The 57,671-nt window shown below is 73.3% G+C and carries 46 protein-coding genes and 1 pseudogene (1 of these 47 running past the window's edge); 23 read left to right on the top strand and 24 right to left on the bottom strand.

Annotated elements, in window-relative coordinates; genetic code table 11:
- Positions 1 to 369 carry the beginning of an ABC transporter substrate-binding protein gene (locus ACYVPE_RS16475; protein WP_461034346.1) on the bottom strand. The gene continues 675 nt to the left of window position 1, outside the view, so only the first 369 of its 1,044 coding nucleotides appear in the window; the start codon lies at positions 367 to 369; its stop codon lies off the left edge, out of view.
- Between the two features lie 456 nt (positions 370 to 825).
- Between ACYVPE_RS16475 and ACYVPE_RS16470 the strand changes: the two genes are divergently transcribed.
- From ACYVPE_RS16470 to ACYVPE_RS16435, 8 genes are all read left to right on the top strand, one after another.
- Positions 826 to 1,605 carry an IclR family transcriptional regulator gene (locus ACYVPE_RS16470; RefSeq protein WP_461034345.1) on the top strand — a complete coding sequence of 260 codons (780 nt, stop codon included), beginning with the start codon at positions 826 to 828 and terminating at the stop codon, positions 1,603 to 1,605.
- A 280-nt stretch (positions 1,606 to 1,885) separates the two neighbouring features.
- The gene (locus ACYVPE_RS16465; protein ID WP_461034344.1) at positions 1,886 to 2,986 is read left to right on the top strand and encodes an ABC transporter substrate-binding protein; all 1,101 of its coding nucleotides are present in this window, start codon (positions 1,886 to 1,888) and stop codon (positions 2,984 to 2,986) included.
- Entirely contained in the window at positions 2,979 to 4,079 is a 1,101-nt protein-coding gene (locus tag ACYVPE_RS16460) for an ABC transporter ATP-binding protein (protein WP_461034343.1), read from the top strand. The genes ACYVPE_RS16465 and ACYVPE_RS16460 overlap by 8 nt, the downstream gene beginning before the upstream one ends.
- A gap of 6 nt (positions 4,080 to 4,085) precedes the next feature.
- Entirely contained in the window at positions 4,086 to 4,997 is a 912-nt protein-coding gene (locus ACYVPE_RS16455; RefSeq protein WP_461034342.1) for an ABC transporter permease, read from the top strand.
- On the top strand, positions 4,994 to 5,785 hold the full coding sequence (locus ACYVPE_RS16450; protein WP_461034341.1) for an ABC transporter permease: 792 nt from the start codon (positions 4,994 to 4,996) through the stop codon (positions 5,783 to 5,785). Before ACYVPE_RS16455 ends, ACYVPE_RS16450 begins: the two co-directional genes overlap by 4 nt.
- Positions 5,772 to 7,676 carry an FAD/NAD(P)-binding protein gene (locus ACYVPE_RS16445; RefSeq protein ID WP_461034340.1) on the top strand — a complete coding sequence of 635 codons (1,905 nt, stop codon included), beginning with the start codon at positions 5,772 to 5,774 and terminating at the stop codon, positions 7,674 to 7,676. Before ACYVPE_RS16450 ends, ACYVPE_RS16445 begins: the two co-directional genes overlap by 14 nt.
- Positions 7,673 to 8,929 (top strand): amidohydrolase family protein, encoded by a 1,257-nt coding sequence (locus ACYVPE_RS16440; RefSeq protein ID WP_461034339.1) that lies wholly within the window; start codon positions 7,673 to 7,675, stop codon positions 8,927 to 8,929. Before ACYVPE_RS16445 ends, ACYVPE_RS16440 begins: the two co-directional genes overlap by 4 nt.
- Complete coding sequence (locus tag ACYVPE_RS16435) at positions 8,926 to 10,437, top strand: carboxylesterase/lipase family protein (RefSeq protein WP_461034338.1); 1,512 nt, start codon at positions 8,926 to 8,928, stop codon at positions 10,435 to 10,437. The genes ACYVPE_RS16440 and ACYVPE_RS16435 overlap by 4 nt, the downstream gene beginning before the upstream one ends.
- Before the next feature lie 41 nt (positions 10,438 to 10,478).
- On the opposite strand, the gene ACYVPE_RS16430 is transcribed toward ACYVPE_RS16435, so the two are convergent.
- The gene (locus ACYVPE_RS16430; RefSeq protein ID WP_461034337.1) at positions 10,479 to 11,807 is read right to left on the bottom strand and encodes an aspartate aminotransferase family protein; all 1,329 of its coding nucleotides are present in this window, start codon (positions 11,805 to 11,807) and stop codon (positions 10,479 to 10,481) included.
- A gap of 83 nt (positions 11,808 to 11,890) precedes the next feature.
- Here ACYVPE_RS16430 and ACYVPE_RS16425 point away from each other — a divergent pair, with 83 nt between their 5' ends.
- Positions 11,891 to 12,847 (top strand): LysR family transcriptional regulator, encoded by a 957-nt coding sequence (locus ACYVPE_RS16425; RefSeq protein WP_461034336.1) that lies wholly within the window; start codon positions 11,891 to 11,893, stop codon positions 12,845 to 12,847.
- A gap of 25 nt (positions 12,848 to 12,872) precedes the next feature.
- Here the strand turns inward: ACYVPE_RS16425 and ACYVPE_RS16420 are convergent, their stop codons facing one another.
- The 6 genes from ACYVPE_RS16420 to ACYVPE_RS16395 all read right to left on the bottom strand — a co-directional run bounded on the left by ACYVPE_RS16420 (position 12,873) and on the right by ACYVPE_RS16395 (position 20,951).
- Positions 12,873 to 13,859, bottom strand: a complete 987-nt coding sequence (locus ACYVPE_RS16420; RefSeq protein ID WP_461034335.1) for a hypothetical protein — start codon at positions 13,857 to 13,859, stop codon at positions 12,873 to 12,875.
- A 43-nt stretch (positions 13,860 to 13,902) separates the two neighbouring features.
- On the bottom strand, positions 13,903 to 15,192 hold the full coding sequence (locus tag ACYVPE_RS16415; protein ID WP_461034334.1) for a transporter: 1,290 nt from the start codon (positions 15,190 to 15,192) through the stop codon (positions 13,903 to 13,905).
- Between the two features lie 6 nt (positions 15,193 to 15,198).
- Positions 15,199 to 15,822: a hypothetical protein gene (locus ACYVPE_RS16410; RefSeq protein WP_461034358.1), complete on the bottom strand. Its 624-nt coding sequence runs from the start codon at positions 15,820 to 15,822 to the stop codon at positions 15,199 to 15,201.
- Between the two features lie 95 nt (positions 15,823 to 15,917).
- On the bottom strand, positions 15,918 to 18,059 hold the full coding sequence (locus ACYVPE_RS16405; protein ID WP_461034333.1) for a hydantoinase/oxoprolinase family protein: 2,142 nt from the start codon (positions 18,057 to 18,059) through the stop codon (positions 15,918 to 15,920).
- A gap of 118 nt (positions 18,060 to 18,177) precedes the next feature.
- Positions 18,178 to 19,806 (bottom strand): FAD-dependent oxidoreductase, encoded by a 1,629-nt coding sequence (locus tag ACYVPE_RS16400; protein ID WP_461034332.1) that lies wholly within the window; start codon positions 19,804 to 19,806, stop codon positions 18,178 to 18,180.
- 62 nt (positions 19,807 to 19,868) lie between these two features.
- Positions 19,869 to 20,951 (bottom strand): LacI family DNA-binding transcriptional regulator, encoded by a 1,083-nt coding sequence (locus tag ACYVPE_RS16395; RefSeq protein ID WP_461034331.1) that lies wholly within the window; start codon positions 20,949 to 20,951, stop codon positions 19,869 to 19,871.
- Positions 20,952 to 21,206: 255 nt separating this feature from the next.
- On the opposite strand from ACYVPE_RS16395, the gene ACYVPE_RS16390 reads away from it, so the two are divergent.
- Positions 21,207 to 21,599, top strand: a complete 393-nt coding sequence (locus tag ACYVPE_RS16390) for a hypothetical protein (protein ID WP_461034330.1) — start codon at positions 21,207 to 21,209, stop codon at positions 21,597 to 21,599.
- Positions 21,600 to 21,618: 19 nt separating this feature from the next.
- Entirely contained in the window at positions 21,619 to 22,260 is a 642-nt protein-coding gene (locus ACYVPE_RS16385; RefSeq protein WP_461034329.1) for a DUF5825 family protein, read from the top strand.
- 78 nt (positions 22,261 to 22,338) lie between these two features.
- Here ACYVPE_RS16385 and ACYVPE_RS16380 read toward each other — a convergent pair whose 3' ends face one another.
- Positions 22,339 to 24,771, bottom strand: coding sequence for a glycoside hydrolase family 95 protein (locus ACYVPE_RS16380; protein ID WP_461034328.1), 2,433 nt, complete (start codon positions 24,769 to 24,771; stop codon positions 22,339 to 22,341).
- Positions 24,772 to 25,171: 400 nt separating this feature from the next.
- Here ACYVPE_RS16380 and ACYVPE_RS16375 point away from each other — a divergent pair, with 400 nt between their 5' ends.
- Both ACYVPE_RS16375 and ACYVPE_RS16370 read left to right on the top strand, forming a co-directional pair.
- Positions 25,172 to 25,855, top strand: coding sequence for a GOLPH3/VPS74 family protein (locus ACYVPE_RS16375; protein WP_461034327.1), 684 nt, complete (start codon positions 25,172 to 25,174; stop codon positions 25,853 to 25,855).
- 179 nt (positions 25,856 to 26,034) lie between these two features.
- Positions 26,035 to 26,427: a group I truncated hemoglobin gene (locus ACYVPE_RS16370; protein ID WP_461034326.1), complete on the top strand. Its 393-nt coding sequence runs from the start codon at positions 26,035 to 26,037 to the stop codon at positions 26,425 to 26,427.
- 34 nt (positions 26,428 to 26,461) lie between these two features.
- Here the strand turns inward: ACYVPE_RS16370 and ACYVPE_RS16365 are convergent, their stop codons facing one another.
- Complete coding sequence (locus ACYVPE_RS16365) at positions 26,462 to 27,088, bottom strand: LysE/ArgO family amino acid transporter (RefSeq protein ID WP_461034325.1); 627 nt, start codon at positions 27,086 to 27,088, stop codon at positions 26,462 to 26,464.
- Positions 27,089 to 27,158: 70 nt separating this feature from the next.
- On the opposite strand from ACYVPE_RS16365, the gene ACYVPE_RS16360 reads away from it, so the two are divergent.
- Positions 27,159 to 28,064, top strand: a complete 906-nt coding sequence (locus ACYVPE_RS16360; protein ID WP_461034324.1) for a LysR family transcriptional regulator ArgP — start codon at positions 27,159 to 27,161, stop codon at positions 28,062 to 28,064.
- Between the two features lie 6 nt (positions 28,065 to 28,070).
- Here ACYVPE_RS16360 and ACYVPE_RS16355 read toward each other — a convergent pair whose 3' ends face one another.
- On the bottom strand, positions 28,071 to 28,868 hold the full coding sequence (locus tag ACYVPE_RS16355; RefSeq protein WP_461034323.1) for an SAM-dependent methyltransferase: 798 nt from the start codon (positions 28,866 to 28,868) through the stop codon (positions 28,071 to 28,073).
- 289 nt (positions 28,869 to 29,157) lie between these two features.
- On the opposite strand from ACYVPE_RS16355, the gene ACYVPE_RS16350 reads away from it, so the two are divergent.
- Positions 29,158 to 30,078: a S1 family peptidase gene (locus tag ACYVPE_RS16350; protein WP_461034322.1), complete on the top strand. Its 921-nt coding sequence runs from the start codon at positions 29,158 to 29,160 to the stop codon at positions 30,076 to 30,078.
- Positions 30,079 to 30,170: 92 nt separating this feature from the next.
- Here the strand turns inward: ACYVPE_RS16350 and ACYVPE_RS16345 are convergent, their stop codons facing one another.
- Both ACYVPE_RS16345 and ACYVPE_RS16340 read right to left on the bottom strand, forming a co-directional pair.
- On the bottom strand, positions 30,171 to 31,919 hold the full coding sequence (locus tag ACYVPE_RS16345; RefSeq protein WP_461034321.1) for a ThuA domain-containing protein: 1,749 nt from the start codon (positions 31,917 to 31,919) through the stop codon (positions 30,171 to 30,173).
- 213 nt (positions 31,920 to 32,132) lie between these two features.
- Positions 32,133 to 33,083, bottom strand: a complete 951-nt coding sequence (locus ACYVPE_RS16340) for a multicopper oxidase domain-containing protein (protein WP_461034320.1) — start codon at positions 33,081 to 33,083, stop codon at positions 32,133 to 32,135.
- A 185-nt stretch (positions 33,084 to 33,268) separates the two neighbouring features.
- On the opposite strand from ACYVPE_RS16340, the gene ACYVPE_RS16335 reads away from it, so the two are divergent.
- Positions 33,269 to 35,674 carry a ThuA domain-containing protein gene (locus tag ACYVPE_RS16335; RefSeq protein WP_461034319.1) on the top strand — a complete coding sequence of 802 codons (2,406 nt, stop codon included), beginning with the start codon at positions 33,269 to 33,271 and terminating at the stop codon, positions 35,672 to 35,674.
- A gap of 116 nt (positions 35,675 to 35,790) precedes the next feature.
- On the top strand, positions 35,791 to 37,689 hold the full coding sequence (locus tag ACYVPE_RS16330) for an OmpL47-type beta-barrel domain-containing protein (RefSeq protein WP_461034357.1): 1,899 nt from the start codon (positions 35,791 to 35,793) through the stop codon (positions 37,687 to 37,689).
- 88 nt (positions 37,690 to 37,777) lie between these two features.
- Here the strand turns inward: ACYVPE_RS16330 and ACYVPE_RS16325 are convergent, their stop codons facing one another.
- The 7 genes from ACYVPE_RS16325 to ACYVPE_RS16295 all read right to left on the bottom strand — a co-directional run bounded on the left by ACYVPE_RS16325 (position 37,778) and on the right by ACYVPE_RS16295 (position 45,040).
- Complete coding sequence (locus tag ACYVPE_RS16325) at positions 37,778 to 38,800, bottom strand: aldo/keto reductase (protein WP_461034318.1); 1,023 nt, start codon at positions 38,798 to 38,800, stop codon at positions 37,778 to 37,780.
- Positions 38,797 to 39,111 (bottom strand): L-rhamnose mutarotase, encoded by a 315-nt coding sequence (locus ACYVPE_RS16320; protein ID WP_461034317.1) that lies wholly within the window; start codon positions 39,109 to 39,111, stop codon positions 38,797 to 38,799. Before ACYVPE_RS16320 ends, ACYVPE_RS16325 begins: the two co-directional genes overlap by 4 nt.
- Positions 39,108 to 40,415 carry an alpha-L-fucosidase gene (locus tag ACYVPE_RS16315; protein WP_461034316.1) on the bottom strand — a complete coding sequence of 436 codons (1,308 nt, stop codon included), beginning with the start codon at positions 40,413 to 40,415 and terminating at the stop codon, positions 39,108 to 39,110. The genes ACYVPE_RS16320 and ACYVPE_RS16315 overlap by 4 nt, the downstream gene beginning before the upstream one ends.
- 75 nt (positions 40,416 to 40,490) lie before the next feature.
- A complete protein-coding gene (locus tag ACYVPE_RS16310) occupies positions 40,491 to 41,333 on the bottom strand; it encodes a carbohydrate ABC transporter permease (RefSeq protein WP_461034315.1) in 843 nt (280 codons plus the stop codon).
- Positions 41,326 to 42,306 carry a carbohydrate ABC transporter permease gene (locus ACYVPE_RS16305; protein WP_461034314.1) on the bottom strand — a complete coding sequence of 327 codons (981 nt, stop codon included), beginning with the start codon at positions 42,304 to 42,306 and terminating at the stop codon, positions 41,326 to 41,328. The genes ACYVPE_RS16310 and ACYVPE_RS16305 overlap by 8 nt, the downstream gene beginning before the upstream one ends.
- Positions 42,307 to 42,323: 17 nt before the next feature.
- A complete protein-coding gene (locus tag ACYVPE_RS16300; RefSeq protein WP_461034313.1) occupies positions 42,324 to 43,553 on the bottom strand; it encodes an ABC transporter substrate-binding protein in 1,230 nt (409 codons plus the stop codon).
- A 182-nt stretch (positions 43,554 to 43,735) separates the two neighbouring features.
- Positions 43,736 to 45,040: an enolase C-terminal domain-like protein gene (locus ACYVPE_RS16295; RefSeq protein WP_461034312.1), complete on the bottom strand. Its 1,305-nt coding sequence runs from the start codon at positions 45,038 to 45,040 to the stop codon at positions 43,736 to 43,738.
- Between the two features lie 147 nt (positions 45,041 to 45,187).
- Between ACYVPE_RS16295 and ACYVPE_RS16290 the strand changes: the two genes are divergently transcribed.
- Together ACYVPE_RS16290 and ACYVPE_RS16285 are read left to right on the top strand one after the other, a co-directional pair.
- On the top strand, positions 45,188 to 46,054 hold the full coding sequence (locus ACYVPE_RS16290) for a fumarylacetoacetate hydrolase family protein (protein ID WP_461034311.1): 867 nt from the start codon (positions 45,188 to 45,190) through the stop codon (positions 46,052 to 46,054).
- Positions 46,055 to 46,058: 4 nt separating this feature from the next.
- Positions 46,059 to 46,814, top strand: coding sequence for an SDR family NAD(P)-dependent oxidoreductase (locus tag ACYVPE_RS16285; protein WP_461034310.1), 756 nt, complete (start codon positions 46,059 to 46,061; stop codon positions 46,812 to 46,814).
- Positions 46,815 to 46,886: 72 nt separating this feature from the next.
- Here the strand turns inward: ACYVPE_RS16285 and ACYVPE_RS16280 are convergent, their stop codons facing one another.
- Positions 46,887 to 47,570 carry a FadR/GntR family transcriptional regulator gene (locus tag ACYVPE_RS16280; protein WP_461034309.1) on the bottom strand — a complete coding sequence of 228 codons (684 nt, stop codon included), beginning with the start codon at positions 47,568 to 47,570 and terminating at the stop codon, positions 46,887 to 46,889.
- A gap of 224 nt (positions 47,571 to 47,794) precedes the next feature.
- Between ACYVPE_RS16280 and ACYVPE_RS16275 the strand changes: the two genes are divergently transcribed.
- The 3 genes from ACYVPE_RS16275 to ACYVPE_RS16265 are packed head-to-tail and all read left to right on the top strand — an operon-like array spanning position 47,795 to position 50,588.
- Positions 47,795 to 48,550, top strand: a complete 756-nt coding sequence (locus ACYVPE_RS16275; protein ID WP_461034308.1) for a (Fe-S)-binding protein — start codon at positions 47,795 to 47,797, stop codon at positions 48,548 to 48,550.
- Complete coding sequence (locus ACYVPE_RS16270) at positions 48,547 to 49,998, top strand: lactate utilization protein B (protein ID WP_461034307.1); 1,452 nt, start codon at positions 48,547 to 48,549, stop codon at positions 49,996 to 49,998. The genes ACYVPE_RS16275 and ACYVPE_RS16270 overlap by 4 nt, the downstream gene beginning before the upstream one ends.
- The gene (locus tag ACYVPE_RS16265) at positions 49,995 to 50,588 is read left to right on the top strand and encodes a LutC/YkgG family protein (RefSeq protein WP_461034306.1); all 594 of its coding nucleotides are present in this window, start codon (positions 49,995 to 49,997) and stop codon (positions 50,586 to 50,588) included. Before ACYVPE_RS16270 ends, ACYVPE_RS16265 begins: the two co-directional genes overlap by 4 nt.
- Positions 50,589 to 50,627: 39 nt before the next feature.
- Here ACYVPE_RS16265 and ACYVPE_RS16260 read toward each other — a convergent pair whose 3' ends face one another.
- On the bottom strand, positions 50,628 to 52,736 hold the full coding sequence (locus ACYVPE_RS16260) for a SpoIIE family protein phosphatase (RefSeq protein ID WP_461034305.1): 2,109 nt from the start codon (positions 52,734 to 52,736) through the stop codon (positions 50,628 to 50,630).
- A gap of 196 nt (positions 52,737 to 52,932) precedes the next feature.
- On the opposite strand from ACYVPE_RS16260, the gene ACYVPE_RS16255 reads away from it, so the two are divergent.
- On the top strand, positions 52,933 to 56,094 hold the full coding sequence (locus tag ACYVPE_RS16255) for an amidohydrolase family protein (RefSeq protein WP_461034356.1): 3,162 nt from the start codon (positions 52,933 to 52,935) through the stop codon (positions 56,092 to 56,094).
- A gap of 61 nt (positions 56,095 to 56,155) precedes the next feature.
- Here ACYVPE_RS16255 and ACYVPE_RS16250 read toward each other — a convergent pair whose 3' ends face one another.
- A complete protein-coding gene (locus tag ACYVPE_RS16250; RefSeq protein WP_461034304.1) occupies positions 56,156 to 57,235 on the bottom strand; it encodes a cellulose binding domain-containing protein in 1,080 nt (359 codons plus the stop codon).
- Positions 57,236 to 57,368: 133 nt separating this feature from the next.
- Positions 57,369 to 57,671 (bottom strand): annotated as a pseudogene (locus tag ACYVPE_RS16245) (hypothetical protein); the annotation flags it as partial.

The following is a 57,671-nucleotide window of genomic DNA, read 5'->3' as shown; positions in this document are numbered from 1 at the left end:
CCGGGGCACGGCGAGGCGGCGTCCGCTCAGCGCCGCCGCACCGCGGATCCCGGAGCCGGGTGCCACCAGGATCACCTGGCGTTCCTCGATCCAGGTCAGCCCGATCAGCCGGGTCGGCTCCCCCCGCGACCTGGCCCACAGGGCTGGCACGTTGCCGCCCTCCCGGAACAGCGTGGCCTCGGCGTGGGTGTAGTGCGTACTCCGCGGCACGGCGTCGGCGCCGGGCGCCGCGTCCTGCAGGGAGCGGACCGCGATGCCGTCGGACGCGAACTCGTCGGCCAGCCAGTGGCGATCGGCCGCGATGCCGGTCGCGGTCGGCACCGGACAACGCGTGTACCACAGGGTGGTGGGCAGGGCAGGGTGTGTCATGGCTCTTCCCTGATGGAAGCCGGTCCCCTCGACGGGGGTGGCGGTGAAGGTGCGTGGGCGCCGCTACGGCAGAGGGCCGCAGGCGTGGGGAGGAGAGCTTGGGGGGCGTCCCGCGCGTCGCGCGGGGACGGGTGTCAGCGACAGACAGCGCTGGAGACGCGCCCCAGGTCGACGTGGCGACGGACCGTGAGCGGGCACGGAACGGCGGCGGTTGGACGCATCGCTCCGCTCCCTTCGGTGGCTTTCGTCGGACCTGCTCCGGCTGACGCGTCGCAGCCTCGCACAGCACGGAAAGCACGGGCAAGGAAGGTCCCACGATGTGGGACCGGCCGTGAACGCGGTGTTGCGGAGGAGGGCCGGCGTCCTCGACGGATGCCGGTATGTGAGAAGTTCGCGGTCCGGAACCAGAGCGCGGTGGCCGCTTCGCCGCGCCGGGCGCACACGAAGGGACACGGCGTGACGCGGACTTCGGGCACGGGGGCGCAGGCCGTCGGGCGCGCTCTGGACATCCTGCACTGCTTCCACGACAACGCGCCCGACCTCAGCGCCTCGGAGATCGCCCGCAGGCTCACGTTGTCGACCTCCACCGCACACCGGTTGGCCCGCGCGCTCCTGGACGCCGGCTTCCTGGAGCAGGACCATCGCACGGCGCGCTTCCGCCTCGGCCCGGCGGTCACCGAACTCGGGCGGCTCTCCTACCATCAGCGCGGCCTGCACCTGGTCTCCCCCGAGCTGACCGACCTGGCCGAACGCACCGGCGCCACCGCCGACCTGGCGCTGCGCAGCGGACCGTACGCCGTGATCGTGGCGGGCGGCTCCGTGACCCCCCGGGTCGGCCTGCGCCGCCCGCTGCACTCCACGGCGCTCGGTAAGGTGCTGCTGGCCTGGCCCCGCCTCGGCGAGGGAGGCGCGGAAACCCTCCCGCCATTGCCGGCGTTCACCGACCGCACCATCGTCAGCCCGGCCCTCCTCGCGGCGGAGTTGGAACAGGTGCGCGCGCGGCGCTACGCGGTCAACGACGGCGAGTCCGCGCAGGGCATCCGGACCGTGGCCGTGCCGGTGCTCGACCACCTCGGAGCCGCGCGCTTCGCCCTCGCCCTCCGGGGAACGCCCGCGCTCATCACCGACGAGGGCAGGGCGTGGTTCCTCGACCAGGCACGCGCCTGTGCCTGGGCCCTTGAGGTGCTGCTGCTCCCCCCGGCGGAACGCCGCCGCGCGACCGCACACGATATGTGACGAACACCACACGTCGATCTGCTGCAACAGGTGCGGCACGGCCCTCGCCCGCAACCCATGGCGACCCAACGGCGGTTCCCGGAACCCAGCGGCGGCTCGGAACCTGATGCAACAGCTCGGGTGGGAGAGGGCAAGGTTGCCACGGGAGATTTAACATGCCCGAATTACTGCGCAATGAACGGGCTTGACCGGCCGACCGCTCGCAGGGGACAGTCTCGGCTCACCCAGCCCGCGGTGCGCGACGCGAGGCAGTGACCACCAGAGTGACGAGGAAACTCCCATGCCGCACACCGCCCGACCAACCCGCCTGCGCCTGGCCGTTCTGGCGGGTGCGTCCGCCCTCGCGGTCGCCGCCTGCTCGTCGTCGGCGTCGTCACCGTCGACCGGCGGTGACGAGGACGGCCAGGGAGACGGTCAGACGCTGAACGTGACCGGCTTCTCCGGCGCGTTCGCCGACCAGTTCCAGGAGACGGTCATCGACCCGTTCGTCGAGGCGAACCCGGGCGTGACCGTCACCTACCACCCCGCGCAGAACTCGGCGGAGATGCTGGCCGGGCTGCGGACCAACCAGTCCTCGGCGACCTACGACGTCGTGGTGATCGACAGTTCGGTCCAGCGCACCGCGAACTCCGAGGGCCTGTTCGCCGAACTCGACCCCGCCGACGTGCCGAACCTGGAGCAGCTGATCGACACGGCGGTCGTCGAACCCGGCTACGGCCCGGCGCTGTACATCGACAGCCTCGCCGTCGTCTACAACCCCGACGTCGTCGCCGAGCCGCCCAGCACGTGGAGCGGACTGGCCGACCCGGCGTACGACGGGCAGCTGGCCCTGCAGATCGCCGACACCCGCGGCATCGCGCTGATCGCCGGGCTGGCCGACGAACTGGGCCTCGACTACCAGGAGAACATCGACCCGGAACTCGAGGTGCTGCGGGAGATGGCGCCGTACGTGCAGACCTGGGAGCCGCAGCCGAACCTCTATGACGCGATCATGTCCGGGAGCGCCGGCATCGGGGTCGGTTGGAACGGCCGCGCCCAGGCCCTGCACGACGCGAACGAGGGCCTGCTGAACGTCGTCGTCCCCGAGGGCGGTGGCGTCGCGCAGATCAGCACCATCAACCAGGTCGCCAACTCCGAGAACCCGGAGCTCGCGCAGCGGTTCATCGACTTCGCCATCGGCGAGCAGGCACAGCAGGCGCTGGCCACGGAGGGCTTCTACGGCCCCGTCAACCAGAACGTCACCCTCGACGAGGAACTGACGCGGCGGGTCGCCTCGCCCGACGGCCTGCTCGCCGACGCGGCGCCGATCGACTGGGCGTGGATCTCACCGCACTACGCGGAGTGGGTCGAGCGCATCCAGCGGGAGGTCATAGGTGGCTGAGGCGGCGGCGCGGCTGTCGGTGCGAGGGCTGTCGAAGACCTATCCGGGCGCGGCACAACCCTCGGTCGACGGCGTGGACCTGGATGTCGAGCAGGGCGCGATGCTCGCCCTGCTCGGCCCCTCGGGGTGCGGCAAGACGACGACGCTGCGGATGATCGCCGGTCTCGTCGAACCGTCGGCCGGCACGATCAGCGTCGCCGGCGAGGAGATCACCCGGCGGCCGGTTCACCAGCGCGGCATGGGCATGGTCTTCCAGTCGTTCGCGCTGTTCCCGCATCTGGACGTGGCCCGCAACGTCGCCTTCGGGTTGGAGATGCGCAGGGTTCCCAAGGCGCGGGCGGCCGAGCGGGTCGAGGCGGCTCTCGAGAAGGTGGCGCTGCGGGAGTTGGCGGGGCGTCGGGTGTCGCAGCTGTCCGGTGGTCAGCAGCAGCGGGTCGCGCTGGCCCGTGCCCTGGTGATCGATCCGACGTTGCTCCTGCTCGACGAGCCGCTGTCGGCTCTCGACGCCAAACTGCGCGAGTCGCTGCGCACCCAGATCCGCGACATCCAGCAGGCGTCAGGTACCACGGCCGTCTTCGTCACACACGACCAGGACGAGGCGCTGTCCATGGCCGATCAGGTCGCGGTGATGAACGAGGGCAGGGTCGTCCAGGTCGGGACGCCCAAGGAGATCTACGAGAATCCCGCGACGGTGTTCGTCGCGACCTTCATCGGCAGGGCGAACCTGTTCCGCGGCACGCTGAGGAAGCACGGGGCCGGGGCCGCGCTGGACACCGAAGGACTCGGCGTGATCGGCCTGCCGGCCACCCCGCTCGCGTCGGGCACCGAGGTCTCGGCGGTCGTGCGGCCGCAGTCCGTCCAGGTGCACGAGTCGGGCGCCGCCGCGGACACCGCGCCGGGCGAGGCCGTCACCCGGTACGAGGGGGTCGTGGCCGCCACGAGCTACACGGGCGACCAGATCGGTTACCGCGTCCGCGTCGGCGACACGGTGATCGAGAGCGAGCAGAGCTCCCACGCGGTCCGGGTGCTGGCGCCTGGCACGCCGGTGACGGTGTCGTGGCCGCGCCGGAACACGCTCGTGCTGGAGCGGTGACCGCCCGTGTCCACCACTTCTGCCACCGAGGCGCCACGGGTCGGCGTCCAGAACCGGCGCCGTCGTCATGTGCGCACGATCGCCCTGCTGCTCGCGCCTGGCATGGCGGCGCTGGCGATCGGATACCTGCTGCCGATGGTCTGGGTGCTGCGGATGTCGGTCAACCGCGGCCTGCCGGGCGGCGGCATCGAGCAGACGTTCACGGCCCACTCGTTCGTCACCGTCCTCGGCGACCGCTTCTACTGGGACGTCGCACTGGAGACGGTCCGGCTCGGCCTCGTCGTCGCGGTGCTGACGGTGCTGGTGTCCTATCCGGTCGCGTTGTTCCTGGTGCGCACGACGTCGCGGTACCGCGGGCTGCTGACGGCGCTGGCCATCACGCCGCTCCTCGTCTCCGGGGTGGCCCGCACCTACGGCTGGATGGTCGTGCTCGGCAACCAGGGCCTGGTCAACAGCACTCTCGACACGTTGGGTGTGGTCGACCGGCCGATCCAGCTGTCGAACAACTTCACCGGCGTGGTGATCGCGCTGGTCCAGATCTTCATGCCGATCGCGATCCTCGCGATGGTCAGCGGGTTCGGCCGTCTGGACCGTACCGTCGAGCAGGCGGCGGCCTCGCTGGGCGCCAACCGGTGGCGGGTCTTCACGCGGGTGACCCTGCCGCTCTCGCTGCCCGGGGTGACCTCCGCCGGCCTGCTCGTGTTCGTGCTGGCGATCAGCGCGTACGTCACGCCGCGGCTGATGGGCGGCGGCCGGGTGTTCGTCCTGGCCACCGAGATCTACGACCAGGCGACCAACACGTTGAACTGGCCGGTGGCCGCGGCCCTTTCCCTGCTGCTGTTCGCCATCTTCGGGGTGGCCGTCGCGGGATACCAGGTCGTTCAGCGGCGGGTCGAGAGGAGGGCCGGCGGCCGATGAGAGACGTCGTCGCCAAGGTCGGCTGGCGCTTGCTGATCACCGCACTGTTCGTGTTCCTGTGGGCGCCGATCGTCGTCGTGGGGGTCATCTCCTTCGACACCTCGACGTACATGCGCTTCCCGCCCGACGGCTTCAGCTTCGCGTCGTACGCCACGGTCTTCAGCACGCCCGAGTTCCTCACCGGGTTCCGGGTCAGCCTGGTGATCGCCCTGACGGTCGCGGTGCTGGCCGTGACCATCAGCGTGTGCGCGGCGCTGGCCATCCACCGCCACGGGTTCCGGGGCAGGTCCGCGGTCAGTGCGCTGTTCCTGTCCCCGCTGCTGGTGCCGAACATCGTGCTGGCTCTGGCGCTGCTGCTGTTGTTCTCGCCGCTGGGGCTGACCAACAGCTACGGGGGGCTGATCCTGGCGCACCTGACCATCTGTGTCCCGTACGCCATCCGGACCGTCAGCGTCAGCCTGTCCACCGCGGACACCGCCTGCGAGGACGCGGCCCGGGTGCTCGGCGCCAACGGGTGGGCGACCTTCCGGCGGGTGACGCTGCCCCTGATCCGGCCCGGCGTGGTCGCCGGAGGGGTGATGTCGTTCCTGGTGTCCTTCGACGAGGCGGTGCTGTCGCTGTTTCTCAGCGGTTTCCACGTCACACCGCTGCCGGTCGAGCTGCTGCACTACGTGGAGACCCAGGCCGGCCCCGAGGTGGCGGCGCTGTCCGTCGTGCTGATCGCCCTGTCCCTCGCCGTGATGGTGGTCGTCGAGCGTTCGTTGGGGCTGCGGCGTGCGCTCCGCTGAGGGCGCGCACCGCGGGCGGGCACCGGCGATCGCCGTCGTCGGCGGCGGCCCGCGGGGGCTCGCGGTGCTCGGCCGGCTGATCGCGCGGGCCCGCGACGCGGGCGACCTGACGCTCCATCTGATCGAGCCGTTCGAGACCGGCCGGGTGTGGCGGGACGACCAGTCGCCGACGCTGCTGATGAACAGCCGCACGCGGCAGGCCACGATCTTCGCCGACGCCGGCCTGCCCGACGTCGACCCACTGCCTGGTTCGCTCGACTTCCGCGCATGGGTCGAACGCGTCGCCGGGGCGGAGCTGTCGGATCCCGACCGCCGGGCCGAGGCGGTGTCGCTCGGCCCCGACGACTTCCCCACCCGGGCCCTGTTCGGCGGCTATCTGCGCTGGTGCCGCCGGTTCCTGGCCGAGTCGGCGCCGCCCGGGGTCCGCGTGGTCGTCCACCGGGCGACCGCGACGTCGCTCGCCGAGTCGGCGGATCGCGCCCAACACCTCGCACTGCGCCACGAGGAAGGCGGCGAGGTCCGCACGCTGGTCGCCGACGCCGTCGTCCTCGCCACCGGGCACACCGACGTCCACCCCGCCGCCCGGGAGGCGGGGCTCGCGGCCTTCGCCGCCGAGCGCGGCCTGACCTATGTGCCGCCGAGCGCGGCCATCGACGTCGACTGGGATCCGATCGCCCCCGGCACGCCCGTCGCGCTCCTGGGCACCGGGCTCAACTTCTACGACTGCGTGGCGCTGCTCACCGAGGGCCGGGGAGGGAAGTTCGTCCGCTACCCCGAAGACGCCGCCGGCGGGCTGCGGTACCTGCCAAGCGGCCGGGAACCGCTGCTCATGGTCGGCTCCGGACGCGGGATCCCGTACCTCGGCCGGGCTCTCGTCCCCGGCACCGCGGAACCGGTGTTCCTCGACGCCGAGCTGGTGGCCGGCCTGGCCGCCCGGCGTCACGTCGACTTCGCCGCCGACGTCTGGCCGCCGATGGTCAGGGACCTGCGGTGGGCGTACTACTCCTGCCTGTCGAGCCCGTCGGGTGGCCTCGACGTGGGCGCCGTCCTGGACAGCTACCGGTCGCTGCCGGCCGAAGGGCCGGCCGTCGACGAGCTGTTCGCCTCGGCGTTTCCGGACGTCCCGGCCTTCGATCTCGCTCCGCTGCTCGACCCGCTCGGCGACGAGATCCTCGCGGATCGGGCGGCGCTGGACCGGGCGGTCGTCGACGTGGTGCGCGCCGATCTCGCCGAGTCGTCGGCCAGGCCGCGCGGCCGGGTCACGGCGGTCGGCGAGATGCTGGCCGCCCTCAAGGACCGCCTCCGGTTCATCGTCGCCTCCGGCGCGCTCGACGGCGCGTCGCACCTGCGTGACGTCGACGGCTGGTTCGGCAGCGTCGGGGCCTATCTCGCCGCGGGGCCGCCGGCGATCAGGCTGGAGCAGCTGCTGGCGCTCGCCGACGCCGGCCTCGTCGGCTTCCTGGGCTCGCGGGCCCGCGTCCGACCGGACCACGGGACCGGCCGGTTCGCCGTCACCACCGCCAATCTCGCCGGCGAGCGGCTCTTCGACGTCCTCGTCGACGCCCGGCTCCACGGCGTCGACCTGCGGCGGACCGCCAGCCCGCTGCTGTCGGCGATGGCGGCGGCGGGTCTCGTCCGCCCCCACACCATGACCAGCGCCTCGGGCGAGCGCATCGCGTCGGGCGGGCTCGACGTGGACCGCACCACCTACGGCGTCGTCGGAGCCGACGGAGTCGCGTCGACGCGCCGGTTCGCCTACGGCATCCCGATCGAGCCGATCCACTGGAACATCGCCAACCTCCCCCAGCCGGGGAAGGACCACCCCACCATCCGGCAGGCCGACGCCATCGCGCGCGCGGCGCTGGAAGCCGTGAGAGAGGAGCAGCCGTGACGGTCGTCGTGCGCAACGCAACGGTCATCACCGGAGTCGGTGACGAGGTCGTCGAGAACGCCGGCGTGCTGATCGAGAACGGGGTGATCGCCGACGTCGGGCGGGGACCGATGCCGGTGCCCGACTCGGCGACGGTCCTCGACGCCGCGGGTGGCACCGTCCTGCCCGGGCTGATCAACCTGCACGACCACATGGCGCGCAAGAAGCTGCGGATCTCCGAACCCGGCAGCCGGTACCGCGACCAGAGCGACGCCCTGATGCGCAGCCCGGAACCGCTGCTGGCGTACCACACGGCGGCCAACGTCCAGGCCCAGCTGCGCTCGGGCGTGACCACGATCCGCGACTTCGGCCTGCCAGGATCCACCGGCATCCAGGCCCGCGAGGCCGTCGACGCCGGAGTGATCCCGGGACCGCGCATCATCGCCGGCGGCGACCCGATCTGCATCACCGGCGGCCACGGCAGCAACTGGGGAGCCGTGGAGGCCGACGGCCCGGTCGGGGTGACCAGGGCCGTCCGCCAGCAGATCATCAACGGCGCCGACGTCCTGAAGTTCATGGCGTCCGGCGGTCTGGGCACCTACCCCGAGGAGGACCCCGGGATTCCGGAGCTGAGCCCGGCGGAGCTCGCGGCCGGCATCGCGGAGGCGCACAAGTTCCACAAGCGGGCCGCGGCGCACGCCTACTCGACCGAGTCGATCAGGAACGCGATCGAGGCCGGCGTGGACACCGTCGAGCACGGCGCGTTCATGGACGACGAGACGGTCGCGCTCATGGTCGAAAGGGGCACGGCGCACGTCCCGACCATCTCCGGGCTGATCGCGATCGCCTTCCAGTACCGGATGATCGGTCAGGAGTCGATGGCCCGGCGGATCCTCACCGATATCATCGACCGGCTGCGGAACAGCGCGCGGCTGACGTGGCTGGCCGGCGTGCCCGTCGGCACCGGCACCGACACCAGCGGTGAGGTCGTCGAGGAGCTGGAGCTGCTGCAGGAGGCGACCGGGGCGGCGACGGTCGACGTGCTCCGCGCGGCCACCAGCACGGCGGCCGGGATCGCCGGCGTCGGCGAGCAGACCGGCTCGCTGGTCCCCGGCAAGGCGGCGGACGTGCTCGTCGTCGACGGCGACGTGCTCGCCGAAGGGCTCGACGTCCTGCGCCGGCCACGGTGGGTGCTGCGCGCGGGAGCGGTCTTCGAGGGCGCGCCGATGCCGCTCGGGGTCCGCGTGAGCATGCTCCGCGGGATCCCCCAGTGACCGGCGGCGTCGCCGGACCCGTCGTCGCCACCTCGGCCGGGCGCGTGCGCGGGTTCAGCAGGAACGGGGTGCACGCGTTCCTCGGAATGCCCTACGCGGCCCCGCCGGTCGGCCCCCGGCGGTTCGGGCCACCGGGCCCGGTGGAGCCCTGGGACGGAGTGCGGGACGCCCTGCGCCTCGGCCCGGTCTGTCCGCAGGTGCCGACCTACGGCCCGGTCGGCACCGCGGCGACGTCGGCGTTGCCGTCGGGCGACGACTGCCTGACGCTCAACGTCCGCACGCCCGACCTGGGAGGCGGCCTGCCGGTGCTGGTGTGGCTGCACGGCGGCGGGTACGCGGTCGGCTCCGGCGCCGAGGCCGTCCTCCAGTCTGCGGCGTTCGCGCACAGCGGCGTCGTGGAGGTGACGCTCAACTACCGCCTCGGAGCACTGGGCTTCCTGTACGCCGAGGGCACCGGGGACACGGCGCCGGCGAACCGGGGACTGCTCGACCAGATCGCCGCGCTGCGGTGGGTGCGGGACAACATCGCGCGGTTCGGCGGCGACCCGGCCAACGTCACCCTGGCCGGACGCTCGGCCGGCGGGTTCGCCGTCGCCACGCTGATGGCCATGCCGCTGGCGCGCGGCCTGTTCGCCCGCGCGATGCCGCAGAGCGGCGCGGGTCCCGCGTACCTGTCGGTCGACACGGCGCGGAACATCACCACGCGGGTGCTGCGCGCTGTCGGCGTCTCGGCCGCCGACCTGGCCGACGTGCCGATCGACCGGCTGCTGCGGGTGCAGAGGGAGCTGTGCGACGACGCCTACACCCGGCACGATCCCGACCGCTACGGAGAGGTGGCCGTGCTCGGCCTGCCGTTCCAGCCGGTGGTCGACGGCGTGACACTGCCCGCCCCGCCCACCGAAGCGGTCGCGGCGGGGTCGGCGGCGGGCATCCCCATGATGATCGGCACGACCACCGGGGAGGCGGTGACGCACACGTCGATCCACGACGAGATGACCCCCGCTCGGGCCGCCGAGTTGCTGGAGCCGCGGTTGTCCCCGCTCGGCCGCTCCGGCGCGGACGCCGTGCGCCACTACGCCGGCCTGTTCCCCGAGCTGAGCGGCAAGGGCCTGCTCACCGTCATCACCGGCGACCTGGTGTTCCAGATGCCGACGTCACGCTTCGCCGAGGCACAGGCCGCGCACGCGCCGGTGTACAAGTATCTGTTCGGAGAGTTCGGCGACAACGGCGGCGGCGCGCGGCACGGCGCCGAACTCGGCTACGTCTGGCGCGGCCCCGACGGGCCTCCGCCGGGCCTGCCGGCCAGGTTCCTGCCGACCGACGACGCGCTCGCGGAGACCGTCCACGCCGCGTGGGTCTCGTTCGTCCGGGACGGCAGGCCGGCCGTCCCGGGCGTGGCGGACTGGCCAGCCTTCGATCCGGCGCGGCCCGAGCTCGTGCGGATGAGCGGCACCGGAACCGCGGTGGAGCACGACAGGTTCGCCGGCCGGCTCGCGTTCTGGCCCTGACCGCGTCACGCCGGGTGGCGGCGGGGGTCCGGGGCGCCCGGTCATGTCGTCCGCCTCCTCGGAGGGTTCGCCGTCGCCGTCGCGGCCCGCTCGATCGAGGCGGCGAGGATGTCGAGGCCGGCGTGCAGTTCGTCCTCGGTCACGGTGAGCGGTGGGGCGATGCGGAAGATGCCGCCCATGCCGGGGAGTTGGACGATGTTGAGGTGCAGGCCGCGGGCGAGGCAGTCGTGGGTGATGCGCTGCCCGATCTCGTCGGCCGGGGTTCGGCTCGCCCGGTCGGTGACGAGTTCGAGCCCCTGGAGCAGGCCGCGGCCGCGGACGTCGCCGACGATGTCGTAGCGCTCGTGCAACTCACGCAGGCGGGTGGTGAGTTGTTCGCCGAGGGCCGCGGCGCGGGCGACGAGTCCCTCGCGCTGGATGACGGAGAGGACCGTGGCGCCGACGGTCGCGGCGAGCGGGTCGGAGACGTGGGTGGTGAAGAAGAGGAAGCCGCGCTCGTGGCAGACGCGCTCGATTCGCTCGCCGGTGAGCACGGCGGCCACCGGCAGGCCGGCGCCGAGGGTCTTGGAGAGCGTCAGCAGGTCGGGGACGACGCCGTCGCGCTCGAAGGCGTACATGGTTCCGGTGCGGCCGAGGCCGGTCTGGGCCTCGTCGAGGATCAGCAGCATCCCGCGTTCGTCGCACAGCTCCCTGAGGCGGGCGAGGTAGCCGGGTGGCGGCTCGATGATGCCGCCCGAGGAGAGGATCGGTTCCACCAGGCAAGCGGCGAGGCTGCCCGAGGACTGCCGGTCGACCATCGCGAAGCCGTACTCCAGCTCCGCCCGCCAGTCGTGCGAGCCGTCGGCGGCGCGGAACGGCGAGCGGTAGGCGTTGGGCGTCGGCAGGGTGAGGTTGCCGGGGGTGGGCGGTCCGTAGCCGCGGCGGCCGGCGGAGAACGTCGCCGAGGCGGCGCCCTGGCTCATGCCGTGCCAGGAGCGGTCGAACGACACGATCTCGTAGCGGCCGGTGTAGAGCTTGGCGAGCTTGATCGCCGCCTCGTTGGACTCGGCGCCGGTGCTCAGCAGCAGCATCTTGCCCAGCTCGGGCGGGAGGGTGGCGGCGAGCGCCTCGGCGAGGTCGAGGACCGGGCGGCTGAGCATGCCGCTGTAGAGGTGGTCGAGAGTGGCGATCGCCGTGGAGACCGCCGACACGACGTCGGGGTGGGCGTGGCCGAGCACGGCGCTCATCTGGCCCGAGGTGAAGTCGAGGATCGGCTGGCCCGCCGTGTCGTACACGTGGGCGCCGGCGGCGCGTTCGATGACGCGGGGGCTGAAGGTCGTGCCGTAGCGGATCAGCAGGCGGTCGGCGTCTTCCCGGAATCGTGAGTCCACGGTCACCACCCTCGCGCCCGCGACCGTCCGTAACAAGCGACAAAAACCGCCGGACCGTTCGGCGGTGGCTTACGGTGGCACTCATGCTCACCACGCATCGGCTGGCGGTCCTCCGGGCGGTCGTCGAGGCCGGCTCGATCAGCGCCGCGGCGCGCAACCTCAGCTACTCGGCGGCGACGATCAGCCAGCACATGGCGGCGCTCGCCAGGGAGACGGGGCTCACGCTCCTCGAGAGGGACGGGCGGGGCGTCGCACCGACCGCCGAAGCGCTCCAACTGGCCGAGGAGGCGGGTCCGTTGCTCGCCGACCTCGGGCGTCTCGAACGCACCGTCGCGGACCTGCGGGCCGGGCAGGCCGAGCGGTTGGCGATCGCCTGCTTCGCCTCGGCGGCGGAGCGGCTGATCCCCGAGGTGGTGCGGGCCGTCCGGGCGGAGCGGCCGAACATCACGGTCGAGGTCAGCCTGAACGAGCCGGTCGACGGGCGCGGTCGGCGCCGGCCCGACCTCGACATCCGCACCGAACCGGTGGGCGGCGCCGGGATCCGGCTCGACGGCTACCGGCGCCACGACCTGCTCACCGAGGAGTTGCTCGCGGTGCTGCCGGCCGACCACCCGCTGGCGGGCGCGCGTTCGATCCCGCTCGGCCGGCTGCGGACGGAGCCCTGGATCGACCACGACATCTACGACAGCCCGATCGGGCGGATCATCGGGAACGCCTGCGGCGCCGCCGGCTTCGCGCCGCGCCACGTCGCGCGGCTCGACGACCACCGCGCGGCGCTCAGCCTCGTCGACGCCGGCATCGGCATCACCGTGCTGCCGCGCCTCGCCACGGTCGAGTTGCCCGCCACGCTGGTGGCCAGGCCCCTCACCGACCCCGCGGTCGGCCGGCGCGTCGTGCTGCACGCCCGCCGGCACCCGCACCGCGAGCCGCTGGTCGCGGCGGCGGCCGCCCACCTGCGCCGCGCCGCCGACCGCTGGCGGCGCGACGTGGCCTCGAACTCCCCGGCGGCCGGCGACGACGGGGAGGCGCGCGGCAGGTAGGTGCGCGGGCGGGTGCCGGGGGGGCTCAGCCGCGGGCGATGGCGATGCTGCCGGCGAGGCGTTCGCCGGCCTCGTAGACCATGTACGGGACGCCGCGGTCCGTGCCGAACGCCGGGGCGGCGGACCGGCCGTTGTCCGGGGCGCCGGCCAACGGGCGGTGGAAGACGCCCAGATGGTCGCGGCGGGAGAAGTCGGCGCCGACCTCGGTGATCCTGATGGTTCCGCCGTGCGCCTTGTCGGTGTGGTAGACGACGTACGCCGAGCCGTTCCTGGTCAGCAGGTGCGGGCCGCTGATGTCGTTGACGCCGACGTCCGAGTACCTGATCAGCGGCTGGTCGGCGAAGCTCCAGCTCCGCCCGTCGGCGGACCAGCCCCAGCCGATGGAGCGGTGGTTGGCCGTGGTGTTGACCATGAAGAGCATCACGTAGCGCGCGCCCCGGTTCGGCAGCGCGTGGGGGAAGACGCGGGCGTAGGAGGCCTCGGTGGTGCCCGAGGGCAGCATCGAGGTGGTCAGCACGGTGCGGTCGTAGACGAAGTCGACGCCGTTGGACGAACGGGCCAGCCGGGTCGTGGTGTTCTCGCCGTGGAAGTAGAGCCACAGCTCGCGTTCGCCCTCGTGCCACATGACGTGGGGCGAGGAGACGTGGCTGACCGAGTAGTGCGGGGCCCAGCGGTTCGAGACGATCGGGTTGCCCGGGTACTCGGTGTAGGGGCCGGCGAGGGAGTTCGCGTAGGCCAGGCAGATGCCGCCCGGCGCGTCGTGCGGCGCGTAGTAGAGGTAGTAGCGGCCCAGCGGGGCGGACAGGCGGTCGTAGACGCCGCGGACGCAGGGGAAGATGATCTCGCCGGTGGGGTTGTAGGAGAGCTGCCCCGGGGTCAGCAGCGTGCCGAGGTGGGTGTAGTCCGGGAAGCCGCCGGGCGCCGCGGCGGCCGGGGTGGCGGGCGCGCCGACGGCGAGCAGGCCGCCGGAGGCCGCGGCGGCGGACAGCAGGGTGCGGCGTTTCATGGTCATGGGGACTCCGTCACGTCGTTGGTACGGGTCGGGGTGGGTGCGTTCAGAGGTGCAGTGCGGCGGTGAGGGCGAGGCCGCCGAGGGCGACGCACCACACGTAGGGCAGCGTCCTGACCATCACCTGTTGGGGGCTGACGCCCGAGTACTGGGCGCTCCACACCGTCTGGGTGCTGGTGGGGTCGGCGACGCCGAACACCTGGTTGTAGGAGGCGGTCAGGCCGAGCACCGCCACGGCCGGGTAGATGCCCGCCGCGATCAGCACGCCGGCGATGCCGGCGCCGAGGCCGTAGACGTTCAGCGGGCCCCGGTAGAGGCAGAGCGGCACCAGCGCGGTGAAGATCAGCACGAACAGCACGGGGTTCCGTGGGCTGACGGCCTCGACCAGCGGTTCGAGGGCCGCGACGGCGTCGGGCAGTTGCACCGCCGCGAGCAGCACGCCGATCGCCACGAAGAGCGCGATGGGCGCGGCCGCCACCTCGAAGCCGGCGTACAGGGTGCGCAGCAGGCGGGTGTTCATGTCGCGCGGGCGGGTGGTGGTGACCAGCGCGAAGAGCACGCCCGCCAGCAGCGAGGGGATGATCGCGACCTCGAAGCCGAGGGCGAGCACCAGGGGCACCGCCGGGGTGAACAGCGCGTACCACGGCGCGTCGCCGAGGCGTTCGCGCCGTGAGGGGCGGCGGTCCCGGCGGTCGTCGAGGGTGCGGAGCGACCAGGTGTGTTCCACGCCCCGGCGCCGGGTCTCCACCAGCACGAAGAGGACGGCGAAGACGGCGGCGAAGGGGAACAGCCGCATCATGAAGCTCCGCACCGTGTCGACCGGCAGGTCGAGCGCGGTGGAGAAGAACTGCCAGATCGGCAGCTCGAAGGGCATGCCGGCGGCGATCCCCATGAGGATGGTCCCGGCGGCGGTCACCTTGGGCACGCCGACCGCGATCATCGCGGGGATCCCGATGATGCCGGCGAGCATCGCGGCGGGGGCGGAGCCGGTGACGGTGCCGACGAGGGCGGAGATCGCGAGAACGCCGAGCGCGACCACGGTGGGCCGGTCCCCGCCGAACTCCACGATCTTGCGGACCAGGGTGCCCGCGATGCCGGTCTCGTCCAGCAGCTTGCCGAGCCAGGAGCCGAGCAGGATGGCGATCATGGTGGCCGCCAGCTTGGCCGCGCCCTCCTGGAGGACGGTGTCGAAGACGCTGGCCTCGCCGGTGAGCGGCGCCCCCACCACCAGGGCGACGGCGACACCGAGCAGGACCAGGGCGAACGCCGTGGGCAGCTTGCGGGTCAGCATCAGCACGACGCCGGCCAGCATGATCAGCAGGATGACGATTCCCATGGGTTCTCAGTCCTCTCGCAGGGCGGCGACCGCGCGGGCCAGCGCGGCGGTCACCAGCAGCGGGCCGCCGCCGAGGCCCAGCGCGGCCCCGGCGTAGGCGTGCGCGGCGATCTCGTCGGCACCCGCCACGTGGCCGAGCAGCCGCCACCGGCCCAGGCGCAGCACCGGGTGGTCGAGGGCCGTCCGCAGCCGGCGTTTCACGGCGGGGTCGTGGAGGCGGTGGTGGCCGGCCTCGTGGGCGAGCGCGGCGGCGCGGACGGACCCCTCGGGGTACCGGGCGCGCCAGCCGAGCAGATCGATCAGCTCCTCGGCCAACTCCGCGGTGTCCGTGAAGAGTTCGACGGAGGGCTCGGGCCTGGAGCGGTAGCGGGCGAGGAGCGGCGGGTCCTCGGCGAGGCCGCCGGGGCGCTCCACGACCCGGGGCTCCCCGGCGGCGGGCGGCTCGGCGACGGGCGGCTCGGCGGCCAGGGCGGCGCCGAACCGGGAGGCCGCGGCCGCCCAGCGGCGCAGCGTCGCCTCGTCGCGGCCCTCGTGGGTCGGCGTCCCGGCCAGCAGGTCGACGGCGAACGCGGTGTCGTCCCGCTCGTCCCGTTCGGCCAGCGCGGCGCAGTCAGCGCGCAGCCGCGCCAGGCGGGCGGGGCCGAGGAGGGCGGCGAGCGACGGTCCCTGCGGGGCGTCCGGGCGGACGGTGGAGGCGGTGGGGGCGTTGCGGGCGGTGGGGGCGGTCACGACCTGACCTCCAGGACGGCGACGACCGGCTCGTCCCCGGTGCGGGAGCGCAGTTCGCCGCGGGCCAGGGCCAGCAGCGGTTCGGCGTCCAGCACTCCCGACAGGTCGGCGATCCGGGTGCCGAGCAGCAGGCGGACGGCCGGGGCGCGCACGCCGCCGTCGCCGTAGGAGGTGGCCTCGCGCACCAGGTCGGCCAGCACGCCCGGGGCCTCGGCGACGGTGGTGGTGGCCACCCGGGCGTCGGCCGCGTGCAGCCGCACCACGCCGTCGGCGTCGAGGACCCGGACCGGGTGCAGCGCCCGCCGCAGTCGTCGCCTGCGCACCGTGCCGTAGACGGTGTGGGAGGGGGTGCCGGCCAGCACCTCCACCTGGTCGGGCGCCACCTTGAGGCTGGCCGCGGCGGCGCGGAGGCGTTCGGCGTCGTCCGCGCGGTGGGCGCGGTCCTGGGTGCGCAGCTCGGTGGCGCCGGTGGCGATGGCCCGGATGGTGTTGGTCTGCGGGTCGACGGTGACCTCCACCTCGACCGCCTCAGGGCTCGCGCCCTGGGCGACGACGGCCTCCTCGGCCTCGTTGCGCACGCCGAGTATCTGCTCCTGGGTGGCGCCGGGAACGATCCGCTCGATCTGTTCGCGGACCAGTGCCAGGGCCACGCCCACCGGGCTGATCACCTCGTTGTGGGCGGCTATCCTCCCCGGCAGTCCGGTGAGTTCGGCCAGGTGTGGGGTGACGGAGGCGGCACCGCCTCCGCCGCCGACCAGCACGACGGCCTCCTCGTCGAGCCGGTAGTCGCGGATCATCCGGTCCACGACCTCCCTGACCCGGGTGGCGCCCGCGTCCAGCACGGCCTTCGCGGCGCCGGCCACGTCCGTGCCGAGCGCCTGGGCCAGGGGGGCGAGGGCGGCGGTCGCGGCGGCGGGGTCCGACCGGGCGAAGTCGCCCTCGGGGACCCGGCCGAGCGCGTTGGCCGCGCAGGTCATGGTGAGCGCGAACCGCCCGCCGGCGGCGTCGATCACCGCGTAGTCGTCGGGGTCGCCCGTCATGGGCCTGACCAGGGTGAGGGTGGCACCGGCCAGGTCGTCCGGGGCGGCGAAGCAGGCGTAGGGCAGGCCGGCTATGTGGGCGCTGCGCGGCCCGGTCGCGACGACCGCCCCGCCGCCGATCCGCACCATCGAGCCGCCGCCGACGCCGACCGTCCGCACGTCGAGCGCCGGCAGGTAGGAGGCCCGGCCGAGGATCTCGGCGTGCCGCACGGCGACCCTGCCGCGGTGGATGACGCTGATGTCGGTCGAGGTGCCGCCGGTCTCCAGGAAGACGCCCTCGCTGACCCGTTCCCGCATCAGCGCGCCCGCCACCCCGGCGGCGGGTCCTGAGAGGATGGTGAGCAGGGGGCGGCGGCGCATCTCGTCGAGCGACATCACGCCGCCGTCGCAGCGCATCACCATCAGCGGCGCCCGCACGCCCGCCTTCACGACGGAGGCGTCCACCAGGTCGGCGGTGGCCAGCATCCGGGGCAGGATCGCGGCGTTGACGACGGCCGTGCGGGTGCGCTTGCCGAGGCCGTAGAGGGAGGTGATCTCGTGCGCCGTGGTCACCGGCAGGCCGGCGGACCGCGCCTCGGCGGCCACCGCGTCCTCGCCCTCCGGCGCGTCCACGCTGAACGGCTCGGTGGCGACGACGACTTCGGCGCCGGCCTCGCGGACCCGCGCCACCGCGTCCCGGACGGCGGCCGGATCGGCCGGGTCGGCGAGGTGCGCGTAGCGCAGCGGGAGCGTGCGGCCGGGCGCCAACTCCAGCCTGCCGAGCGCGGCGAGGCGGCGGGTCAGGAACCCGGCGGGGCCGGTCCCCATGCCGATGAGCCCGACGGGGGCGACGTCGCCCTCCAGCAGGGCGTTGGTAGCCTGAGTGGTGCCGTGCGCCAGGAACGTCACGTCCTCGGGTGCGCGGCCGATCTCGGTGAGCAGCCGGTCGAGCGCCTCCACGATGCCATGCGCGACGCCGTCGCGATGGTGGTGGCTGGTCGGTACCTTCACCTGGCCGATCAGCTCCAGCGAGGTGGCGTCGACGGCCACCGCGTCCGTGAAGGTTCCGCCCACGTCGATGCCGACGCGCAGGCGGTGAGTGGTCCGTTGAGCGGTCATGTTCGAGGGACACCTCCTTGTGTGCCATGTCGGAAGTGGGCGGTGCCGGGCGGGACAGGTGGAGCTGTCCCGCCCGGGTTCACCGGCCACTGGGGCGGGCCGCCGGGGCCCGGTGCGGTCAGTAGCCGCGGACGTCTGGCCAGTGGCGTTCGACGCCGGCGCGGTCGAGCACCCGGGCGAAGTCGGCGAACCGCTGTTCCTCCTCTCGCACCTGGTGCGGCGTGACCTTGGTGTCGAGGCAGTGGGCGGCCAGCGCGCCGGCGGCCTCGCCGATGTTCCACTCCACGGGGTGGAGGCGGTAGCAGCCGTTGGTGATGTGGGTGGTGCCGATGTTCTTGCCCGCGGGCAGCAGGTTGGTGACCCGGCGCGGCAGCAGCGCGCCGAGGGGGATCTCGAAGGGCACGGAGCCGATGTCGACGTAGTCGTCGCCGCCCGTCGAGGGGTGCAGGTCGATGCGGTAGCCGCCGATGCCCACCGAGTCGCGGTGCCTGGTGCCGCCGTGCGGGCCGACCAGGTCGATGGCCACGTCGTGTTCGGTGACCGTGGTGACCGCCTTGATGCGCCTGGCCTCCCGCACGTAGGCCGACTTGGCCAGGCCGTCGGGGGTGCCCGTCACGTCGGGGCGGATCCGTAGCCCGGGGAAGCCGGTGCCGCCGTCGGGGCGCGGCGCCTCGGTCTGGAGCCAGTACAGCACCGAGCGGGACAGTTCGCGGGCGCCGGCCAGCGCCTCCCTGGCGACGGCGTCGCCCGCGCCGACCAGCGGCTTCAACCAGTAGTCGTTCAGCGGCCAGTTGACCAGCGTGATGTCCGAGTCGAACGCGCCGGCTCTGTGCAGTCCGCGGGCCAGGATGCGGCGGAAGCCCCACAGTTCCTTGTCGCCCGCGTCCTCGCTCTGGTCGGCGGCGACGGCCAGCGGGTCGCCCTCAGGGTTGGGGCGGAACGAGCGCGCCACCGGCTCCAGCGTGCGCGGGTCGGGGGCGGTGAAGCCGAGGAGCGGCCCCGGCCAGAAGTCCGGGCGGTAGGAGCGCCAGAACGCGTAGTCGGCGGGGCGGTCGCCGACGTGGTTCTCGCCCTCGTGGTGGGAGACGGCGAAGCAGACGGTGATGCCCTGCTGGTTGAGCGGCTGGGCCTCGTCGGGGGCGTGCGGTTCGTCGAACTCGGCGCGCGCCTCGGCGCCGAGCGCGTGTTCCACGCCCGCCAGTTCCAGGAGTTCCCCGGTCTCGGTGGCGTCGAGGACGTAGGGCGCGGTCACGGTGTGGCGGGCGCCGTGCCGGGTGTCGAGCAGCGTCACGGCGCGCACCGCGTCGCCGTCGGTCTCGGCGGCGACCGGCCGGTGCTCGGTGAGCACGGTGAGCCGCCCGGCCGAGCGGTGCGGGGTGAGCATGGCCTCCAGCACGGCGAGCGCCACCCGCGGCTCGTGGCACAGCTTGCTGACGCGCCCGGCGCCCGGGTTGAGCTCGGCGACCGCCAGGGCCTCGGAGCGCAGCGGGTACCAGCGGCGGTAGTGGTCCCTGATGTGGCCGCGCAGCGCCCGGTAGGTCGCGGTGGTGCCGAACTGCTCGACCCAGGGGTGCTCGTCGGGCGGCACGGCCTGCGCCGTCAGCTGGCCGCCGATCCAGTCGGTCTCCTCGGTCAGGACGGCGCGCCGCCCGGCCCGGCAGACGGCGAGCGCCGCGGCGACCCCGCCCAGGCCGCCGCCCACGATCAGGACGTCGGTCTCGGTGGGTGGGCTGGTCGGTTCCGGCATGGGGGGCTCTCCTCGGTGGGTGCTCGGGGCGCTCTCGGCGCCCGGGTCGTGCGGGGCGGCGGTCATGGCGAGGGCGGGCGCGGGGGCGGTGCCACGGTGGTGCCGGGGCGGAAGGCGCAGGTCACCAGAGCCTGGGGCGGGCGTTGGCCGCCGGCGAGCAGGTCGGTGAGCAGGCGGACGGCGGTGGCCCCCATCTCCGCCCTGGGGATGTCGAACCCGGTGGGCTCCGGCTCCCCCGCCAGGTCGGCGGGCGGGGATCCGAGCAGGGCGAGCGACACGTCGTGCGGCGCCCGGAGGCCGGCGCCGGCCACGGCGGCGGTCAGGGCCCGCCAGGCGTCGCCGGTGTCGGTCTCCTCGGCGACGAACGCGGTGACGCCCTCCGCGTGCCGGGCCCGCAGCCATGCCGCGTCGATCTCGGCGGCCGGTCTCGCGGTGCGGACGACGGTGCCCTCGGGCGCGGGCAGCCCGGCGGCGGCCAGTCCGTCGAGGAAGCCGCGCTGCCGGTCGGCGGAGGCCTGGGCGTCGTCGTCCTCGCGGACCAGCAGCACCCGGCGGTGCCCGAGCCCGGCGAGGTGCTCGACGACCTCGGCACTGGCTGCGGCGTAGTCGGCGCCCGCCCAGGCCAGGCCCTCGGGATCGTCCCGGCGGCCGAGGTGCACCAGCGGGAAGCCGTCGGCCACCAGCCGCCGCAGTGGCTCGGCCGGCACGTGCCGGCCGAGCAGCAGGCAGCCGTCCGCCAGCCGGACCCGGTCGAGCGCCCCGGGGGCCCCGGCCCCCGCGCCGCCGCTGCTCGAACCGGTGAACAGCACCAGGTCGTAGCCGCGGGCGGCGGCCTCCTGCTCGATGCCGACCAGGAAGCGGTAGTAGGAGTGCTCGACCTCGGTGGGGAACGTGGCGGTGAAGCTGAACACGCCGAGCAGGTTGTTCCTGGCCGCCGCCAGCCGGCGGGCCGCCGGGTCCGGCACGTAGCCGAGCGTCCTGGCCGCCTCGAGCACCCGGTCGCGGGTGGCCTCCTGGATGACGATGCCCTGCTTGTTGCCGCCCAGGACCAGCGAAACGGTCGTCTGCGAGACGCCCGCGAGCCGCGCCACCTCGGCCTGCCTGGGCCGGCCGCGCCGCGCCGCGCGGGGTTCCCTTTCGGTCACTTCTCCACCTCTCGACTAATACGCATTAGCTGGCGATTTCGAGCGACCAGGGCCGGGCTAATGCGGATTAGCCGGAACTCTGCCTCCCCCATCCGGCCCACGTCAAGACCTGTGCGGCGCGGCCTGAAGACGCGAGGGTCCAGCGACGATTTCGGGTCAACGCTCGCCCGCGGCCGGCTGCGCGGCCGCCACGGGCCGGTTTCGCCACCGCGAACCCGGCACCGCGGGGACACCCCGACGAACCGGACAGCCTGGATGGACGCGTACGCGACGAGCCGGCTGGTGCGGCACGACCTGGGCGACCGGATCGTGCTGTTGAACCGGCGCCGGGCGTTCGCCTGGACGACGCTGGTCGTCGACGACCCGCTGGAGCTGGCGGCGTTTCGGTTGCTCGAACAGCCGCGTTCACCGAAGGCGTTGACGCGCCGGCTCGGCGAGCTGTTCCCCGACGCGGACGTCGAGGCGGCGGTGCCCGAGCTGTTGGCCGCGTGGTGTGCGCTCGGCCTGCTGTACGCGGACGCCGGGCAGTACGTACACGTGGCGCCCGCGCCCGTCAACGACGAGGTGCTGCGGCTCGGCTTCATGCGCAACGTCGTCACCGCGCCCACCGCCCCCACCGACCGGAAGCCGGCTCCGCTGCCGGCCTGACCCGCGAGGAGCGACGATCGTGAGCACTCCGCTGACCGTCCGGGCCTGGCGCGACTACGACGCCGGGTCGCTGGACGCGCCCGGGATGTACCTGGGCGAACACGAACTCACCGGCCGGCCGGACGAGGCCGTCGACGTGTTGTGGGACCTGGGCGCCCGCCGGGTGGAGTTGCCCGGCCGGGTCGACCTGGCGGCGCCGGCCGACGTGCCGGGGACGGTCTGGCTGCTGTGTCTGGTCCGCGACCTGACCGCCCAGGCGATCTACACGCAGTGGCGGCTCCGGCTGCCGGCCGGCGCCGAGGACTGGCGGCCGTTGGGGCACCTCCAGCCGCCGGCCGTGCTGGAGGGCGTGCCGGACGCCGAGGCCGCGCTGTCCCGGTGGCGTGCGGGGCACTATCTGGGCAAGTGCCAGTGGCGGCGCGGCCCCGGGTTCTTCCAGTTGCGCGACCGGCGGTGGGGCGACCTGCGGCGGTTCACCCTCACCGACGACGGTTACCGGGCGGCGGTCGAGACGCTGGTGCCGGGCGCCCCGGCCGGCGCGGTGCCGGCGCCCGTGCTGGCGGCGTTCGAGGCCGAGCGGCTCATCTGGGGTCTTGGCGACCGGGTCTGCTGGCTGCCGTACGCCACGCGCCGCTGGGCCCAGTCCGCCATGCTCATCTGAGCCGCCCGGCCGCTTCCCCTCGCGCCGACGCGTCGAGTGCCCTGGTGGCCCCGCCCGGGTGGCGGCGGTGGCGGGCGGCTATCGGGGGGTGAGTCGGTAGGCGGTGCCCGGGGTGGGGGTGAAGGTGATCAGGGTGGGCTCCGGGCGCCGGACGCGGAGGGGTTCGCCGCCGGCGGTCACGTCGACCGGGGTTTCGGTGCGGATGGTCACCGGGCGGTGGTGCCGGGCGCGGAGGGTGGCGCGGCGGAGTTCGCCGTCCCGCCAGTCGAGGTCGATGGTGTGGCCGCCGCGGGCGACCAGGCCGGTGGCGCGCCCTTCGGGCAGTTCGGGGGGCAGGGCGGGCAGCAGGTGGACCTCGTCGGTGTGGGACTGCACCAGCCACTCCGTGATGCCGGCGGTGGCGCCGAAGTTGCCGTCGATCTGGAAGGGCGGGTGGAGGCAGAAGAGGTTGGGGGCGGTGCGCTCGGGGGTGAGTTGGTCGCGCAGCAGCTTGTAGGAGCGGGCGCCGTCGGCCAGCCGGGCCCAGAAGTTGATCTTCCAGGCCAGGGACCAGCCGGTGCCGTCGTCGCCGCGCTGTTCCAGCGTGACCCGGGCGGCCCTGGCCAGCTCGGGCGTGCCGTGGACGGTGATCTGGTTTCCCGGGTGCAGCCCGTAGAGGTGCGAGACGTGCCGGTGGTGCTGTTCCGGCGCGATGGCGTCCCAGTCCTCCTGCCACTCCTGGATCTGGCCCTGGGCGCCGATCCTGGTCGGGGCCAGCCGGTCGCGCAGCCCGAGCACCAGGTCGCGGAGGTCGGCGTCGGTCCCGAGGAGCGTGGCGGCCTCGGCGACCGCCCCGAACAGGTCGCGCAGGATCTGCATGTCCATGGTGGGACCGGCGCAGACCGAGGCGTCGGGATGGTGGGCGTTCTCCGGTGAGTTGGACGGACAGGTGACCAGGTGGCCGGTGTTCGGGTCCTCGACGAGGGAGTCCACGAAGAACCGCGCCGCGCCGCGCAGTACGGGGTAACGGCGGCGGAGCGCGGCGAGGTCGCCGGTGAAGCGGTAGTGCTCCCAGACGTGCAGGGCCATCCAGGCGCCGCCCGTCTGCCACATTCCCCAGAACGGGCCGTCGACCGGTGCGGTGCCGCGCCAGGCGTCGGTGTTGTGGTGGCACACCCAGCCGCCGGCGCCGTACTGGAGGCGGGCGGTCTGCTGGCCGGTGACGGCCAGGTCCTCGAGCAGGGCGAGGACCGGTTCCATCGTCTCGATGAGGTTGGCGGGTCCGGCGGGCCAGTAGTTCATCTCGGTGTTGATGTTGATGGTGTACTTCGAGTCCCACGGCGGCCTGAGTTGGTCGTTCCACAGCCCCTGGAGGTTGGCGGGCTGGGTGCCGGGGCGGGAGCTGGAGATCAGCAGGTAGCGGCCGAACTGGAAGAAGAGCGCGACGAGTTGGGGGTCGGCGCCGGCCGCGAAGCCGGTCACCCGCTGGTCGGTCGGCAGCCGGGCCGCCGGCGTCTCCCCCACCTCGAGGGTGGTCCGGTCGAAGTAGCGCCGGTAGTCGGCGACATGACGGGCGCGCAGCTCGCGGTAGGGGCGGTCGGCGGCGGCGAGCAGCGGCTCGCGTGCCCGGCGCTCCGGGTCGCCCGTCAGGTCCTGGTAGCTGGTGTGGTTGGTGCCGACGGTGACCAGCAGCGTGACGGCCTCGGCGTCGGCGACCGTCAGGGTGCCGTGCCGGCTGGTCACGGTGCCGCCGGTGGCGCGCACCGTGACCAGGGCGCGGAACCGCACCTCGCCGGTGTGGCCCTCGACGGTCTCGCCCGAGCCGTCGAGGCCGATGGTGAGCGGGTCGGGCGAGTGGACGGTGCTGGTCTGCGGGCTGTCGAAGGCGGCGGAGAACGAGATCGGGCCGCCCTCGGCGGTCAGCCGGACCACGATGGCCTGGTCGGCGCCGCTGGCGAAGACCTCCCTGGTGTGGGTGGCGCCGTCGCGGGTGTAGCGGGTGCGTGCGATGGCGGTGGTGAGGTCGAGTTCGCGGGCGTAGTCACCGGCCGGGCCGCCGGTGGGGAAGGTCAGCCGGAGGTTCCCGACGGGCTGGTAGGGCAGTTGGCCGAGCGGGGTGCCCATGAAGGTGTCGCCGATCAGCTGCTGGGCGCCCGTCCAGTCGCCGGCGAAGACCCGGCGTCTGATCTCCGGCAGGTTGGCCAGGCCGTCGGGGGCGGCCGGGTCGTAGGGTCCGCCGGCCCAGACGGTGTCCTCGTTCAGTTGGAGCCGTTCGGTCTCGACGCCGCCGAAGACCATGGCGCCGAGCCGGCCGTTGCCGAGGGGCAGCGCCTGGAGCCAGTCGGTGGCCGGGGCGGTGTACCAGAGGCGCAGCGGGTGGTCGGGGCGGGGCGCGTCGGCGTCGGCCGTGGCGGGTCCGGTGGCGTGCGGGGAGGCGGCGGCCGAGCCGCCGGCCGCGGCTATCGCGGCGGCGCCGGCGGTGCCCGCGGCGGAGACGGCCAGGAAGTGTCGGCGGTTGGCGTGGGGAGACAACGGCGGCTCCTGTGGTGTGGGGATGACCGGTGCTCGGTGCCGGGCTGCGCGTGGCTCGGGTGGTGCGACGGTGGCGCGGGCAACCCTCGTTCGCTTGGCGCGGGTTGCGGGGGCGGAGCGCCCCGGGCCGGACCCAGGGTTCGGCACCACAGACGGTAGAGATCCGATGTATTCAGCGTCAAGCCCCCTGCGGACCGCCACTCACCGCTGCCACCGAAACCCTGCGCTGCCGATACATCCGATGAGTGGTGCCCACTCGGCCGGCTCGACGCCGCCCGGGCACATCCTGCGCGGGGCCGGCGAATGGCGTTGCTCGCGCGAACTCGTGACGCTTGTCACTGGCCGGGTGGCGGGGCCGCGAGAAGACTGGAGTCGAAACATCACGGGAGAGGGGGCCGGCATGCAGGAAGAACCGCTGCTCGTCGAGGAGGTCATGCTGCTGTTGCTCGACGACGAGACGGGGGTCCCGGCCGCCGCCGGCACCCTGCACTACACCCTGGGCGGCGCCGTGCTCGTCGAGCTCGCGCTCCGCGGCGAGATCGACGTCGAAGAGAGCGGGTCCAAGCTGAGCGGGCCCAGGGTGGTCACGGTCGGCACGGGCGACCTCGCGGACCCCCTGCTGCGGTCCGCCTACGAGAAGGTCGCGGAGCGCCCCCGCGGCGTCCAGACGGCCCTGCTGGAGATCGGTGGCGGTCTCCGGAAGCCGGTGATCGACCGGCTGGTCGAACGCGGGCTCATCCGGCGGGAGTCCAGGCGGGTGCTGGGCATCTTCCCCTCGACCAGGCTGCCCGCCGACGACACGCGGCACGAGGCGGCGCTGCGCCGGCGGGTGTGCGCGGCGCTGGAGGACGGGGAGACCCCGGACACGCGCACCGCCGCGGTGATCGCGCTGCTCTCGGCCGGCGGCGCCCTGCCGTCGCTCCACCCCGCGCCGAAGTGGTCGACCAAGGTCCACCAGCGGGGGAAGGAGTTCGAGCAGGGCAGTTGGGGAGCCGTGGCCGTGAGCACGGCGGTGGCGCGCACCGCCGCCGCGATCACCGCGGCGACCACGGTGACCACCGTGACCGTGATCACCAGCCAGTGAGGCGGTGGGCCGCGGGGCGCACGAGGCGCCGGCGGCCCCTCCCACCCCGCCCGTCACAGTACGTTACGTCGTGGTGTCGGAGAGTTCACCCGGCAGGTCGGACGGCCGCGGGGGGAACGCGGCATAACGGAAACCGCGGGCTCATCGGGCCGCAAACGCCCATGGGCACCGTGGACGGTATGACCTCATCCTCAGCAGCGGAGCGGCAGTCGGCCGGCGACACGTTGTTCGACCAACTCGGCGGGGAGGCCGCCGTGGCCACGGTCGTCGACATCTTCTACGAGCGGGTGCTCGCCGACGAGAGCCTCGCCGGCTTCTTCGCCGGAGTCGACGTCGACCGTCTCAAGAACCATCAGCGCCGCTTCGTCGGCCAGGCCCTCGGCGCCGCCCACCCCTACGGCGGGCGGTCCATGGCGCGGGCGCATGGCCGGCTCGGCGTGACCGACGCGGCGTTCGACCGGGTGGTGGGCCACCTCGCGGCCGCCCTCACCGAGGCCGGTGTCGACGCGGACGCCATCGGCGTGATCGCCGCGAAACTCACCCCGCTCCGGGCCGACATCGTCACCGCGTGACGGCGTGACGGCGTGACGGCGGGCCCCGGCCGGCTCAGATCGTTCTGGCCAGCAGCATGGCGCCCATCGCGAGCATGGTGGCCGCGACCAGCGTGTCGAGCACCCGCCAGGCGGCGGGGCGGGCCAGCACGCCGCCCAGCAGTCGGGCGCCGTAGCCGAGCCCGGTGAACCACGTCAGGCTCGCCAGGATCGCGCCGAGGCCGAAGACCCAGCGCAGCGAGCCCTGGTCGGCGGCGACCGAGCCGAGCAGCAGCACGGTGTCGAGGTAGACGTGCGGATTGAGCCAGGTCATGGCCAGGCAGGTGAACACGGCGGCGCGGGCGGAGCCCGCCGCGGCGACCCGCGCCGTCAGCGCCTGCCCGGCGGCCGGGCGCAGCGCGCGGCGCGCGGCCAGCAGGCCGTAGCAGATCAGGAAGCCGCCGCCGGCCAGGCCGACCACGGTCAGCGCGGCCGGCCAGGTGGTGACCAGTGTGCCGAGTCCCGCCACGCCGAGGGCGATGAGGATCGCGTCGGACACGGCGCAGATGGCGACCACCGGGAGGACGGCCTCCCCGCGCACCCCCTGGCGCAGCACGAACGCGTTCTGGGCGCCGATGGCGACGATGAGGGACAGGCCCGTGCCGTATCCGGCGAGGGCCGCCGGGAGGATGCCGCTGTTCACGTCGTCCGACGCTATGCACCGCGGCCCCATCAGTACAGCTAATCTTTCTTACGTAGCATGAGCTCTCGTGATGACCGATCTGCCCTGCGACCAGGTGCGTACGCTGCTGGCCGTCGTCGACGAGGGCACCTTCGACGCCGCCGCCGCTGCCCTGCACGTGACGCCCTCCGCGGTCAGCCAGCGGGTCAAGGCCCTGGAGCAGCGCACCGGGCGGGTGCTGCTGATGCGCACGAAGCCGGTGCGGCCGACCGAGTCCGGGCAGGTGGTGGTGCGGTTCGCGCGCCAGCTGGCCGCCCTGGAGCGGGACGCGTGGGGGGAGTTGGGGATCGCGCCCTGGACGGAGGGGACCCGGGTGCCGATCGCGGTGAACGCGGACTCCCTGGCCACCTGGTTCCTGCCGGCCCTGACCAGGGTGCCGCAGTCCCCGCCGATCAGCTTCGACCTGCGCCGCGAGGACGAGGCGCACACGGCGGCGCTGCTGCGCGAGGGGCAGGTGATGGCGGCGGTGACGTCGGCGGCCGAGCCGGTGGCGGGCTGTCTGGTGCGTCCGCTCGGCCTGGCGCGGTATCTGCCGGTCGCGAGCGCGCGGTTCGCGGCGCACCACCTGTCGGGCGGCCCTGTGGAGCGCTGCCTGCCGGCGGCGCCGGTGATCGTCTTCGACCGGCGTGACCAGTTGCAGGACCGGTTCGTCCGCTCCCTCACGGCCGGGCGGTCGGGCGCCAGCCGGTTGCGGCACCACGTGCCCACCTCTGAGGGGTTCTGCGACGCGGTGGCCGCGGGGCTTGGCTGGGGGCTGGTCCCCGAGCCGCAGGCGGAACCGCTGCTGCGGTCGGGGACCCTGGTGGACCTGGTGCCCGGGCGGCGGGTGGAGGTGCCGCTGTACTGGCAGCAGTGGAAGCTGGACGTGCCCGCGCTCGCCCTGGTGGCGGAGACGGTGGCCGCCGCGGCGGCCGAGTCCCTGCACGGCGGGGAGTGAGCGGGCTCAGCCCTTGACGGCGAGGAGCCCGTACTGGCCGACGCCGGGTCCTGAGGTCGGGGTGTCGGGGCGCCACTGGTCGACCGGGACGACGCCGGGGTCCAGGATCGTCAGGCCGGCGGCCGTGTCCGCCAGTTCCGCGAGGCTGGCGAACAGGTGGTAGGGCATGGCGCCGGTGGCGTTGTAGGCGTCGGACGCCTCCCGCACGCCGGGGGCGCCGGCCCAGCTGTCGCACACCGCGAGGTGACTGCCGGGGGCCAGCGCCGCGGTGTAGCGCTGGACCACGCCAGGGGCCGTGCCGGGCGGCAGGTGGCCCAACATGCTCATGGCGAGCACGGCGACCGGCCGCGCCAGGTCCAGGGTGTCGGCGACCCGGTCGAGGACGGCGTCGACCTCCCGGATGTCGGCGGCGACGTACTCGGCCGCGCCCTGAGGGGTGCTGGGCATCAGCGCGCCGAGGTGCCGGATCAGCCGGGCGTCGACGTCCACGGAGACGACGCGGGCGTCGGGGGCCAGGTCCTGGGCGAGGCGGTGGGTGTTCCCGGCGCTCGGCAGGCCGGTCCCGAGGTCGACGAACTGACGGACGCCGGCCTCGACCAGGTGTCTGACGATCCGGGCCTGGAACGGGCGGGTGGCGCGGGCGCCGGCGACAAGGTCGGGGAAGAGCCGCTCGACCTCCGCGGCGGCCCGCAGGTCCGCCGGCCGGTGGTCCGTTCCGCCGGCGAGGGCGTCCCAGAAGCGGTGGCTGGCCGGGATGTCGTCCGCCACCTCGGCGGGGTGCTGGCTGTCCTGCTGGTCGGACATCGGGTCTCCGATCATCGGGGCGGGCCCTCAACGGGCCGGCGGCGAGCACGAGTCGGTCCACGTCCAGCATGGCCCGCGGCACCGCCCGGACGCACCGGTGCACGGGGGCGCGAGGCGTGCCGCTGGCCGAAAGTCCGCCTTGCCACCGGGTTATGAAATGAGAGTATTCAGTGCGGCACTTGTTGGGGAATTGTGCGATCTTCGCCCATCACGTGCCGGTTCCTCATGCTTCACGCACCTCACAGCCGTCTCATCCATCGGATCGACGCATCCCACTGGAGGAATGCACGTGAGATCGAAGCGCACCACCTCGCGCCGGCGTCTGGCCCGCGGCTTACGGGCCCTGGCGGTCGCCACCGGCCTGGTCGCCGCGTCGGCGTTGTTCCTGCCGGCCACCGCGCAGGCCGCCGACGGCGCCTTCAGCGCCTCCGAGTTGTCCGCCGCCAGCGAGGCCGTCGAGGCCGCGGGCATCGGCGGCCTCGCCTGGGCGGTCGACCAGGCGACGGACACCGTCACGGTCCTGGCCGACGAGACCGTCACCGCGGCCGACCTGGCCGAACTCCGGGACTCCGCAGGGGACATGGCCGGCGCCCTGGACGTCCAGCGCACCGAGGGCACCTTCGAGACGTACCTGCAGGGCGGCGACGCGATCTACGCGGACGTCGGCTGGCGCTGCTCGCTCGGCTTCAACGTCCGCTCGGGAAGCAGCTACTACTTCCTGACGGCCGGTCACTGTACCGCCGACCCGTACGGGGGCCCGACTCCCCCGTACCCGCTGTGGCACAACGGCTCCGCCTGGATCGGCTACACCGCGGGCTCGTCGTTCCCCGTCAACGACTTCGGCATCGTGGCCTACGACCCGCAGCCGTCCTCGGTGCCCGGCACCGTGGCGGGCGGCGGCACCATCACCGGGTTCGCCAACCCGGTCGTCGGCCAGTCGGCCTGCCGCAGCGGCTCCACCACGGGCGTGCGGTGCGGGTCCGTCACCGGTCTTGGGTGGACGGTCGACTACGGCAACGGCGAGGTCGTGTACGACATGATCCAGACCAACATCTGCGCCGAGCCCGGCGACAGTGGCGGTCCGCTCTGGTCCGGTTCCACCGGTCTCGGCCTGACCTCCGGGGGCAGCGGCAACTGCACCTCGGGTGGCGTGACGTTCTTCCAGCCGGTGGTCGAGGCGGCCAACGCCTATGGCGTGACCGTGCCCTGACCGAGGGCCCGCCCTCCTCGTTCCGCGTCCCCGTCCGGCCGAGGCCGGACGGGGACGTCCGTCGTTCCGGGTGTGGCGGGTCGGCGTCGGCCCTAACCGGCGGTGGGGAGTCGCCAGATCTGGTTGGTGCCGCTGGTGCAGGTCGCCAGTTGGATCCGGGTTCCGTTGTGCGCGGAGCGGCCCGCGGCGTCGACGCAGCGGTCGGACGCGGGGTTGCGGAGCGTGCCGTCGGCCCCCGGCAGCCACTGCTGGTCGGCGCCGCCGTCGCAGGTGTGGAGCCTGACGGGCGAGCCGTTCCTGGTGCCGGTGGCGGTCATGCAACGCTCCAGCGCCCGGATCGTGCCGTCCTCGGCCACCGTCCAGTCCTGCGCGGCCGTGCGGTTGCACCGCCACAGCTGGATCCGGGTGCCGTCGGCGGGGTTGGCGCCGAACACGTCGAGGCACTTCCCGCCGTGCCCCACGATCGGTCCCGTCACCGGGGCGTCGTCCAGCTCCTGGATCCGGACGTTGCGGAAGGACGCGGTGTCGGCGGCCCCGTGGTTCTGGAGCCCGATGTGGCCGTCCGTGAGGCTGCGCGCGGGGTCGGTGTTGGTGAAGTCGTTGACGAGGACGCCGTTGAGGAAGATGCGGAGGCGCTCGCCCTCGACGCGGATCTCGTAGGTGTTCCACTCGCCCGGCGGGTTGAGGGCGGCGTCGCGGGCGGCGATGTCGGCGGACTGGAAGCCGTAGACGGCTCCGGTGGTGCGGTCGGGCGCGTCCGTCGCGTCGATCTGGATCTCGTACCCGTTGTTCACCGCGGACCACGGGTCGTCAGAGGCGGGGAAGCCGACGAAGACGCCGGAGTTGTCGTCGCCCTCCAGCCGCCAGTCCAGCTTCAGCGAGTAGGACTGGAACTCGGCCGCCTCGTACCAGAACAGGCCCATGCCGCCCTGCGAGGTGAGCGTGCCGTCGGCCAGGCTGAACGAGCCGGGCCCGGCCTGCGCCCAGCCCTCGGTGTCAGAACCGTCGAAGAGGGCCGCGTAGCCGGTCTCCGGACGGCAGTCGGCCTGGGTCCGGCCGGCAGCCCAGCGGATCCCGCCCAGCAGGTGCCGGACGAACTCCTCCTCGGCGTAGGACTCGGCGGTGTGGCCGCCGCCGGTGTAGAAGGCCCGGCCGCCCGAGTACTCCTTGCACCAGGCGATCGGGTGGTCGCCCTCCATGGTGCCGCCGGTGTAGCTGGACTCGTCGAGGGAGGCCAGCACGTGCGCGGTGGAGCGCGGGTTGGTGCGGTAGTTGTACCACTCGTCGGTCCGCTGCCAGGTGTCGCCGAGGTGGGCGGTGGCGTCGTGGGCGCGGTCCTCGACCCGGACGGTGGCCGGCTGGATCTGCGGGTGCGACTGGAACAGCGCGCCCGCCAGGCCGTTGTACCAGGCCCAGTCGTACTCGGTGTCGGCGGCCGCGTGCACGCCCACGTATCCGCCGCCGGCGTTGATGTAGCCCTCGAAGGCCGTCTCCTGGGCGGTGTTCAGCACGTCGCCCGTGGTGGAGAGGAAGACCACGGCCTCGTACTGGGCGAGGTTCTCGGCGGTGAAGGCGGCGGCGTCCTCGGTCGCGGTCACCGTGAAGTCGTTCGCCGCGCCGAGTCGGGTGATCGCGGCGATCCCCTCCTCGATCGAGTCGTGCCGGAAGCCCGCCGTCCTGGAGAACACCAGCACCTGGTAGGCGGGGTCGGCCGAAGCGACCTGGTCGCTCTGGTCGCTCTGCGCGACCTGGGCGGTCGCGGCGGGGAACGTCGACAGTGCGGTGACGCTGAGCAGGGCCCCGATGCCGAGGCAGGTCAACTGTCTGGTACGGCGTTTCATGCGGGCGGTCTCCGTTCCTGGACGTGGGGTTCATCAGGCCCGCGCGCCGGGCACGTGCGCCGGGGCGTCGCGGGACCTGGTGCGGGAGGAGGGAGTCACGATGCAGCTTTTGCTGTCCGCAATGGGGAAGGTAGAGCCTCGGTCGCGAACGAGGAAGCCCTTTCACACGAACTCACCCGACTTTTGCCGGTGCTCCGGGTAAAGCCCGGCGGGTCAGTGGTGGAGGTCCGGCGGGTCGCCCGGGTAACTTCCGTCGCGGCTGGTGACGGTGAAGATGCCGACCATGCCCATGTCGGAGTGGCTCTGCACGTGGCAGTGGTACATCCAGTGGCCCGGGCCCACGTGTTCGCCGGCGATCACCTGGAAGCCGAACGACTCGGCGGGGCCGGTGATCTTGGTGTCGACGATCCGGCTCGGGTCGTTCTGGTCGGCCAGCAGCCCGGTGCGGTTGTCGGCCCAGCGGTGCCCGTGCATGTGGAAGGTGTGGTAGAACTCGCCGTGCGTGATCATGATGATCTCGCAGCGTTCGCCGATCTTCGCGACGAAGTTGGGGCCCTGGTGGGGGCCGACGTTGTTGATCGTCATGTCGTTGAAGACGATCGTGAACTGCTTGTCCGGCAGGACGTCGCCCTGCCGGCGGACGATCAGCGGGCCGTAGAGGCCCTTCTGCAGGCCCACGGTGCCGTGCGGGGTGCCGACCACGTGGTCGTGGTAGTGCCAGTAGCCGGCGCTGCCGGGTATGAAGGTGCCGTCGGAGCGGACGCTCGGCGCGTGGGTGTTCCAGGTGTAGAGCCGGCTCTCGCCGGGTGGCACGGTGCTTCCGGTCAGGGTGGTGCCGTCGCTGTCGTTGGCGTAGTCGACGCCGTGGACGTGCAGGCTGACGGGGACGTCGAGGGTGTTCACGAGGTCGATCTGCAGCGTGTCGCCCTCGTACATCTCCAGCAGCGGGCCGGGGATCCGTGCCTCGCCCGGCTCCAGGCCGTAGCCGATCCGGCCGCCCGGGAGTTCCTCGGCGTACATCGTGAAGCGTCGTACCTGGGCGGGGCGCGCGCCGGTCATGGCCTGCGCCTGCGCCGCTCCGAGGGCCGTGAGGCCGGCGGGCGCCAAGGTGGCCGCGGCCGCACTTCGGGTGAAGGATCGCCGGGAAAAGACTGATCGGCGCATACGGTGCCTTCCTCGCTCACTCAAGAACGACTCTGACCGCCGGAGATCGTATGCGGATGTGCGGAGTTTGGCCATTGTCTGGACGAAGTCTTGGCGATTTCGTCCGGAAGTATTGGCGGAGTGTCAAAAGCCGTCTAGCTTTCTCAGGCGTCTCTGTTGTCAACCCGAGAGGGATCTGACACTCCATGAGCCGCAGACCACTGCTGTTAGCACTGGCCGTCACCCTCACCACCGCGCTGCTCGGCGGAGCCCCGGCCGCCGCCGGCTCGGAGGCGGCCGACCGAATGCCGGGCGGCGCCGAGGCGCGGGTGTTGGTCTTCCACGGAGCCGACGCCCCGGCCGAACGCACCCAGGCCGGCGTCGAGGCGGTCGAGGCGCTGAGCGCCGAGGGGCCGAGCCAGGAGCACTTCGAGGTCGAGACGACCGACGACCCGGCCGTCTTCGACCCGACCAGGCTGACCGACTACAACGCGATCGTCTTCCTCTCCCCCGGCAGCACGGAGTTGACCGACCGGCAGGAGTCCGCCCTGCAGAACTACGTGCGGATGGGCGGCGGGTTCGTCGGCGTGCACGACGCGGCCACCGCCCAGCCGGAGTCGGCCTGGTTCACCGGCCTGCTCGGCGCCCGTCCCGACCCTGGCAGCCCCCCACAGGTGCAGACGGCCGTCGTGGAGGTCGGTGACCGGTCGCATCCGGCGTCCCGGGGCCTGCCGGTCGAGTGGGCCCGCCGCGACGTCTGGTTCAACTGGACGGACAACCCCAGCGGCGAGGTGCACACGGTGGCCCGGGTGCGCGAGCGCAGCTACACGCCGGGCAGCGGCGCCGAGGGCTGGGACCACCCGATCTCCTGGTGCCGCGACTACGACGGCGGCCGCTCGTTCTACACCGCCATGGGCGGCACCGAACGGAGCTTCGTCGAGGAGAACTTCCGCAAGCACCTGCGCGGCGCGCTGCTGTGGACCAGTCGGCTGTCCCGCGCCGACTGCGCGGCCACCATCACCGACAACTACGAGGCGGAGCGGATCACCGACCCCAACGCGCCGCAGGAGCTCGACCAGATCGGCGAGCCGCACGGCCTCGACATCGCCGACGACGGCCGGGTCTTCTACATCGGCCGCGGCGGGCGCTGGTCGAACGCCCCGGTGGTGACCGACTGGAACAACCCGGACGTCGGTCTCGGCCCGGGCACCGTCCACGTCTACGACCCGGACACCGAGGAGGTGTCGCTCGCCGCGAGCCTGGAGGTCTTCGGCAACAAGGGCGGCGGCGAGGAGCTGGTGAAGAACGAGGAGGGGCTGCTGGGGATCGCGCTCGATCCGGATTTCCTCGACAACAACTGGATCTACCTGCACTGGACGCCGCACTCGGAGATCGACCGCGAGGCCAGGATCGCCGAGCGGCGGGTCTCCCGCTTCACCTTCGACCCGGCGTCGGGCACCATCGACCTGGCCTCCGAACGGACGCTGCTGTCCTGGCCGGTGCAGATCCACAGCTGCTGCCACGCCGGCGGCGGCATGGACTTCGACTCGGACGGCAACCTGTACATCGCCACCGGCGACAACAACTCCTCGGGCTTCAGCGACGGTTACTCCGGCAACAACCCGCAGCCCACCTTCGAGGGCGTGTCCTTCGCCGACGCCCGCCGCACCGCGGGCAACACCAACAACCTGAACGGCAAGATCCTCCGGATCCACCCGGAGGACGACGGGACGTACACCATCCCGGCCGGCAACCTCTTCACCGGCGAGGAGGAGGGCGGCGGCAGAACCAGAGCCGAGATCTACGTGATGGGCGTGCGCAACCCGGCGCGCATCTCGATCGATCCCCGGACCGACTGGCTGTACGCGGGCTGGGTCGGACCCGACGCCGCCAATCCGAGCACCACCTGGGGCCCGGCCAAGTACGACACGTTCGCCGTCATCACCCGGGCGAGCAACCGGGGTTGGCCCTACTGCATGGGCAACAACCAGCCCTACCGGGACCGTAACCTGCCCGATCCGACCCAGCCGCTCGACTGGTACGACTGCGCCAACCCGAGGAACGAGTCCCCGCACAACGACGGGCTCGTCGAGCTGCCGCCGGTCTCCCCCAACAACATCTGGTACTCGCCGCAGGGCGGTGCCCCCGACTACCCGCGCGACGCGGCCGGCATCCCCACCTACCGCGCCCAGGACCAGCGGTTCCTGCTGCCGTGGCTGACCGGCGGCGGGCAGGCCACCATGAACGGCCCGGTCTACCGCTTCGACGAGGAGCGGGAGAGCGACGTCGCCTGGCCCGCGTACTGGGACGGCAAGTGGTTCGTCGGCGACTTCTACGACGGCACCCAGCCGCGGCACGCCGTGGTGATGGACCCGGGGAACGTGGCGGGCGGCGGCGTCCCGGTGCACGCCGAGAGCCTGGACGACATCATCCCGGTCGGCCAGGGCGGCATCCGCAACCTGATGGACTGGAAGTTCGCCCCCGACGGCTCGCTCTACGTCCTGGACTACGGGCGCGGTTTCTTCAACGCCGACGCGCAGTCCGCGCTGTGGCGCGTCACCTACACCGGTGGCCCGCCCACCCCGCTGCCCGGCGACCTGATCCGCCCCTGACCCGCCCCCGAGGCAGAAAGGAGCAACGAGTGACGACGCACGGCAGATCCCGCGCCCGCGCCACCGCCCAGGCGGCGGCCACGCGCCGCCGGCTCGCGGTGCTGTTGGCCCTGTGCCTGGCGGCGCTCGCGCTCGGGCCGCTGTCCGGCGCCCGGGCCGACCAGCCGCGCGGCGGCGAACCCGCCCCGGCCGCCGAGCAGGTGCTGACCTGGACCGCGGACAACGACATCACCCGCTACCTGTCCGCGCCCACCACCGCGGTCGCCGGCGAGGCGACGCTCGTCTTCGAGAACAGCGTGGCCACCGGCAACACCACCGGCATGCCGCACACGCTGACGTTCGACAGCTCCAACCCCGCGTACAACAACGACGTGTCCGTGAACATCCTGGCCAACCCCAACGACGCCAACGAGGGCCGGTACGAGGTCGACGTCAACCTCACCCCCGGAACCTACCGGTACTTCTGCTCCATCCCCGGGCACGGCCAGATGCAGGGCACCCTCGTCGTCACCGACGGCGGCAGCGGTGAGGACACCACGCCGCCCGAGGTCACGGCCGAGGTGGACGGCGACCGGAACGCCGACGGCGACTACGTCGGCAGCGCCACCGTCAGCCTGTCCGCCACGGACGCCGGCTCCGGCGTCGACCGGATCGACTACGCGGTCGACGGCGACGACTTCACCCCGTACGAGGCGCCGGTCGTGCTCAACACGGTCGGCGAGCACACCGTGACCTACCGGGCGACCGACAAGGCCGGCAACGTCTCCGACGACGAGACGGTCACCGTCCGGGTGGTCGAGCCGTCGGGCGACGACACCACCCCGCCCGAGGTGACGGCCACCGTGGACGGGGAGCGGAACGCCGAGGGCGACTTCCTCGCCATGGCCACGGTCACCCTCACCGCCACGGACGACGACTCGGGCGTGGCCGGCGTCGAGTACTCGGTGAACGGCGCCGCGTTCACGCGCTACACCGGGCCGGTGATGGTGCACAGCGTGGGCGACCACACCGTCGCCTACCGGGCGACCGACAACGCCGGGAACTCCTCGGAGCCCGGCACCGTCGCCTTCACCGTCGTCACGCCTGAGGACCCGGGCGAGCCCGGTGAGCCGGGCGAACCCCCGGTGGAGTGCCCGGAGTCCGACGACCGGCCGCTGGTCGTGGTCGGCGAGGAGGTGACCGGCGTACCCAACAGGACCGCGCCGGACGGCTGCACCATCAACGAGGTCATCGAGGACGAGCGCGGCTGGTCGTCGAAGGGCTCGTTCCTCACCCACGTCCGCACGGTGACGGACCGGCTGTACGTCGCCGGGCTGATCGACGAGCGCGGCCAGGCCGAGATCCGGGAGGCCGCCGACCGCTCGGACGTCGGCGAGCCCGGCAACCGGGAGGGCTACGAGCGGATCCTCACGGGCACCGAGCAGTCCCTCGACCGGTGGGCGCACGTCGGCGGCGGGGCCTTCGACCTCGACGACGACGGCTCCATCACCAGCAGCACCTCCGTGCCGGGGATGGGCATGCTGTGGTTCCCCGAGGCGCAGTACGGCGACTTCTCGCTGCGCCTCAAGTTCCGTGACGACGCCGGCGGTTCCGCGAACAGCGGGGTCTTCGTCCGGTTCCCCCGGGTGCACAACCACCCGGACGAGTCGCGTCCCGAGTGGGTGGCCATCAAGTACGGCCACGAGATCCAGATCTTCGACGGCCGGAACGGCGACCAGTACAAGACCGGTTCCGTCTACGGCTACGACCTGGTGAACCGGGGCGAGGGCATGCCGGTGCCTGGCGGGGTCTGGAACGACTACGAGATCCGGGTGATCGACCAGCACTACTGGATCTACCGGAACGGGTTCCTGATCAACGAGTTCGAGAACGCGCCGGGGCAGCTGTTCTCCCCGCCGCGCGCCGACGACCCGGGCACGGACGGGCGGCAGCACGACACCGGGTACATCGGGTTGCAGACCCATGGCACCTCGGACGTGATCTCCTTCCGCGACATCCGCGTCCGGTCGCTGTAGCGACCCGACCGACTGCCGGGGCCCGTCGCCGAACGGCGGCGGGCCCCGGCGGCCTGTCCTGGCCCGGCGGCCTGTCCTGGCCCGGCGGCTACCGCGGCCCTTCGCCGAGCAGACCGGCCGCGGCCAGCTCCTCCCACAGCGCGTCCGGGACCCGGGTTCGGGCGCGGGCCGCGTTCTCGCGCACCTGGTCGGGCGCCTGGGCGCCGACGGCGACGGCGGCCACGGCCGGCGCCCGGCGCGGGAAGGCGAGCGCGGCGGTCGGCAGGTCCACGCCGTGGCGGGCGCAGACCGCCCGGATCGCGGTGATCCGCGCGAACACCGCGGCCGGCATCGGCCCGTACTCGTACGGCAGCGACGGGTCAGGCGTCGGGCGGCTGAGCGCCCCCGAGTTGAAGACGCCGGCCGCGACGACGGCGACGCCCAGCTCGGCGCACTCGGCGAGCAGGGCCGCGGCCGGCTGTTCGAGCAGTGTGTACCGGCCGGCGACCATGACGACGTCGGCCAGGCCGGTGCGCACCGCGGCGGTGAGCGTCGGCACCGACTTGGAGCCGACGCCGACGGCGCGCACGGCGCCGGCGTCCCGCAGCGCGGCGAGCGCCGCGAGCCCGGTGGTGAGCGCCGCCTCGGGGCTGGCCGGCGGGTCCTCGCCGACCGCGGCGGCCGGGTCGTACTCGTCGGGGTCGTGCAGGTAGAGCACGTCGACGTGGTCGAGGCCGAGCCGGTCGAGGCTGTCGGCGAGCGACCGTTCGACGCCGGCCCGCGACACGTCCCAGGCCCGCCGGTGGGTGGCGGGCACCGCGAAGCCGTTCGCGAGGTCGTCGCCCACCGGCTCGGGGCCCGGGTCGGCCGGCACGATCAGCCGGCCGACCTTGGTCGACACCCGGAACTCGGCGCGTGGCCGGCCGGCCAGGGCCGCGCCGAGCCGCCGTTCGGCGAGCCCGAGCCCGTAGTGCGGCGCGGTGTCGAAGCCGCGGACGCCCGCCGCCCAGGCGGCGTCGACCGTGGCCCCGGCCGCCTCGTCGGTGATCTCCCGCCCCAGGTTGCCGATCCCGGCGCCGCCGAACCACCAGGGTCCCGCACCGGTGACCGGCGGGTCCGCGTCACGCGTCATGGCAGGCTCCACACCAGGGGCAGTCCTTCGTCCTCGCCCGAGTAGTCGTCCTCGACCTCGAGCAGTTCGGCCATCCTGGCCTGCCAGGCGAGGTTGACCGGGTCGTCGGCGAGGGCCAGGCGCATCGCCCGGTAGTCGGCGACCTCGATCTCGTGGAAGAGGTCACGGCCGCTGCGCCAGATCCGCCAGTCGACGACGCCGGCGGCCCGCAGCCGCTCGGCCAGCTCCGGCGGGATGGTGGCGTGGACCCGGTCGTACTCGGCCTCCCGCCCCGGCTTGAGGCGGGTGTGGACGGCGATGCGCTGGGTCACACGCCCTCCTCCGCCGCCGCGGCCTCCTCGGTCAGGAACAGCTCGACGACCGGGACCGCCACGTCGGGCCTGACCACCGGCAGGGTGAGCGTCAGGGTGCCGGCGGGCTGGCCGCCGAGGCCGGTGGTGAGGGCCCTGATGTCCGGGGCGATCTCGCGGTAGGCCAGCTCGGACGCGTCGTGCAGGAACTGCGCGTAGGCGACCTTGCCGGCCAGACCCGGCAGGTGCAGGTGTTCGAAGGGCCAGGTGAACAGGTGCAGGTAGAGGCGGTCGCCGCGCCGGGTGTAGCGGGCGTCTGGCGGGGCGGTGAAGGTGGCGGGGCCCGCGCCGCGGATGGACCGCTCGTGCTGGCGCATCCAGGCGCCGATGCCCTCCAGGGTGGCGAGCGCCGTGGGGTCGAGCTCGCCGCGCCCGGTCGGGCCGACGTTGAGCAGCATGTTGCCGTTCTTGGCGACGCCGTCGATCAGCATCCGCACCAGCAGGTCGACGCTCTTGACGTGGTGGTTGTCGCGGTCGTAGCCCCAGCTGCCGTTGAGCGTCTGGCACGCCTCCCACGGCACGGGCTCGCCGTCGACCTCCATCGGCCGGTCCGGCTGGTACTGCTCGGGGGTGACGAAGTCGCCCGGGATGTCGAGCCGGTCGTTGACGACGATGCCGGGCTGGAGGCGGCGGGTGAGCGCGAGGAGTTCCGCCGAGCCCCAGTCGTCGGCGCCCTTGCCGCCCCAGACGTCGTGGTGGTCGTCCTGGCGGTAGGAGAAGTCGTAGAAGAGGTAGTCGACGGTGCCGTAGTTCGTCAGCAGCTCCTCGACCTGGCCGTGCAGGTAGGCGCGGTAACGCGCCATGTCGCGGCCCTCGTTCAGCTTCTCGATCACCTCGCGCGGCTCGTCGCGGCGCGGGTGGTGGCCGTCGACGGTGAAGTCGGGGTGGTGCCAGTCGATGAGCGAGTGGTAGAAGCCGACCTTCAGGCCTTCGGCGCGGACGGCCTCGACGAACTCGGCGACCAGGTCCCGGCCGATGGGCGTGTTCATCGACGTGTAGTCGGTGAGCTTGGAGTCCCAGAGGCAGAAGCCCTCGTGGTGCTTGGTGGTGAGCACCACGTAGCGCATGCCGGCCGCCTTCGCGGCCCTGGCCCAGGCGCGCGGGTCGTAGAGGTCGGGCTCGAAGCGGTGGAAGTAGCGCTCGTAGTCCTCCACGGTCCGGCGCTCGCGGTTCATGACCCACTCGTGGCGGGCGGGCAGCGAGTACAGGCCCCAGTGGACGAACATCCCGAAGCGGTCGTGCGTGAACCAGGCGGGTACGGACATGGGGTGGGGCGTTCCCTTCGTGATGGGGGGTGCGTGTGGTGGGGTCGTGTGGTGGTGGGGTCGTGCGCGGGGCGGTCAGCGGCCGCCGAGGCCACTGGTCACGATGCCGCGGACCAGGTGCCGTTGGAGCAGGAGCAGGATGATCACGGTCGGCAGCATGGAGATGACGGAGGCGGCCATGACGAGGTGCCACTGGCTGCCCTGCTGGCCGAAGAACTGTTGGAGCCCGAGCGGCACGGTGGCGTGGGCGTTGACGTCGTTGACGACGATCAGCGGCCACAGGAACGAGTTCCAGTAGGCGATGAAGGTGAAGACGGCCAGCACGGCGAGGGTGGGCCTGGCCAGCGGCAGCATCACGCTGAGGAAGGTGCGGACGACGCCCGCGCCGTCCATCCGGGCGGCGTCGTCGAGTTCGTGCGGCACGGTGAGGAAGAACTGCCGGCAGAGGAACGCGCCGAAGGCGGTGAACGCCCAGGGGATGATCAGCGCCTGGAACGAGTCGACCCAGCCGACCTCCTGCATCATCACGTACATCGGGATGACGAGGACGTCCTGCGGGATCATCAGGGTGGCCAGGAACAGCGCGAAGACCAGGTTCCGGCCGCGCCACCGCAGCCGGGAGAAGGCGTAGCCGCTGAGCACGGCGACGGTGACGTTGATGAGCGTGCCGACGACGGCGACCAGCACGCCGTTGAGGACGAAGCGTTGGAACGGCAGGTAGCTGAAGACGTCCGCGTAGTTCTGCCAGCGGATCTCCGAACCCCACAGGGTGGGCGGGCTCGAGAACGTCTCGGCGGCGGGCTTGAGGCTGGTGGCCACCATGTAGACGAGCGGCGCGAGGAAGACCAGCGCGATGGCGACGAGCAGCGCGTAGCCGATGGCCTGCCGGGGCCGCGAGGTGGTCTGGAGGCTACTCATAGTGCACCCACCGCTTCTGGCCGAGGAACTGGACCGCCGTGACGCCGAGGATGATGACGAAGAGCACCCACGCGCCGGCCGAGGCGAGGCCGAGCTGCTGCACCTGGAACCCCGTGTTGTAGATGTACTGGACCAGCGTCTCCGTGGAGGTGCCTGGCCCACCCTTGGTCAGCAGGAACGGTTGTGCGAAGACCTGGAACGAGGTGATGAGCGTCATCATGGTCCCGAAGAAGATCGTCGGGGAGATGGCGGGGAACTTGACGCGCCAGAACGTCTGCCAGGCGTTGGCGCCGTCCAGTTGGGCGGCCTCGACCAGGTTCTCGGGGACGGCGTCGAGGGCGGCGGAGAACAGCAGCATGTTGTAGCCGAAGCCCTGCCAGACGCTCATCGCGACGATGGCGAGCATCGCCCAGTTCTCGTCGACCAGGAAGTTGGGGGCCTGGACGCCGACGGTCGAGTCGAGCGTCGCGTCGATCAGACCGCCCGGCTCGTACAGCATCCGCCAGACCACGACGTTCGCGACGATCGGCGTCACGGTCGGGATGAAGAACAGCACCCGGAACACGTGCCGGTGGCGGATCCTGGGGGTCAGCCAGGCCGCGAGGCCGAGCGAGATCACCAGGTTCAGCGGCACGTAGAGGAGCACGAACCCGACGGTGTTGAGGATGACGGTCCTGAAGACCGGGTCGGAGAAGAGGTCGGAGTAGTTCCCGAGCCCGACCCAGGAGCGTTCGCCGACCATCGGCCAGCTCATGAAGCTGACGACCAGGGACGCGACGATCGGCAGCAGGGTGAAGATCGCCAGGCCGACCGAGTGGGGGCCGGCGAAGACCGCGCCCCACCAGGAGCGGCGGCCGGGTTCCCGGCCTCCCGAGCCCCGGCGGCTGCCCGCCGCCCGGTCGGCGGCGGCGGACTTCCGCCCTGGTCGGTGCTCGGGCCCCTGCGGGGGCCGTAGCGGCATCACACTCGTCACGTGCTCACCTCCGCCGGTTATCCGAGCTGGCCGGCGATGGATTCCATCGTCTCGGCGCCCGAACGCTGCCCGTTGACGGCCTGCACGGCGTACTGCGTGAGGAGCTGCGCCAGTTGGTCGCTCTGCCGGTTGCCGGGCAGCGGGGTGGACGCCTGCTGCGCCGCGGTCAGGACCTCCTGGGCGCCCTCGATGTCCGCGCTGTCGTACCAGGTCTGCTGGGCCGCGGTCCGGGACGGGAAGGCCCGGCCCTGCTCGGCCAGCGAGGTCAGCACCTGCTCGCTGGTCATCGTCCTGATGGCCTCGAACGCCTGGTCCGGGTAGGCGCACTCCTTGGAGACGCCGAACCCGGAGCCGGCGGAGAAGGTGGAGGGTCCCGGGGTGCCGGCGGGGATGGTGGTCACGCCGAGGGTGAAGTCGACGCGGGACTTCTGGGTCAGCAGCGACCAGGGGCCGTCGATGTACATGCCGGCCTGCCCGTTGACGTAGGCGTTGTCGTCCGCGCTGGAGTCGGAGCCGGCCTGGGTGGCCTGGCCGGCTTCCACGAGCGACGCCATCCAGTCGAGGCCCTCGGCGAACGCCGGGTTCGTGGCGTCGAGGGTGCCGTCCTCGGCGATCACCCGGCCGCCGTTGTGGCCGAGGATCAGCGACTCGACGAAGAGGTCCTCGACGGAGGAGGCGAGGATCGGGGTGCCGGCCTCGGCGAACCGGGCCGCGGCGGCCTCGAAGTCGTCCAGGGTCCAGCCGGGGCGCGGTGGCTCGGCGCCGACCTCGTCGAAGAGGTCCTGGTTGTAGAACATCACCACGGGTCCCGTGTCGTACGGCAGCGCGTACAGGTCGCCGTCGACCCGCATCCCGTCCAGGGCGGTCTGGTCGAACTCGGAGAGGTCGACGCCGGCCTCCTCGGCGAGGGAGTCGATCGGCATCAGGACGTCGGTGAAGTTGGCGGCGCGCAGGCTCTGGATGCTGACGACGCAGGGCGCGTCGCCGGCGCTGAGCTGGGTGCGGAGCTTCGTCCAGTAGTCCGTGAACGGCGAGCCCTGGATGGTGACCTCGGGGCCGCCTTCCGCGCTGACGGCGTCGGCGACCTCCTGCCAGGCGGCCTGGTCCTCGCTGCCGGAGATCCACATCGACCACACGAGGCTGTCCTCGGTCTGGCTGGCGGCGTCGGTTCCGGAGGAGCATCCGGTCAGCATGAGCCCCGTGATGGTGGCGACCGATATGACGCCCAGGGTGAGTCGTCGTCTCATGGCGTGTTCCACTTCGTTGCGTTGGGCGGCGTTGCCTGTGCTGTGGGGTGGTGCGTGTGGGGTCTCGGATCAGCCGGCTGAGTCGATGGTGCGGCGATGAAAACATCCGATGTCTTCGACGTCAAGGCGTTGAAGCAAACCGAGATTATTCCGTTCGTCGCCGCTGACTCCCCGGAAGGCGGTCAGCCGACCGCGTATTGGTCGGGTGTCTGGGCGTACTCCTCGATGGAGCGTGGGCGCATCTCGGTGCCGGCGCCGGGGGTCAGGGGTGGGTGGTAGCGCCCGTGGCGGACGTCGACCGGGGTCACGAAGTGTTCGTGGAGGTGGTCGACGAACTCGATCATCCGGTCCTGCGAGGATCCGGAGACGGCGAGGTAGTCGAACATGGCGAGGTGTTGGACGGCCTCGCACAGGCCGACGCCGCCGGCGTGCGGGCAGACCCGGACCCCGAACTTCGCGGCCAGCAACAGGATCGCCACGTTCTCGTTGACCCCGGCCACCCGCGTCGCGTCCAACTGCAGCACGGAGAGCGCCTCGGCCTGTAGGAGTTGTTTGAACAGCACCCGGTTCGCGGCGTGCTCGCCGGTGGCGACAGGGATGGGCGCGATGGCCCGGGCGATCGCCGCGTGCCCGAGGACGTCGTCCGGATTGGTGGGCTCCTCGACCCAGGCGAGGTCGAACGGCCGCAGGGCCTCGATCCAGCGGATCGCCTCGGCCACGTCCCACCGCTGGTTGGCGTCCACCGCGATCCGCACGTCGGGCCCGACCGCCTCCCGCGCGATCCGCAGGCGACGGATGTCGTCGGCCAGATCGCCACCGACCTTGAGTTTGATCTGGGTGAAGCCCTGTTCCACGGCCTCCCGGCAGAGCCGGGACAGCTTCTCGTCGTCGTAGCCCAGCCAACCCGGGGTGGTGGTGTAGGCCGGGTATCCCTCGGCCAGCAGCCGGGTCTCCCGCTCGGCCCGCCCGGGGTGGGCGGCTCGGAGGATGTCCAGCGCCTCGTCCCTGGTCAGGGCGTCGGTGAGATAGCGGAAGTCGACCAGGTCGACGATCTCCTCCGGGCTGAGCGAGGCGAGCAACCGCCACAACGGCTGGCCGGCGCGCTTCGCCCGCAGATCCCACAGCGCGTTCACCACCGCGCCGACCGCCATATGCATGACACCCTTCTCGGGCCCCAGCCAGCGCAGCTGCGAGTCGTGCACCAACTCCCGCCACAACCCGCCGAGATCGGCCAGCGTGGCCGCCACGTCCCGACCGACCAGATGACCCTCCAGGGCGCGGACCGCCGCCACCTGGACGTCGTTGCCACGGCCGATCGTGAAGACGAAGCCGTGACCCTCAAGACCATCGCCGGCATCGGTCACCAGCCGGAGATACGCGGCCGAATAGTCCGGATCCGGATTCATGGCATCCGAACCGTCCAGCGTCCGCGAGGTGGGGAAACGCACGTCGTGCGTGTGCAATGCGATGAAGCGGGCCACGGACACACTCCCTAGTACCCCTTGAGCGATCTGCTGGCGGCGACCATAAACATCCGATGTCTCGATCGTCAAGGGTCGCTCACTTCACCCTGTTGGCCTAGGATCCCCGATAGATCCGTCAATACACCCGACCAATGGCGTGAGGAGTGTCCGGTGAAGTTCGCTCGACTCGGCCCTGTGGGGCTTGAGCGGCCCGTCGTCGTGACCGACGACGCGACCTACGACCTGACCGGCCTGACGGCCGACATCGACGGCGACTTCCTCGCCGCCGAGGGCGTCGCCGCCGCGCGTGCCGCCCTGGCGGCGGGGACGCTGCCGGTGCTGCCCGACGCGGACGGCCTGCGGATCGGGCCGCCGATCGCCCGGCCGGGCGCGGTCGTCTGCGTCGGCATGAACTACGCCGCGCACGCGGCCGAGTCAGGGGCGGCACCGCCCGAGGTGCCGATCATCTTCCTGAAGACGCCGAACACGGTCGGCGGCCCGAACGACCCGGTGACCATCCCGCCCGGCAGCGAGCGCACCGACTGGGAGGTCGAACTCGGCATCGTCGTCGGCCGCCGCGCGCTCTACCTGGAGTCGCCGGCGGAGAGCATGGCCCATGTCGCCGGCTTCGTGCTCGGCAACGACGTCTCCGAGCGCCGCCACCAGCTGGACGAGTCGGGCGGGCAGTGGAGCAAGGGCAAGTGCGCGCCCGGGTTCTCGCCGCTCGGCCCGTGGCTGGTGACGCCCGACGAGGTGGACCACACGACGCTGCGGCTGCGCAGCTGGGTCAACGGGGAGCCGCGGCAGGACTCCACCACGGCGGACATGATCTTCGGCGTCGAGTTCCTGGTCTGGCACCTGAGCCGCTACCTCGCGCTGGAGCCGGGCGACGTGATCCTCACGGGCACGCCGCAGGGCGTCGCGCTCTCCGGGCGGTTCCCCTACCTGGCGCCCGGGGATGTCGTCGAGGTGGGGATCGAGGGCCTGGGGCGGCAGCGGCAGGAGTTCCAGCGGTTCGTCGCGACGGAAGCGAGGTAACGAGATGAGCGAGTTCGACGGCCTGGTGGCCGCGGTGACCGGCGGCGCCTCGGGCATCGGGGCGGCCGTGGTGGCGGCCCTCGCCGAGCGGGGCGCGCGGGTCGCGGCGCTCGACCTGACGCCGGTGGCGGACGCCGGCGACGTGCTCGGGGTGCGCGCCGACGTCGGCGACGACGCGTCGGTGCGGCAGGCGATCGACACCGTGACCGGCCGCTTCGGCGGCCTGGACATCCTGGTCAACAACGCGGGCATCGGCGCGCAGGGCACCGTGGCCGACAACGACGACGACGAGTGGCTGCGGGTGCTGAACGTCAACCTGCTCGGCATGGTGCGCACCAGCCGGGCCGCGCTGCCGCACCTGCGCCGCTCGCGGTCCGCCGCGATCGTCAACGTGGGCTCGATCGCGGCGACCGCCGGGCTGCCGCGGCGCGCCCTGTACAGCGCGTCGAAGGGCGGCGTGGTCGCGCTGACCCGGGCGATGGCCGCCGACCACCTGCGCGAGGGGATCCGGGTGAACTGCGTCAACCCCGGTACCGCGGACACCCCGTGGGTCGGCCGGCTGCTGGAGCAGGCCGACGACCCGGCGGCCGAGCGCGCCGCGCTGGAGGCCAGGCAACCGCACGGCCGGTTGGTGTCGCCGCGGGAGATCGCGCACGCGGTGGTCTATCTCGCCAGCCCGTCGGCCACCTCGACGTCGGGCGTCGGCATCGCCGTGGACGGCGGCATGCAGGACCTGCGGCTGCGCCCGCCCGGACAGTGACCTCGGTGCACCCCGCCGGCCCGCTCGGGTCGGCGGGGTGCGTCCCGACGAGTTCGGACCAGCGGGGGCGAGCTAGCGGGGGTCGATCAGAGCCTGGCGGAGCCACTGTTCGACGCCGGCCACGTGCACCGTGGCCGTGGCGCGGGCGATGTCGGCCTGCCGCGCGGCGAGCGCCTGCACGATGGCGCGGTGCTCGGCGAGGGTGCGCTCGACGGCGCCCTCCTGGGTGAGGCCGCGCCAGGTGCGGGCCCGCTGGGTGCGCCCTGACAGGGTCTCGACCAGCGAGGCGAGCATCGCGTTGCCCGAGCCGGCGGCGATCCGGCGGTGGAACTCCAGGTCGTTCTCGACCAGTTGGTCCACGGTGGGCCGCTCGCCCAGCGAGTCGAGCAGCGCGGAGAGGCCCTCGATGTCGGCCGTCGGCATCTTCAGCGCGGCCAGCTCCGTGGTGGCCGGCTCGATGATGCGCCGCGCCTCCAGGAGTTCGAGGACGGTGTCGTCGCGGTGGAAGTCCACGACGAAGCCCATCGCGTCCATCAGCAGCGCCGGTTCGAGGCTCGTGACATAGGTGCCGTCGCCGCGCCGGACGTCGAGAACGTGTATCAGCGACAGCGCGCGCACCGCCTCCCGCAGCGAGTTCCGGGACAGGCCCAGGCGTTCGGCCAGGTCCGGCTCGGGCGGCAACCGGTCGCCGGGCCGCAGCTCGCCGTCCACGATCATCTGCTTGATCGCCTCGATGGCGTCGTCGGTGACCGACACCCGCAACTCCTCTCCGTGCCCACGTCGACTGTGCGGGAAGCAGGATACATCGGATCTTTCCCGGGTTCACGGCGCGGCCGACCTGTTGCCAGGGGACGGATCGCTGTGCGACCGTACGCGAAGTACATCCGATGACTGAGGTTCTCGATGCCTGGATCACCCCGAATTCGCGAGATCAATCACACCTTTGACCCGATGTCTTCGGGATCCGCGCTGGTGCGGCGATGAGGGTCGCCCTCCTGGTCACCTGTCTCAACGACACGCTGTTCCCCGACGTCGGGCGCGCGGTGGTCACGGTGCTGCGCCGGCTCGGCGTGGACGTAGAGTTCCCGCCAGGGCAGGCGTGCTGCGGCCAGCCGTTGATCAACACCGGCTACCTGCCCGAGGCGGTGCCGGTCGTCCGGGGCTTCGCCGCGGCGTTCCGCGGCTGCGACGCGGTGGTGACCCCGTCGGGATCGTGCGCCGGGTGCGTGCGCCACCAGCACGCCATGGTGGCGCGCCGGGCCGGCGACGCCGAGCTGGCCGCGGCCGTGGCGGCCACTCCTCCGATGTATGAGCTGTCGGAGTTCCTGGTCGACGTCCTCGGCGTGACCGACGTCGGCGCCGCCTTCCCGCACACCGTCACCTACCACCCGACCTGCCACTCGCTGCGCCTGCTCGGCGTCGGCGACCGGCCGCGGCGGCTGCTGGAGGCCGTCCGGGGCCTGCGGCTGAGGGAGTTGCCGGCCGCCGACGAGTGCTGCGGCTTCGGCGGGACGTTCGCGGTCAAGAACGCGGACACGTCCGTCGCGATGGGCGCGGACAAGGCGCGGCACGTCAGGGAGAGCGGCGCCGAGGTGTTGGTGGCCGGGGACAGCTCCTGCCTGATGCATATCGGCGGGCTGCTCTCCCGGCAGCGCGCCGGGGTGCGGGTCCTGCACCTCGCGGAGGTGCTGGCGGCCACCGAGGGCGCCGGGGCGCCGGCGGGGCGGACGTCGTGAAGGCGACGTTCGTCGGGATGCCGGCGTTCCCGAAGGCGGCGCGCGCGGCGCTCGGCGACAGCCAGCTCCGCGGCAACCTGGCGCACGCCACCGCCACGATCCGGGCCAGGCGGCGGGAGGTCGTCGCCGAGGTCGGCGAGTGGGAGGAGCTGCGGCTGGCCGGCGCGGCGGTCAAGGACGCGGCGCTGCTCCGCCTCGACGAGCATCTGGTGCGGCTGGAGGCCGAGTTGACGGCGCGCGGCGTCACGGTGCACTGGGCGCGGGACGCCGCCGAGGCGTGCGCGGTCGTCGCGGGCGTCGCGGAGGCCCACGCGATCACCGAGGTGGTCAAGGTCAAGTCGATGGCGACGCAGGAGATCGGCCTCGACGAGGCGCTGGCCGCCCGGGGCGTCGCGGCCTGGGAGACGGACCTGGCGGAGCTGATCGTGCAGCTCGGCGACGACCTGCCGAGCCACATCCTGGTGCCGGCGATCCACCGCAACCGGGCGGAGATCCGGGAGATCTTCCTGCGCGCGATGGGCGACGCGGGCCGGCCGGCGCCCGCCGGGCTGACGGACGAGCCGGCCAGGCTCGCCGAGGCGGCGCGGCTGCACCTGCGGGAGAAGTTCCTGCGGGCCCGGATGGCGGTCTCGGGCGCCAACTTCGCGGTCGCCGAGTCCGGCACGCTGGTGGTGGTCGAGTCCGAGGGCAACGGCCGGATGTGCCTGACCCTGCCGGAGATCCTGGTCTCGGTCGTCGGCATCGAGAAGGTGGTGCCGACCTTCGCCGACCTGGACGTCCTCCTCCAGCTCCTGCCCCGCTCCTCGACCGGCGAGCGGATGAACCCCTACACGTCGACGTGGAGCGGGCTCACCCCGGGCGACGGACCGCGCGAGGCGCATGTGGTGCTGCTGGACAACGGCCGCACCCGCGCACTGGCCGACGAGCTCGGCCGGCAGGCGCTGCGCTGCATCCGCTGCTCGGCCTGCCTCAACGTCTGCCCGGTGTACGAGCGGACCGGCGGCCACACCTACGGCTCCGTCTACCCGGGCCCGATCGGCGCGATCCTGAACCCGCTGCTGCGGGGCGTGGGCACCGACGAGCAGGTCGACTCGCTGCCGTACGCCTCGTCGTTGTGCGGCGCGTGCTTCGACGCCTGCCCGGTGCGCATCGACATTCCGAGCGTGCTGGTCGAGTTGCGGGCGCAGGTGGTCGACGCACGCCGCGGCACGGCGCGGCACGCGGGCGAGGCGGCGGCGATGCGGGCGGCCGCGGCGACGCTCGCGTCGGGGCGCCGGCTCGGTCTCGCGCAGCGCGGGGCCGGGCTGCTGCGCCGGGTCACCCGGCGGAGCGGGTTCTCCTGGCTGCCGTGGCCGGGATCGCGCTGGACCGGCGCCCGTGACCTGCCGGCCCCGGCTCGGGAGCCGTTCCGCGCCTGGTGGCGAAGGACCGGAGGGGGGCGCGGGTGAACGCGCGGGAGGAGATCCTTGGCCGGGTGCGCGCCGCCCTGCGGGGCGCCGGGGAGCCGGGCCCGGTGCCGCGCGGCTACCGGGCGGTCCGCGTCGAGGTGGACCCGGTGGAGCTGTTCCGCGAGCGGGTCGCCGACTACCGGGCCGAGGTGACCCGGTGCGCGCCGGCCGAGGTGCGGAAGCGGATCGTGGCGGCGCTGGACGGCGCGCGGCGGGTGGTGGTGCCGGACGGCCTCGCCTGGCCGGCACCGCCCGGCGCGGTGCGGGACACCGGGCTCGGCGCCGCCGAGTTGGACCGGATGGACGCGGTGGTCACGGGCGCGACGGTCGGCATCGCGACCACCGGCACCGTCGTCCTCACCCACGGCCCTGGCGAGGGCCGGCGCGCGCTGACGCTCGTGCCCGACCTGCACGTGTGCGTGCTGCGCGCCGACCAGGTGGTGGGCACCGTCCCCGAGGCGATGGCCAGGCTCGACCCCGAGCGGCCAGGGACCTGGATCAGCGGCCCCTCGGCGACCAGCGACATCGAACTCAGCCGCGTGGAGGGCGTGCACGGCCCGCGCCGGCTGCGGGTGATCGTCACCGGCTGAGCCGCCGGGTGCTCGGGCGCCGCGGCGCCGCCGGGGCGGCTACTCGGCCCTGATGAGGAGCAGGGCGATGTCGTCGACGCGCGGCGCGGACCGCTCGGCGTAGGCGATGAGGTTGTCGGCCAGCGACTCCATGGTGGCGCTCTCGTCGTGCGCCAGCCGGCGGGCGAGGTCGTCGGTGGCGTCGTCGAGGTCGATGCCGGGGGCCTCGATCAGGCCGTCGGTGAAGAGGGCGAGGACGGTGCCCGGGGTCAGGGGGACGTCGGTGGTGGGGTAGTCGGCGTGCGGGTCGATGCCGAGGAGGAGGCCGGGGGGCAGGTGGAGCGCCTCGGTGCCTCCTTCCGGGCGGCGCAGGAGGGGTGGGGGGTGGCCGGCGGTGGCCAGCCTGACGAGCTGCCTTTCGAGGTCGAGGTCCGCGTAGAGGCAGCTGGTGAACAGGCCGGTGTCCAGGTTGGTGAGCAGCCGGTTGGTGCGGGCCAGGACCTCGCCGGGCGGCGCGCCCGCGGTGGCGTGGACGGCGGTGCGGACCTGCCCCATGATGGCCGCGGCGTTCACGTCGTGGCCCTGGACGTCGCCGATGGTGGCGGCCACCCGGCCGTTCAGCGGGATCAGGTCGTAGAAGTCGCCGCCGATGCCCATGCCGCGCAGCGCCGGGAGGTAGCGGGCGGCCACGTCGAGTCCTGGGAGTTCGGGCAGGGCGGGGGGCAGCAGCCCGGACTGGAGGCGTAGCGCCAGCCGGTTCTTGGCCTCGTAGAGGCGGGCGCGGTCGAGGGCCTGGGCGACCAGGCCGGCGGCCGAGGAGAGGACGGCGCGCTCCCGCGTGCCGAACGGCTGCTGGCGGTCGTAGGCGAGCAGCAGCGTGCCGATGGCGTGGTCGGAGGTGATCAGCGGCAGGAAGGCCCACGCCTCCTTGTCGTCCTGGTGGACGGCCTCGCGGTGGCTGCGTTTGAGGTCGGCGAAGGTGCTGAAGAAGCACGGCGCGCCGCTTCTCAGGGTCCGCACGGCCGGAGTCTCGGACGTGAGGGGTTCGCCGTCGAAGCGGGCCATGAGCTCGGCGGGATAGCCGCGGTAGCCGATGATGCGCAGCCGTCCCTCCTCCACCGTCATCAGGACGACGGCCTGGGCGCCGAAGGCCGGCAGCATCTGGTCGCTGGCCTGGTCCACCACGTCCTGGACGCCGACGGCCTCGGTCAGCGTGGCGGCCAGGTGCATCAGGTTGTAGAGGGCGGTCGCCTGGCTCATCCCGGCCGGCGGCGAGGGGCGGCGGCGCCAGGCGTTCCTGGCCCGCCGGTCGGGGACGGCGGGAGTGATGTGGACCGTGATGCCCGAGGAGTCCGGGTAGAACCGGAAGGTCAGCCAGCGGTCGGGGGAGCGCGGCAGCGTGACCCGGGAGGTCTGCCCGCTGATCAGCGCGCCCCGGTAGTGCTCCTCGAAGGCGGGGTCGTTCAGCCAGGGCAGTACGTCCCACGGCATCGTGCCGAGCAGCCGCTGGGTGCCGCTGCCGAGGAGGTCGGCCGCGGCCGTGCTCACGTACGTGAACCTGCCGTCGAGGTCGAGGGCGCAGCTGCCACCGGGCAGCCGCTCGATGAGCTCCACCGCGGCGGCCGCCTCGGCGGGGCTCGGCTCGGGTCCCGGGACGCGGGGTCTGGCGAGGGTCTGCGGGCGTGGGCCGGGCCGGAAGGGCTGCCCGGCGTCGGCGGCCGCGCGCAGGCGTTCCCCGAGTTCGTGGCAGCAGGCGAGCATGGCGTCGCGCTCCCCGGCGGCCAGGCGTGGCGCGTGCGAGCCGGGCCAGAGCAGCACGAGGCCGCCCCAGAGCGTGGCGCCGCCGGTGATCGGCGCCGCGGCGAGGGCGAAGTCGTAGGGCAGCACCAGCGCGGGGCGGGGGTAGCGGCGGGCCATCTCCTCGCGGTTGCCGAGCCACACCAGGCGCCGCTCCCGGACGGCGTCCGCGACCGGGATCGGGGCGGTCAGCGGCACCCGGCCCCAGGGGGCCGCGATCCGCTGGGACATCCCGGACAACACCGCGAGCCGCAGGGCGGCGCCGTCCGGCGGCAGCAGGTAGATCATCGACACGGACGCGCCGGTCTCCCGCGTCCCACGGGAGAGGGCCGCGTCCAGGAGCCCCGATCCCCCCTCACCACGCCTGCCCATAACGGGATGATACGACCGATCCCGGGCGATGTCGGCGCGGCCTTCGGCCGTCCGGCGGCCAGCTCGGCCACGCCGGCGCCTGGCCACGACGAGTGGTCCGCCGGCGGTCAGCGGGCGGCCCGCCGATTCACCGGAACCTCAGCTGGACACGGTGAACCCCGTGACTGATTCCGAATCAGGCGTGACCCGCCGCACGATGCTCCGCGCCACGGCCGCCGCGGGCGCGGTCGTCACCGTCCCCCTCTCCCCCACCGCCGCCGCTAACGCCGCGAACGCCTCGGCCGCCGAGGCGGCCGCCCGCGTCGAGCTCACCCTCACCGCCGCCACCAACGGCTCCGCCACCCTCTCCCCGGCCGGCGACCGACTCGTCGCCGAGGTGCAGAACGTCCTCTGGTCGATCCCCAGGGCCGGCGGCCGGGCCGTCGCCCTCACCCCGGCCGACCTCGAACCCAACCGCCCGCAGTTCTCCCCCGACGGCCGGCGGCTCGCCGTCTGCGCCTACCGCGGCGGCGGGTTCCACGTCTGGACCCTGAACCCCGACGGCTCCGACCCCCGGCAGCTCACCGAGGGCCCCTGGGACGACCGCGCCCCCGCCTGGTCGCCGGACGGCACCCGGATCGCCTTCGCCTCGGAACGCGGCGGCGACCCGGTGGCCGGCAGCCCCTACCGGATCTGGGTCCTCGACGTGCGCACCGGCGACCTGCGCCAGCTCACGGGCCTGCCCGACCAGGAGGGCCCCGTCCAGGAGGGCACCTGGGAGGACTTCGACCCCACCTGGTCGCCGGACGGCGGCCGGGTGTTCCTCGTCCGCGCCGGCACCACCCCGGCGGGCACCGTCCAGGCCAGGAGCATCGCCTCGGTGCCCGCCGACGGGTCGGGCCCCGTCGTCCTGGAACACACGGACGACGGCCCGGCGCAGGCCCAGATCATGACCCCCGCGCTCTCCCCGGAAGGGCGCCTCGCCTATCTGCGCACCACCCCGGCGCCCGCCGCCTCCTGCGCCCTCGTCGTCGACGGCGAGACCGTCGCGACCGACGGCGAGGTGCACCCCGTCCCGGTGCGCTGGACCTCGAGGGACACCCTGCTGGTCAACGCCGGCGGCCGGTTCCAACTCGTCGACCCGGCCGCGACCAGGGCCCCGGAGACCATCGCCTTCACCGCCACGCTCCCGGTCGAACAACCCCGGTACCGCGTCAAGTCCTACGACTTCGACGGCGCGGGCGACCGCCAGGCGCGCGGCCTGCACCAGCCCGCGCTCTCCCCCGACGGCCGGCGGGTGGCCTTCGTCGCGCTCAACTCCCTGTGGACGGTGCCGGTCACCGGCGGCACGCCGCGCCGCGTCGTCCGCGCCGACCCCACCCGCTACCTGCTGGCCCCCGCCTGGACCCCGGACGGCCGCGGCCTGCTCTACGCCGACGACCGCGACGGGCTGCTCGCCGTCCGCCGGCGCGACCTCGAATCGGGCGCCGAAACGCTCCTCGCCGACGGCGGCCGGGTCTTCCCCGCGCTCTCCCCGGACGGCGACCGGCTCGCCTGCCTCGACATGGCGGGCAACCTCGTCGTGCGCCGGCTCGCCGACGGCACGGAACGGGTGCTCGCCGCGCCGCTCGGCGGCGGCGGGCTCCCAGGGCCGCCGAGCTGGTCGCCCGACGGGCGCCGCCTCGTGCTCTGCGACCGCAACCGGCTCAACGGCCGGTTCCGGGAGGGGTACAACCTCATCCGCGTGGTGGACGCCGAGACCGGCGCGGCCGCCCTGCACCCCTTCGGGCCGCACGCCTCGCTCTCCGACCGCTACGCCTCGGGACCCGTCTGGTCCCCGGACGGCCGCCACCTCGCGGTGATCGTCGAGTCCGCGCTCTGGCTGCTGCCGGTCCGTCCCGACGGCACCCCGGAAGGGGAACCCCGCCGGCTGACCCAGGCCGACGAACCCGCCGACCACCCCTCCTGGTCGGGCGACTCCCGCACCCTGCTCTACCTCTCCGCCGGCCGGCCGCGCACCGTCGCCGCCACCGGCGGCGAGCCCCGCACCGTCGACGTGCGGCTGACCTACCGGCGCCCCCGGGCCAGGGACGTGGTGGTGCGCGCCGGCCGGCTCTGGGACGGCACGGGCGACCACGTCAGGGAGGACGTCGACGTGGTGGTCAGGGCCGGCCGGATCACCGCCGTCGAACCGCACCGCCCGGGCCGGCCGGCCGCCCGGCGCTACGACGCGTCGGAACGCACCGTGCTCCCCGGCCTGTGGGACGCCCACATCCACCCCTGGCAGAGCACCTACGGCGGCCGGCAGACCGCGCTCCAACTCGCCTACGGCATCACCACCACCGTCTCGCTCGGCGGCTTCGCCTACGAGCAGGCGCGGATCCGGGAGGCGCTGGCCGCCGGCGAGTTGACCGGTCCCCGGCTGCTGGCCACCGGCGAACTCCTGGACGGCGCCCGGGTCGCCTACAGCATGGGCCGGGCCCACGCCACCCGGGACGGGCTGCGCCGCTCGCTGGCCAGGGCCGGCGCCCTCGACTGGGACTTCGTGAAGACCTATGTCCGCGCCCCCGGTTGGCTGATGGCCGAGGCCGCGGACTTCGCCCACCAGCGGCTCGGCGTCCGCGCCGGCAGCCACCTCTGCTCGCCCGGCGTGCAGCTCGGCCAGGACCTGACCACCCATCTCCAGGCCACCCAGCGCCTGGAGTACGGCCACGCCACCTCGGCCGGCGGCCACGCCTACCAGGACGTCACCGAGATCTACACGAACACCGACTTCCGGCTGGTCGCCACCCCGTTCACCGCCCAGCCGCTGCTCGGCGAGGAGCCGGGTCTCGCGGACGACCCGCGGGTCACCACGCTGATGCCGCCCTGGGACACCGAGGCGGTGCGCGCCAGGGCGGCCCAGCCGCCGAGCCGGGACGAACTGTCCACGCTGGAGCGGGAGACCGACGTCTACCGGGCCGTGCTGGCCGGCGGCGGGGTGGTCGCCCTCGGCACCGACCAGCCGCTGGTGCCCGTCGGCCTCCATCTCCACCTGGCGCTGCGCGCCCTGCACCGGGCCGGCCTCGGCGTGGCCGAGACGCTGCGCACCGCGACCGTGCTGCCGGCGCGCGCCTTCGGCGCCGAGGACGATCTCGGCACCGTGACCGAGGGCAGGCTCGCCGACCTGACGGTGGTGGACGGCGACCCGTTCACCGACTTCGCCTCGCTGGTGCGCACGGTCGCGGTGCTGCGGGGCGGGGTGCCCGTCGAACAGGCGGCGCTCGTCGAGGCGTTCGCGGGCCCGGCGGAGTCGCGCGCGGGCGGCCGCACCGCCGAGGAGTGGCGGGAGGTGGGCAGGCTGATGCGCCGGGAGGGCTGCTGCGACGGCGGCTGGTGAGCCGCGGTCCCCGGCCCGCGCGTGGCCACCGCCGGAACCGGCGGTGGCCACGCGTGGCGGCTCAGCTTGCCGTGCAGGCGCCGCCGTTGAGGGCGAAGCCGGTGGGGGCCGCCGCGTTGCCGGTGTGGGTGGCCTGGAAGCCGATCCCGACGCTGGCTCCCGGCGCGATGGTGCCGTTGTAGGACGCGTTGGCGGCCGTGACCGTGCCGGACGTGGGGCTGTAGGTGGCGTTCCAGCCCGAGGTGATGGTCTGGCCGGCGGGCAGCGTGAAGCGCAGCGACCAGCCGTTGACCGCGGTGGTGCCGGTGTTGGTGACCGTGAGGGCGGCGGTCAGACCGGTGTTCCAGCCGTTGACGGCGGCCGTGACCCGGCAGGTTCCGGTGCCCGGTTCGGGATCCGGGCCTGGCCCTGGGCCCGGTTCGCCGAGCGCCGCGGCCAGCGCCGGGAACCAGCGGCTCTCCAACTTCTGGATGCCGGTGGTCTCGTTGGGGTGCACGCCGTCGGTGGTGTCCGTCGCGGTGCTGAAGCCCGTCCACTGGTCGACCACGGTGACCGGCGAACGGTCGGTGCCGTTCGCGGCGGCCCAGCCGGGGATGGCGGCGTTGAGCGCGACCGCGCCCTGGGCGCAGTCGGAACAGCCGCTGGGGTTCATCGGCGGTATCTGCGCGACGATCAGCCTGACGTCCGGGTTGTCGGCCCGCATCTGGCCGAGCAGCCGGGTGTAGGCGTCCAGGATGGTGGCGGTGGGCAGGTGGCTCCACACGTCGTTGGTGCCGAGCATCATCATCACGATGTCGGGGCTGGTGGCGGAGAGCCAGCCGGGGAGCTGGTTGTCGTTGGCGATGCCGGTGGCCTGGAAACCGCCGTGGCCCTCGTTGTCGACGTCGAAGCTGCCCTGGCAGTAGGGGTTCTGCAGGGTGCCGACGAAGTCGACGTCGGTGTGTCCCGCGGCCTGGAGGTGCTGCCAGAGCAGCGCGCGCCAGCAGCCGTTGTTGCCGGTGATGGAGTCCCCGAGCAGCATGACCCGGGTGGGGGTGGCAGCCGTGGCGGACTGCGCGGTGAGGCTCGTGCCGGTCGCGACCAGCAGGGTGACGAGCAGCACCAGGAGCCGGCGGAGCCGGCGTCGTCGGGAGGGAGGCATCGACGCTCCTCGGGATGGGTGGGTGGACGGCCGAGGTGAGGCGGCGGCTGGTCGCGGCCACGCGGGCGCGCGAGGTCAGCCCCCGCCTTGGGAGCGCTCCCAAGGGTGACTATCGATCCGGCTGCCCAGGCCGTCAATCCCCGCCGCGCGCCCCGATGACGTCCGCGTTCCCGGCGCGGGCGCCCCGGCCCGGGGTCAGCGCCCGCAGCAGCGTCGCGCCGGCCAGGATCGCCACGGCCTGGAGCGCGACGGCGACGGCCGGCTGCTCGGGCGGCAGCACGTCGGCGGGCTCGGCGAGCGCGACATAGAGGGTGAGCGGCAGCTTCCAGCAGCTCCAGGCGAACAGCGAGCCTGACCCGAGCCACCCGACCACCAGCGGCAGCGCGCGGGGCAGCCGCGCCGGGCGGCCGGCGGCGAGCGCGGGCGCGGCGCCCCA

This window comes from Streptomyces mayteni, from assembly GCF_054783955.1.
Note: the sequence above shows the minus strand (reverse complement) of the source record. Positions and strands in the feature narration are given on the sequence as shown.

Excerpts from the sequence above, each read along its gene's own strand:
- ACYVPE_RS16355 (WP_461034323.1), bottom strand. The coding sequence starts at position 28,868 with ATGTCCGACCAGCAGGACAGCCAGCACCCCGCCGAGGTGGCGGACGAC.
- ACYVPE_RS16345 (WP_461034321.1), bottom strand. The coding sequence starts at position 31,919 with ATGAAACGCCGTACCAGACAGTTGACCTGCCTCGGCATCGGGGCCCTG.
- ACYVPE_RS16370 (WP_461034326.1), top strand. The coding sequence starts at position 26,035 with ATGACCTCATCCTCAGCAGCGGAGCGGCAGTCGGCCGGCGACACGTTG.
- ACYVPE_RS16425 (WP_461034336.1), top strand. The coding sequence starts at position 11,891 with ATGCTCACCACGCATCGGCTGGCGGTCCTCCGGGCGGTCGTCGAGGCC.
- ACYVPE_RS16450 (WP_461034341.1), top strand. The coding sequence starts at position 4,994 with ATGAGAGACGTCGTCGCCAAGGTCGGCTGGCGCTTGCTGATCACCGCA.
- ACYVPE_RS16415 (WP_461034334.1), bottom strand. The coding sequence starts at position 15,192 with ATGGGAATCGTCATCCTGCTGATCATGCTGGCCGGCGTCGTGCTGATG.
- ACYVPE_RS16250 (WP_461034304.1), bottom strand. The coding sequence starts at position 57,235 with ATGCCTCCCTCCCGACGACGCCGGCTCCGCCGGCTCCTGGTGCTGCTC.
- ACYVPE_RS16360 (WP_461034324.1), top strand. The coding sequence starts at position 27,159 with ATGACCGATCTGCCCTGCGACCAGGTGCGTACGCTGCTGGCCGTCGTC.
- ACYVPE_RS16335 (WP_461034319.1), top strand. The coding sequence starts at position 33,269 with ATGAGCCGCAGACCACTGCTGTTAGCACTGGCCGTCACCCTCACCACC.
- ACYVPE_RS16420 (WP_461034335.1), bottom strand. The coding sequence starts at position 13,859 with ATGACCATGAAACGCCGCACCCTGCTGTCCGCCGCCGCGGCCTCCGGC.
- ACYVPE_RS16255 (WP_461034356.1), top strand. The coding sequence starts at position 52,933 with ATGCTCCGCGCCACGGCCGCCGCGGGCGCGGTCGTCACCGTCCCCCTC.
- ACYVPE_RS16260 (WP_461034305.1), bottom strand. The coding sequence starts at position 52,736 with ATGGGCAGGCGTGGTGAGGGGGGATCGGGGCTCCTGGACGCGGCCCTC.
- ACYVPE_RS16285 (WP_461034310.1), top strand. The coding sequence starts at position 46,059 with ATGAGCGAGTTCGACGGCCTGGTGGCCGCGGTGACCGGCGGCGCCTCG.
- ACYVPE_RS16325 (WP_461034318.1), bottom strand. The coding sequence starts at position 38,800 with ATGACGCGTGACGCGGACCCGCCGGTCACCGGTGCGGGACCCTGGTGG.
- ACYVPE_RS16400 (WP_461034332.1), bottom strand. The coding sequence starts at position 19,806 with ATGCCGGAACCGACCAGCCCACCCACCGAGACCGACGTCCTGATCGTG.
- ACYVPE_RS16405 (WP_461034333.1), bottom strand. The coding sequence starts at position 18,059 with ATGACCGCTCAACGGACCACTCACCGCCTGCGCGTCGGCATCGACGTG.
- ACYVPE_RS16275 (WP_461034308.1), top strand. The coding sequence starts at position 47,795 with ATGAGGGTCGCCCTCCTGGTCACCTGTCTCAACGACACGCTGTTCCCC.
- ACYVPE_RS16375 (WP_461034327.1), top strand. The coding sequence starts at position 25,172 with ATGCAGGAAGAACCGCTGCTCGTCGAGGAGGTCATGCTGCTGTTGCTC.
- ACYVPE_RS16300 (WP_461034313.1), bottom strand. The coding sequence starts at position 43,553 with ATGAGACGACGACTCACCCTGGGCGTCATATCGGTCGCCACCATCACG.
- ACYVPE_RS16310 (WP_461034315.1), bottom strand. The coding sequence starts at position 41,333 with ATGAGTAGCCTCCAGACCACCTCGCGGCCCCGGCAGGCCATCGGCTAC.
- ACYVPE_RS16315 (WP_461034316.1), bottom strand. The coding sequence starts at position 40,415 with ATGTCCGTACCCGCCTGGTTCACGCACGACCGCTTCGGGATGTTCGTC.
- ACYVPE_RS16390 (WP_461034330.1), top strand. The coding sequence starts at position 21,207 with ATGGACGCGTACGCGACGAGCCGGCTGGTGCGGCACGACCTGGGCGAC.
- ACYVPE_RS16340 (WP_461034320.1), bottom strand. The coding sequence starts at position 33,083 with ATGCGCCGATCAGTCTTTTCCCGGCGATCCTTCACCCGAAGTGCGGCC.
- ACYVPE_RS16465 (WP_461034344.1), top strand. The coding sequence starts at position 1,886 with ATGCCGCACACCGCCCGACCAACCCGCCTGCGCCTGGCCGTTCTGGCG.